Below are 57,671 nucleotides of genomic sequence, written 5' to 3'. Positions count from 1 at the left end.
GGTCAACACGTTATTTCCCAACCCCAGAACAAGTGCAAATGAGCGACTTAAGCTTTTTACGTATGCCGGAAAGGCGTAAGGAAACCTTAAAACGTTTGGCGGACTACGTCCGGTTGCATCCTATGGATTCGCCAATGGCATGGTTATCGCTAAGCGGGATTGGTCCTTGGACTGTCGATTACGCGCAATTGCGCGGTGAATCACGTAGCCACTGTTTTTTAACCGGAGATTTGATCGTGAAAAAAGCACTGGCGAAATTTCCTCAGTTAACTGCCGAATCGGTCGCCCCTTGGGGCAGTTATGCCACTTTTCATTGCTGGAGCCACTAAATGAGCCATTTTACTGACTACTCATCCCCCCTCGGGCCAATGACCTTACAAGCGAGCTCTCAAGGCTTATTAGGCGTATGGTTTGCTACCCAAACGACTCAACCTGAGCATTTGGGCGACTATGTGAAAGAATGTCCTATACTTAACAAAACGATACGCCAACTGGATGAGTATTTTTCAGGTCAGCGCACTCAATTCGAGCTACCGTTGGCCGCCAGCGGCACGGCATTTCAGCAGTCGGTTTGGCACGCACTATGCAAGATCCCTTATGGGGAAATATGGAGCTATCAACAACTGGCAGAAGCAATAGGCAACCCTAAGGCAGTAAGAGCCGTTGGACTCGCGAATGGCAAGAACCCGATTTCGATCATTGTGCCCTGCCATCGAGTCGTTGGAAAAAATGGCCAACTGACCGGATATGCGGGTGGTTTAGAACGTAAAGCCTTCCTGCTGGAGTTGGAGAAACGAAGATAAGGAAAAGATTATGAACGTGGCCAACTTGAAACCCATCATTCTCATCTTGAGCGTATTGCTATTAAGCGGCTGTTTTCAAGAGGAGCTGGAAAACTTTGTGAATCGCGAAACCTTGTCCTTTAATGGCCTGTATGATAATCCGCACAACAAAGATGTGTTGGAGTTTAGGCAGGGCGTCGTGTACATGCATTCGGCGCAGCAAAAATGGGAGCGCCCATTTAGCGTTGATGGCAAAACATTACGGATCCAGATCCGTAATAACTCCAAAGAAAAACGTGATGATTTGGTCATGACCATTCATGGACAAGGTGAAGTCCTCACTTGCAGCGCTTGTGCCATGTTCCACCTCAGTAATAACTGGGTCAAACTGAACGCAGAACCGCAAAATGCGTCAGCCAGCAACACTCAATGAGTCAAACGTAGAGAGGTGGTTTCTTTGGAACCATTTGACGCGGGTAGCAGCTTCAATCAGACATGTTATGTGAATGATTGATGATTGAGCAGCAAATGCAACACGATACTGACCACATAACCAAGCAGAATGACGGGAGTCCATTTCAAGTGGCTCAAGAACGTGTATTTGCCATGAGCCGCGCCCATGAGCGCCACACCTGCTGCAGAGCCAATCGATAGCAAACTGCCGCCGACTCCTGCGGTGAGAGTGACCAGTAGCCAGTTGCCGAGAGACATTTCGGGCTGCATCGACAGTACAGCAAACATGACAGGAATGTTATCGACCACCGAAGAAAGCAGCCCAACCAGTACGTTAGCCCAGATGGGGTTCCATTCGGTATAGAGGATTTCCGACACTAAACCTAGATAGCCGAGTAAGCTCAAGCCTCCGACACACATCACGACCCCATAGAAAAACAGTAAAGTGTCCCATTCGGCGTGAGAAATGCTGCGAAAGACATCAAAAGGCACCACGGAACCAATACGTTTAAGTGCGGCTTCATCATTCTTCGCCATGGCAATCGCCGTTTTCTTAGCCAGTGATCTTGCCAGCGTTTTACGTAGGAAATAGCCAAAAAACTGCAAATAGGCGAGTCCCATCATCATGCCGATCACTGGCGGGAAGTGGAAAAATGCATGGAAACCGATGGCCGAGAGGATGGTAAAGAGAAACAGAACGACGATGCGTTTGGCTCCGCGTTTAAGCTCGACCACTTCTTGGATGCTGGAAGGCGTTTGATGCGGGACAAAGAGCGACATGACCAAGGCAGGCACCAAATAGTTGGCTAAGGATGGGAGAAACAGATCCATAAACTCAAGGAAGCTAACATGCCCAGCCTGCCACACCATAAGAGTGGTGATATCGCCAAAGGGACTGAAGGCTCCTCCCGCGTTGGCAGCAATCACGATATTAATGCAAGCTAAACTGACGAATTTAGGGTTTTCACCACCGACTTTCATGACCACGGCACACATCAATAACGCCGTGGTGAGGTTATCGGCAATCGGGGAAATGAAAAACGCCAACCAACCCGTTATCCAAAATAGAGTGTGAAAATTAAAGCCTCTGTTGATCATCCACGCTTTGAGTGCATCAAACAGACGCCGCTCTTCCATCGCACTGATGTAGGTCATGGCGACCAATAAAAACAGCAGCAGCTCTGCGTATTCAAGCAAATTGTGTTCTAAGGCCTGACGAGCTACCTCGGTCGAGCCTGTTTGTTGGTAAACATAGCCAATCATGGCCCAAATCAGCCCAGCAGCCAGCAAGACCGGTTTCGATTTACGTAGTTGCAAATACTCTTCCAGCATGACCAAGGTATAAGCGATGGCGAAAATGAGGAGTGCGGCATAGCCGATCGTCGAATGGGTGAAATCTAAAGCTTGTCCATCTGGGGTAGACGCTAAACTGAGTGGTGAAAAAAGCGTAAGAGAAAGTAGTGCGATCCGGCCCGTCATAACAAAACTCCTGTTGATATCCCCTTCTCTTGAAGATCGGCTTCAAGTTTTAAGGTGTGATGGGAGAAAGTCCTGAGAAAGAGTAGACCTATGCGGAATTTGAAGTTGTGACTTAGCTTAGAAATGGTTGTTTATTCATCATTTTTTAGAAAGGTGCGATTTGCTTAACATTAGAAAAGGGTTTTATTCCATCGGTGGCGTGAAGTGGTTTGTTGTGGCTTTAGGCTGAAATAAATTAATTGATCATGCTTTCTCGTATTGTTTTAACAAAATAAAATTTTATTTTTCATTGTGAGATGAGTTTCATCGACTCATTGACCTCGATCATTATCTCTAGCACGCAATCCGTGCACCATGACGCCCAATCTGTTCCAACTTTATAGAGGTAATTATGAGTCAATCGACAGCGCAGGAGCGAAAAGTGACTTGGGGATGCTACATTGCGTTAGCCTTCGCCGTAGTCTTTTTTTCTGGCTTGCTGCAATCCAACCAGTGGTATGGAGTATTTGATTTCACCACGTTAAACGGTGCCTTTGGCAAGGTTGCTTACAACGTCAGTGAAACGGCCGACGGCCTGCAAGTGGCAACCACTTCTTTGCGTGGTCAAGGTGGTAGTGGTGCGCGTGATGGTTTTCTTTTCGCACTGACCTTAATTCCAACCGTGATGTTTGCATTAGGCATGATCAATGTGCTGGAACATTACGGTGCGCTCGATGCGGCACGTAAGCTACTGACTCCTCTACTTCGTCCAATCATGGGCGTTCCGGGTAATTCAGGTTTAGGGCTGATTGCTTCTTTGCAAAGTGCTGATGCGGGTGCGGCGATGACTCGTCAGCTCAAAGATGAAGGGCATATGACTAAGCGTGAAGCGGATGTGTTTACCATGTTCCAATTCTCTGCAGGTGCCACCATAGTTAACTTTTTCTCATCGGGTGCGGTGCTGTTTACGCTCACGTTAGCGGATGGTTCCGCGGCCGTCACTTCTTCTATCGGTCTTGCGGTTGGTGTGATGTTTATTTTCAAAATTGTCGGTGCCAACCTGTTCCGTCTCTATCTAAATCTGACGGAAGGCAAAGAAGAATCATCTAACCCAGAGACTCAACTAGAGGAAGCGACCCGATGAGTAACGTCAATATGAAAAAGCCAATGGTGACGGATATTTTTGTCGAAGGGGCGAAGAAAGGCTGGGTAATTGCGACGACGTCTACTGTACCCAATGTATTGATGGCGTTTGTGATCATCAAAGCGTTGCAAATTACTGGCGCGTTAGATCTGATGGGGACAGTATTTTCTCCTGTGATGGCGGTCTTTGGATTGCCGGGTGAAGCGGCTGCGGTGTTGATTGGTGCATGGATGTCGATGGGCGGCGCTGTGGGTGTGGTGATCACCTTGTTTGACCAAGGGATTTTGAACGGTACGCACATCGCGATTTTGGCTCCCGCTATCTATTTGATGGGTTCACAAGTGCAATACATCGGCCGTATTCTTGGCCCGATTGGTACTGAAGGGCGCTACATCCCAGTGATGATTGGTATTTCAGTATTGAACGCATTTGGTGCGATGTGGGTGATGAACCTGTTTTTATAATCAGCTATACCCTTCCTACTTTAAGCTGCAGCGGTGTTGGCTACGTTCGTTCACCCCAATCACATAGTGTATCTATGCTCATGGGGATGAACTCACTTGCCGCCTACCTGCAACTCCAAGTAGTTTGGGTATAATCTCCTCGCTAAAATAGAAAAGGCCTCGTACTGTGCGAGGCCTTTTTTGCTGATCTTGGCGATGCTCAAACAATTTGAATTACGGAGCTACACGCGTAGTTTCGATTTCTACCACGTTATTAGGTAGCGCATGCGGGTTATTTTGCAGCCATTTTTCCAACGCATCACAGCCCCCAATATACTGACCATTTAACCAGATCTGCGGTACCGTGACGGGTGTTTTTTCTCCGATGATCGCTTTGACTTCTGGGATCATTCGGTATAGCGCAGCACTCTCTTTCACTACATCGTGGTAGCGATAGTCGATTCCTGCAGTATCAAGCAACTGCTTGGCTTTCACGCAGTAAGGGCAGGTGGCTTTGCCAAACACAATATTGCCTTGTAACGTGTCTTGTTTAGTCCACTCTTTGATGATGGATTGCACCAATACACCGCGGTTGAGGGCTTCTCCTTGGCTGATCACTTTGCCTGCTACGACCACAATCGGCGCATGCCATGCACCAAGCTTTAAAGGTTCCCACCAGTAGCTAAGCCAATCTTTCACCTCTAATTCAATCGGCACGCCAGCCAATTCATTGGCAAAGGTATCGGCCAAAATATCTTTGGTGAGTGTACATTCTCCGCAAGGAATGTTGACTTTAAAAGGGCCAAAATGGCCTGCCCAACGGTAGAGAGTGACTTTGATCGGTGTTGTCATCAAGTGGTTCCTTATACGCATCTTTCTGTTAAAAGATAGGAAAGGTTTTAGGCGATGTTTCTTTCACGCCGTGATTTTTTTGTTTCCCATTGAGTAATGAACGCGACAGATAACACGATAATTGCTGCGCCTAGCCAGAGTCTGCCCGGTGGTACCCAACCAAACACTAACCAGCCAGCCAGCACGTTTAAGGGAAGCTTGGCGTGATCAAACGGCTGGACAAAGGAAGCATCTGCTACCGCATACGCTTTGGCTATCGCCCATTGAGCAAGCGCTGTCATTACCCCAGCACCAATCAGTAGCAGCCATACGGTTTGTCCGTTTGGCATCTGCCAATCGGGTAGCGCCAGCAATAAGTTAAACGGGGTGATCAGCAGCAGTAAATAGACCACCATGGTGGACGGCGAGTCGTGAGAGGAGAGTTTTTTCACCATCAAGGAGTAACTCGCCCAGAAAAAGGCTGCGCCGACAGGGAGCAATGAAGCGAGATTAAAATCATCCGCCCAAGGCTCGAGGATGATCATCGCACCGATAAATCCGGTGAGGGTAGCTACCCAGCGCGCCATGCCCACTTTTTCGCGTAGCCATAGGCCAGAGCCAATGGTGGCAAAAAGGGGAGAAGTCATCAGTAGCGCAATACCTTGCCAAATCGGCACCGGATACGCGAGAGCCCACAACCAGAGCTGAATGCCAATCACGGCCAGAAAGACGCGCAGGAGATGCCAGCCAAACTGCTGAGTCCGCAGCGACTGACGAATGCCCAAGGTTTTGAGATAAGGCAGGATAACCACAATCGCAATCGCGTACTGCACTAAGGCAACGGTGGTGGAAGGAAGGCCAAATTGAATGCTGGCGTATTGTGCGACGCTATTGACGATGGCGAACGCGAGGCCAGCCGTCAGCATCCAAAGCGCACCTTGCAATGGGTGATGTTTAATGCTCATGAATCAAAGAGGTAGTCAAAAAGTGGGCTGAATCATACGTGGTAATAGTGAGAAAACCAATCGCTGTGGTTGCTCATGACGTTCGAAATTCTGCAACAAAAAAGGCCAAGCAATCGCTTGGCCAAAGAAGGACAATATTCAGGAGTTTAAGGCAGTGTGATTAAAAATCGTAACGTAGACCTAGGCGGATGGTGTCTTCGACTTTGTAGCCTGCGTCTTTGTCATCCAGTCCGTTCGCTTTGTAAGCGAGGTAAGAGCGGAAGTTTTTCGTGAAATCGTAGCGACCAGTGAGTTCAAAGAAATCCGCTTTGTCTTTAGTGACATTCTTGGTCTCTTCTTCTTGGTTTTGGTAAGCCGCGATCAGGCGAAATTCTTTGGTGATTTTGTACTGTGCAGAGACTTCGATACCGGTAAATTCCGTGTCTGCTTTGTCATCTTTATCACCCGTGGTGTAAGTGGCCCCGAAGTAGAGGTCACCCATGGTGTAACCCAAACCCGCAATGATTTGATCCGCTGAACCTTTATCTGTACCCAGATCATTCGCGGCATAACCTAAACCGATATCCAAACCAAATGGCGCTGAGTAGATGCCTGACAGGCCATAGCCATCAGCATTTTTCTGATCATCAGCAATGTAGCTTGCTTTTAGCTTGAAGCTTTCGAAGTCATAACCATACGCGATAGTGTTGTTGATCTGCTCGTTACCTGCACTGACGAAGGCTTTTTGATCGCCAGTAAAGGTACCGATATCAGACATGTCAGAAATTTGCACGCCAGCGGTGTTTTGGCGGCCAAAGGAGAGGCTACCAAAATCGCCTTTCATACCCACGTACATATAACGTTGTTTGAACGTCGTTTCTTGCTCTGTTGACGTTCCTGCGGACGATTTTACGCCTTGCTCTGCTTCCCAGAAGCCAAAGCCTTTCATGCCAGCACCAATGTCGGTTTCACCTGCCACATTCAAACGCACACGGCTCTTGTTGAGCATTGTGCCTTCAATTTCTTCGCCCTTATCGTTGCCATTGAAATCACCACGGAACTCCAGACGACCCCCCACTTTGAGTGAAGTGCCTTCTGCATCATAAACGGTTGCGGCTAAGGTTGAGCCAGATACCACTGCGGAAAGAACTGCTACTGCGATTGCTGCTTTTTTCATTTTTCTACCCTATTAGTTTGATTGGGCTTTACTGCCCGACTTGTGATGCCGCTAAGGTACTGATTGAAAATGAATAATGCGTTTCTATTTGGTGACGTTTTGATTGAATTTTTATGGCGCGGGGATGGCAGAGATAAGGAAAAATGATGACAGGCCTTAATCACACGGCGGAGCACGTACCTCCTGTTGAGCTTTCAAGTATGCTCTCTAGAGTGAAAAAAGCGCTTCGCCGTGGTGAGTGATGAGGAATCGAAATTACAGGGCTAAGCCATTGACGCTGACTTGCACATCAATGTTGCCACGCACCGCATTGGAGTAAGGACAGACTTGATGGGCAACGGTCACCAACTGTCTGGCTTGTTCATCTTCTAAAGCGATGTGTGCGGCGAGGGCGACACTTAGCGCAAAGCCGCCTTGACCGTTGGGTCCGATACCGACAGTGGCGGTCACAGGCGCTTCTTTTAAGGCGACTTTTGCTTCACGAGCGACGTGCAGAATCGCGTTCGAAAAGCAAGCAGCATAGCCGACTGCAAACAGTTGCTCTGGGTTGGTTGCCGTACCGCTTCCACCCATCTCTTTTGGGTAGCTGAGATTGAGCTCAAGCAGTTTGTCTTCGGTGCTGACTACTCCATTGCGTCCTGCAGAAGCGGTCGCGGAAGTTTGATAAATCGTACTCATGTTTTTATTCCTCAATTTAAGTTGTGTGCAATTTAATTGCTTGCAATCTTATATCGAGTCTTTTGTTGTTTGCAAGTATATTGTGTGCAATTTATTTTTTGAGGATACATCATGCCTTCTCCACAAGTGAGCTGCCAAACGCCGACTCATGATCCATTACTTCTGGAAAATCAGGTCTGTTTTCCACTCTACAGTGCATCGAATGCGGTGATCCGTGCTTATCGTCCGCTGCTTGAACAACTGGATATCACTTATTCGCAATATCTGGTGCTGCTGGTGCTGTGGCAGCAAAACGGGATAAATGTGAAAGATCTCGGTATTAAGCTGCATTTGGATTCCGGCACGTTGACTCCACTACTGAAAAGATTGGAAGCGAAAGGAATTGTGGAACGGCGACGCAGCAGCAGTGATGAACGAGTTCGTGAGCTATTTTTGACGCCAGCGGGTTTTGCGTTGCAAGAACAGGCTCGTTCAGTACCGAATGAAATGCTGTGTAAATTTGATCTCAGCTTAGAGGAGCTGATTAGCCTAAAAACGCTGTGCGAGAAAATTCTCCATACTCTCGACTGAGTTTGGCAATGAATGGGCTGAAGTACGCATTTTCCATCATTGTGTGATTGATTTCTGAGTAGTTTATCAGCGGTTAGTTTAGAATCGCGGCTTTGTGTCTGGTCAAGGAAGAGAGATGAGTCATATCCAATTTGCCAACCGAAACCTATCTGTCGGTAAAGTGCTGTGTGTCGGGCGTAACTATGTTGAGCATATTCAGGAACTGCACAATAGCATTCCAGAACAGATGGTGCTGTTTCATAAGCCTTCATCAGCGGTTACATCGCAGCTGCGCGCCTTCCATCAAGAGCCTTTGCATTATGAAGCAGAGATCTGTTTTCTGGTCGAAAAGGGACAATATGTCGCGGTGGGAATTGGCCTAGATTTGACCAAGCGCCAAATGCAGAGTTATCTCAAGTCCAAAGGCTTGCCTTGGGAGCGCGCTAAAGCGTTTGATGGCGCAGCCGTATTGAGCCGATTTGTTGCGCTTGACGGGTTGGATGCCGACGATCTCAATTTGGAACTGCTGATCAACAGTGTGCGGGTGCAAAAAGGCCATGTCAGCCAAATGCTTTACTCGCCTCAAGCGGTATTGCAAGAGCTCAAAAGCTATCTGACTTTGGAAGATGGTGATGTGGTGATGACTGGTACACCACAAGGCGTTGGAGAAGTACATCAAGGCGACCGTTTTGTGGGCCGCCTGAAATGTGGTGAACAGACCTTGATTGAAGTGGAATGGTTGGCTGAATAACCGAACTTTCACCCTCTCTCCCAACATACACTAAGCCCGTTTCTTACGGGCTTAGGCCAATACCACCAGCTTGAGCAGTAAGAAACTCCCCATCCCCACGACGGTCGTCAGCAGGACATTTTTGCTTAACCAAGCCAGTAAACCGGAAAGCAGTGCGGCGAGAAGATAGGGGTTGTGCCACTCTAGCCACAAGGTTTTTTCTGGCATAAACACAATTGGCGCCCAAATCGCGGTGAGCACCGCAGGCCCAGAGTAGCTAAGTAAGCGTTGCAACGTGGGGCTCAAACGCAGTGGCAGCTTAGGTTCAAGAAACAGATAACGGCTGAGAAATACCAGTGCCGTCATCGCGAATATCGAAAGCATGATCATGGGCGAGCTCCTAATAAACGTTCAGTACCGTAGCCGGCGAGCATGGCGCCAATACTGGCGAACATTAGGCTGCCTTCAATCCCCATCACGGTGAGTAATACTGATAACACCAAGGCGGTCAGTACCGAAATCAGCACAGGCCAGCTTTTGATATTCGGGATCACAATCGCGATGAAAGTGGCGGCGACCGCGAATTCCAGTCCCCACTGATTGAGATCGGGCAGATAGCTGCCTGCGACAATGCCGACCAAGCTGGCTAAATTCCAAATCAGATAAAAACTCAGCCCTGCGCCTAACGCATACCAGCGATTAAACTGCTTGTCAGACTGCGCGCCGCAAATCGCAAACAGCTCATCGGTGAGCAAAAAGCCCAGTGTCAGCCGCCAGCGCAAGGGTAATGGGCTGATTTTGCTGCGCATTGATACGCTGTACAGAAAATGGCGTGAGGTAATAAAAAAAGTGGCTATCAACAAACTCAGTAACCCCGCCCCCGTTTTAAACATACCAATGGCGACCAGTTGCGCTGCACCAGCATACAGCACGGCGGATAGGGCTTGGCTTTCGACTACCGACAACCCCGCTTCAATCGCAAACGATCCTGCTAATAAACCCCAAGGTAACACCGCAATGCTTAACGGCAGCATAGCGACTGTGCCCTGCCAAAACAGCCGGGTGGGGGTAGGTGAATCATCAATGGTTAACACTTGGCTATTCATACTCTTTCCAATTTATAGAAGAAAACCTTATACCCTTCCTACCTGAAACTCCAAGAGGTTTGGGTATCGTCTGGGTTATCAGAACACAGGGATAAGCCGATAAGCTTGGATAATCTTGCGCGGTAGCGTTCAGGTGACGAGTGCTAATTATCTAAGGTCTTGCGTACTGTTTTGGAGTGATGCCGAGCGCTTTTTTAAAGTGGCGATGCAGATGGCTTTGATCGTGAAAGCCACACTCTTGCGCGGTTTCTGAGATACTCACGCCTTGCTTTAACAGGGTTTTCGCGAGGCGCAAGCGGGCTTGGATTTGATAAGCGTGGGGTGGTAAACCAAACTGTTTTTGAAACGTCCGCACCAGATGAAAAGGACTTAATCCCGCCAGTTGTGCCAGTTCTTCGAGTGAAACATCGGCCTGCGGAAAGTCATCCAGAAACTCTTTAACTAGCAACAATGGCCGCAGTGCAGATAGCGGTTGATCGGTTTTTGGCGCAGTGCGGCCGTGGCGCGTCATCAACTTGACTAAGCTGGCGTAAATCAGGGTTTCACGTAGCAAGCGGTTAGTCGATTTCTCAAGGGTTTCAAACACTAAGCGCAGTTGGCTCGCGAGCTCGGGATCATACACCACCGCTTGTGGAAAATAAGGCGCTCCGGTATTGGCGCCAATCTCTTTGGCAACCGTGGCAAACTGCTCGGGCAGCGGGTACATGGCTTTGTACGCCCAACCACCTTCGACGGCGGAGTGTCCGGTATGCACTTCATCGGCGTTGACCAAAATAATGCTGTCTTGCGGCGCAATATGGTTGCCGCCGGTGCGGTAGAAAGATTGTGCACCGCGCTCAATCACACCCACGGTATACCCTTCATGGCTGTGGCGAGAAAAATTCTGCGTTTCGTATTGCGCATCAAGCAGCTCAAGGCCGCCAAATTCTTCGGCAATCTGAAATTTTGCTTGTTCTTTAATTTTGCCTGCTGAGTCGCTCATCACGCTTCCTTGTGCTTTTCCCTAATGAGTCTACTGCAAAGTACTGGAAAGTTTTTGTACAAAATTGCGCTTCTGTACTAATCGAAATCCACACTATTTTATCTCTGGCTAGAAATGAGTTTATTTGGATTATCTTTCATATGGAAATGGCGGTATGTCTCCTATAAAATCCGCCGCTTTCCAGCTTTAACAAGATTTTCAACATGATTGATGTTTCGGTATTACCGGTTTATCTCACCGCGGTATTGGCGCTGTTGCTGATCCCAGGGCCAGATATGCTGCTGATTGCGAGCTCTAGTATGAGCTACGGACGCCGAGTCGGTTTGTTTGCCAGCTTGGGCAATGCCACATCAGGGATGATTTTAACCTTACTCGCGGCGCTCGGGGTTTCCGCACTGATTGCGATGAACCCGTTGGCGCTCAATGTGCTGCATTTGTTGGGGGGAGCATACCTGCTCAAAATGGCGTGGGATTGCCTACGCGCCGATGCAGCGCAAGCGCCCACCTTGGATGAGGCACAAGCGGTAGCAAAAACCTTTTACCAACGCGCTTTAGTGAGCAATTTGCTGAACCCCAAAGCCTTGGTGTTCTTTGTGCTGTTTTTGCCGCAGTTTGTTTCAACCAATATCGCAGCCAGCTCCGCCGAACAGATGTTCGCGCTGGGTATGGTGCTGAATGTGTGCGGCTTGCTGTTTAATCTGCTGCTAGTGGCTTTGATTGGTGTGTTTGGTCGCTCGCTAGTCGATAATCAGCGTTTTCGCACTTACCAGCACAAAGTGATGGGCGCGGTGTTTTTGCTGCTAGCGCTCTGGATGCTCAGCGATTTTGTGTGATATCGCCAAAAAAGTGAAAAGCCACAGACCGCATCTGTGGCTTTTTTGTAGGAATTACCAACACTGGCGGATCAGCGAATCGCGTCCAACAGTTTATCGGCGAGCTTTTTGAGTAAGCCCTTTTCCGGCCGAGTGTGGGCAAACGAGCGCAAACCATAAATGCCCATCACCAAATATTCGGTGAGTAGCACGCAGTCACTGTCTGGGTTTATCTCGCCGCGCTGCTGTGCTTCTTGTAATTGCGCAAGCATGCCTTGCTTCCAAGTACCGACGGTTGCACGGATCAGCGTTTCGACTTCTTCATCCTGACAAGAGAGTTCATTGAGCGCTTTTTGCAGCAAGCAATCTTTGATCTCATCGCGTTCACACTCATCCACCACCATCGCCATGTACTGCTCTAATCCCGCTAAGATGGTGGGATGTGCGGCGAAAATCGCATTAAATTCCGAGACGCGTTGTTTGGTGTATTGCTCAAGGGCGGCAATCAGCAAACCGCGCTTATTTTCAAACGCGCAGTAAATCGAGCCGGGGTGTAAACCGGTCACGCGTTTTAAATCTTGCATACTGGTTTTGTTGAATCCTTTGGACATAAATTCATCCATCGCGGATCGCAACACCTGCTCTCGGTCAAATTCAGCTACTCGCACAACACACTCTCTTCATCGAACATGGCGCGATTCTAGCGCTAAACCGAGTCGATGACAAAGTATCTTGAACGTTCATTCAAAAAAAGTTCTTGAACGATTGTTCAAGAATGATCTAGCATAAGCGCAACAGACAACCACAGGACAACTCAAATGACCGATATTCTTTTTCAGCCATACGCGCTCAATGATGTGATTACTTTAAACAACCGAATTGCGATGGCGCCACTGACGCGCTGCATGGCTGATGATGATTTGGTGCCGACCGATGCCATGGTGGCGTATTACGCACGCCGTGCCGATGCTGGGCTGATCATTTCCGAAGCCACCATTATTCGCCCCGATGCTCAAGGCTACCCGAACACTCCGGGGCTGTTTACGCAGGCGCAAATTACCGGTTGGAAAAAAGTAACGGATGCCGTGCATGCTAATGGCGGTAAGATTTTCGCTCAGTTATGGCATACCGGACGCGTGGCTCACCCTGCCTTTTTTGCGGGTGAATACGTTCTAGCGCCTTCAGCTCTCGGTGTAGAAGGCAGCGTGCCACGCCGCCGCGAATTGCAGTACACAGTGCCGAAAGCGGCGAGCCAAGCGGAGATCAAGCAACTGGTGGCCGATTACGCACAAGCGGCGGAAAATGCACGCTTGGCGGGTTTTGATGGCGTCGAGATTCATGGCGCGAACGGCTATCTCATCGACCAGTTCCTGCATTTTGATTCGAACCAACGCAGCGATGAGTACGGTGAAACGCCGGCCAATATGGCGCGTTTTGCTTTGGAAGTGGTGGATGCGGTGATCGCACGTATTGGCGCAGAGCGCACCGCGCTGCGTATGTCTCCGGGGGCGTATTTCAACATCAAAGCTGACCCGCGTGATCGTGAAGTGTTTGATTATTTACTGCCTGAGTTGGAAAAACGCAATTTGGCCTATCTGCATGAAGGGATGTTTGATGACAGCGTGACCTTTGATTTCTTAGGTGGTCGAGTGTCGACTTACTTGCGTCATCACTACTCAAAAACGCTGATGGGTGTCGGTGGTTTTAGCGCAGAAACGGGTGCTACTGCGATTGAAAATAATGAGTTTGATCTGCTCGCGATTGGTCGTCCATTTATCGCTAACCCAGATTACATCGCCCGTGTTCAAAAGGGTGAAGAGCTAAAAGCGTACCAAGATTCGATGTTAACGGAGCTTTACTAACTCGGTGTTTTTCCTTTATTGATAAAATCAGCCCCATTATTGGGGCTGATTTTTTTTAGGTTTACAGTGCAGATGTTTAAACCAAAGTTAAACCAAAGCCGCGGAAACAAGGCCAATCACGCCACCAAACACGCCGCCCCAAATCACCAGCCAGCCTAGATGCTCTTTGATCATCTTCTGCACGATCTCTTTGACCAGTTGCGGAGTCAGCTCATTTAAGCGCTGATCTATGATGCCTTCGATATTGGCTTTGATTTCATCCAGCATCGCGGGGGATTCCAATTGCCCCTTTAGGGCTTCACGTACCGACTCGCTTTGGCTCATCTCGACAAGCGCCGTTTGCATCTTCTCCACAAAGGGTTGTTTCAGTGGCTCAAGCGCTGTCGCGCCGCCAAACATCGCCAGCATGCCACCGAAGGAGGATTGGCTTATCACTTCGACGAGCGAATCAAAGGTCGGGTTGAAATCGACTTTGGCGATCACCGGTTGCAAATCAAGGTTCAGCGCGCCATTCATCTCTTTGTTGAGAAAGCGGTCGATATTGGCATCGGTAAAAAACTGCTCCATCATCAGATTTTTGATGGCGGCTTTGAAATCTTCAAAACGTGCGGGAATCACGCCGGAGCCATACAGTCCAGGCACTTTTTCAAACAGCATATGGATGGCGAGCCAGTTGGTGATCGCGCCAGAAAAGGCAAACAGCCCCGCGTAAAAGGCATAGTGGTTTGGCAGAAAATAGCCGACACCCATCAGTGCCAGCGCCACTACATTGGTAATAAGGCTTTTATTCATAGTGTTCTCTAAGTTACTCAAAGTCTCACCTTGGCATAACGGCCAAGTGCTTCTCGGTTAATGCATGGAAAAAGTAGCGAAATTCTAAGTCAAAAGCCCAGAAAGAGGAAAGCCCGCGAATGGTCGCGGGCTTATTCAGTGTTGATTGGAATTATGCCAGTATGGCTTCTTCTACTTCGTCTTCATCACAGCCGATAAAGCCACCGGTTTGATGCGCCCACAGGTGAGCATAAATGCCGTTTTGCGCAATCAACTCTTGGTGCGAGCCTTGCTCAACAATTTGGCCTTTATCGAGCACGATCAGGCGATCCATCGCCGCGATGGTCGACAGACGGTGGGCAATCGCAATCACGGTTTTGCCCTGCATCAGCTCATTGAGGCTCTCTTGAATCGCGGCTTCCACTTCGGAATCGAGTGCGGAAGTCGCTTCATCCAGCACCAACAGTGGCGCATCTTTGAGTAGTACGCGAGAGATCGCAATTCGCTGACGTTGTCCACCAGAGAGTTTGACGCCACGTTCACCGACCTGTGCGTCGTAACCGCTGTTGCCATGCGGATCGGTCAAACCGAGGATGAACTCATGGGCGTGGGCTTGCGCTGTCGCTTTCAAAAGCTGCTCCTCGGTGGCGTTCGGATTGCCATACAAAATGTTGTCGCGAATGGAGCGGTGCAGCAGTGACGTATCTTGTGTCACCATGCCGATTTTGCTGCGCAGCGATTCTTGGGTCACTTCCGAAATGGGTTGACCATCAATTAAAATCCGGCCGCTTTCCACATCATGAAAACGCAGTAATAGGTTCACCAAGGTCGATTTACCGGCTCCCGAACGCCCCACTAAACCGACTTTTTCACCCGGTTTAATGTTGAGATTGAGATGGTTGATCACGCTTTTGTTTTCACCGTAGTGGAAGCTCACATCATCAAACGTAATGCCACCATGCTTAACCACCAAGGGTTTCGCGTCAGGTTTGTCGGTGACGGTGATGGGTTTGCCAAGCATGGTCATGCCATCGACAACGGTACCGATGTTTTCAAACAGGGCGCTGACTTCCCACATGATCCACTTAGACATGCCGTTGATACACAAGGATAAACTGACCGCAACCGCAATGGCACCGACGCTGATGGCGCTGGTGGTCCAGAGATAAATCGATAGGGCAGCAATGGTAAACACCAATAAGTAGTTGGCCATTTCTACCCAAATATTAAAGCCAGTCACCAAACGCATTTGGCGATGGACGGTGCCCAGAAAATCTTGCATGCCTTCTTCGGCGTATTGCGTTTCACGTTGACTGTGCGAAAACAGCTTTACAGTCATAATGTTAGTGTAGCTATCGACGATACGGCCGCTCATTAGTGAGCGGGCATCGGCTTGCTCGGAAGCCACTTTTTTCAGCTTAGGCACGTAATACATTTGCACCGTAACGTAAATCGCCAGCCAAATCAGCATCGGGATCATTAAGCGCCAATCGGCCTGCGCCAAAATCACTACAATCGCGGTGAAATAAACCATCACATACACAAACACATCGAGACTTTTCATCACGGTTTCACGTACCGCGAGCGCCGTTTGCATCACTTTGGTTGAGATGCGCCCTGCAAATTCGTCTTGATAAAACGACACGCTTTGCTTGAGCAGATAGCGGTGCGCCAACCAACGGATCGACATCGGGTAGTTACCGAGCAAAGATTGGTGGATCAGCAGTGAATAGAAGGCGATCAGTAGCGGCATACCGACCAATACCAATAAGCCTAACCCAATCAAAGTGCTCTGGTTCTCGACTAAAAAGGTGTCTGGCGAGCTGGTGGAAAGCCAGTCTACCAGTTGGCCCATAAAGCCAAACAGAGAGACCTCGATAATCGCGATCGCCGTACTGAGTAACGCCATCACGATCAATGGTTTTTCAAAACCGTGAGTGTAGTGGCGACAAAAAGCCCACAAAGTGTTGGGTGGGCGTTGGGGTTCACCTTTGGGAAAAGGGTCAGTGAAACCTTCAAATAGCTTAAACATGAACAAGATCCTTGCTGTGATAGGGCGGCAGTGAGGGAGAGAGCACGCGTGCGAGCGTCCGCCAAAATGTGATTTTCTGTTAAAACGGAAGCAGTATAACGTTATCCATTGGTGACTTGAAGTTATACCCTTGCGAGTTGAAGCTACCACACCACGTCGTTTGGTTTCGGTTGTGCGAGCCAATCCGCTTGGCGTGTTATTTCTAAGCGAATCCAGCCGATGTCGCCCATAACGCCAGCAAATTTGACTGTGATTAACCATTTTTTCAGTAAAAAGATAAAATTTATCGATTGAAATTCATCAAAATCAGCAAATCTTTAGTTAACATTCTGTTTACACTTTTGGGGTGAAATCGGTGATGAGTGCCTATTATGAATGTTCATCTACAACCCAATATGTTGATTCCGCGCTCTGCTGCGCAAACGGCTCGCGCTGTCGTTATGGTGCCGCCAAAAGAGTTCGGCTTTAATGCGCAAACTGCGCAAGATAATGCCTTTCAAAACCCGTTGGCACTCAGCGCTGAAACCATTTTGCAGCGCGCTATGAGCGAGTTTAACGCCATGGTAAACGGTCTTCGCCAAGCGGGCGTTGACGTTGTGATCTTTGATTACCCCATAGGCCAAGGTGAAACACCGGATGCGGTGTTCCCGAATAACTGGTTCAGTACCACTGAGGCGGGCGAGCTGTTTTTGTTTCCAATGGCGTGTGCGAATCGACGTTTGGAAGTGCGCCCCGAAGCCTTGATTCAGACCTTGCAACAACAGGGTTTTGTGGTGAAAGAGCAACACTCTTTGCTGGCGTTTATTGAGCAGCAAGCGTTTTTGGAAAGTACTGGCGTGATGGTGATGGATCACCCCAATCGCACCATTTATGCGGGACTTTCACAGCGCTGTGATCGTGAAGTGTTGGAAGTGTATGCCGAACAGATCGGCTATTCGCGTGTAGTGTCGTTCCAAACTCGATTGCCCTCTGGCTCGCCGATTTATCACACCAATGTGATGATGGCGATAGGCGAGCATTTCTGCGTGATTTGCGATGAAGCTATCCCCGAATATGAGCGCCGATTTGTCGTAAAGTCGCTGGCTAAAGATAAACAGGTAATTTCGATTTCGATTGAGCAGATGAACCACTTCTGCGGCAATATCCTGCAACTCGAAACCGCTGACGGCCAGAAAGTGATCGCGATGTCGCAATCGGCTTATGAAGCTTTTACATCCGCTCAACTCAATCAACTTGCCACTCACGGTAAGTTGCTGCCTTTCGCCGTACCGACTATAGAAACCATCGGCGGTGGCAGTGTGCGCTGTATGTTGGCTGAGTTGTTCTTGCCAAAACAAGCGTAAGGTTAATCAGCAAAACAAAGGGAGATGAGGGACTCTCCCTTTAAAGTATCCCTGCGTCACTTTACTTCGCTAGGCCAAATAGCGGCGTAAAGTGACGAGGATTGAGCAAATCCGATCGGGCTAGATTGGCTGTTCAGGGATTCTGGGGTAATCGGTATAGCCTTGCTCACCGCCACCAAACAGGGTTTTACCATCCAGTTGCGCCAGCGGTTGCTGGTGCTTGAGGCGAGAAACCAGATCGGGGTTGGCGACAAAAGGACGCCCGAATGCGACTAAATCGGCATAGCTTTTTTGTAGCACCTCTTCCGCGCGCTCAAGGGTGTAGCGACCAGCGACAATAATCGCGTTAGTGAAATGCTCGCGTAGTTCAATGCGAAAGCTTTCTGGAATGGTAGGAGCATCATCCCAATCCGCTTCTGATAAGTGCAGATACGCAATATCTCGTTCTTGCAACTGCTTCGATGCCTCCAAAATTGTTGGCACTATGTCGGGGCAGTCCATGTCTTTGAAAGTAATAAACGGCGCTAAGCGAACGCCTACTCGGCTGGCACCAATCGCTTGACTGACCGCATCCACCACTTCGAGCAAAAATCGCATCCGATTTTCCCGACTCCCTCCATAACTATCGGTACGATGATTCGAGTTGGTACGCAAAAACTGATCGATGAGATAACCATTCCCACCGTGGATTTCTACACCATCAAATCCTGCTTCAATGGCACATTTCGCCGCCTGAGCGAAGTCGTTCACCACACGATCGATATCGGCTTGAGTCATAGCGCGGGGTTCAACGCAATCCACCATCTGGCCATTACCTTGTTCATCGGCGATCCAAACTTGAGTTTCAACCGGTTTGAGGGCTGACGGGGCAATCGGCAACTGCCCTTTTTGAAAAACAGGGTGGGAAACACGCCCGACATGCCAAAGTTGGCAAAACATCGCTGCACCTTGTTGTTTGACCGCTTGAGTTACGCTTTTCCAACCTGAAACTTGCTCATCGGTATAAACGCCGGGAGTGAATGAATAGCCTTGCGCATCATCGGAGATCTGGGTCGCTTCGGAAATGATTAACCCTGCACTGGCGCGCTGTTGGTAATAGGTTGCCATCATTGGATTGGGAATATTCCCCGGTTGGCTACTGCGTGCACGAGTCATCGGTGCCATCACCACACGGTTTTGCAGCGTGAGTTGTTTTAAATCGGTTGGTTCAAATAATCTGCTCATTTTGCCTCCTTATTTCTGCGATGTGATTTGCAACGGTTCTTGCAACAAGCGGACTTGGGTTTTCTGGCTGACCGATACCATCCAATCTCTGACTTCGCTGTCCCATTGGATCTCAGGCGCGCTGAAAAACCCTCGTAGGATTGAGAAAATGATCGCTTCATCAATAAGAGCAACGTGCTGATAGGAATGAAGTTTTAGCAGCGGTTTAACCGCATCAATACTGGCTTGCACTTGCAGGGCAATTTGCGGCGTGTCTTTCAGTAGGGATTCAAAATGAAGTTCAGTGGTCTCTTTTTTTACACGCCATGCTTGTTGAGCGGATGCGGTTTTAAACTCAGGTAAATTCATGTTCGACCAGCGTGGATAGCCGATTTTTTGCAAAGGCAAGAATGCGCTGCGCTGCCAATCCAACGTGGCTTGTGCAGGTTGTGCGGTTTCACTTGAGTTCACCGATTCGAGCAAGAATTGAATGATGTCGAGACTTTCTGCCAGTGCTTCGCCACTTTCTTTGATCAGCAAAGGCACTTGTTTGCTACCAATGAGCTCATTGGTGGTTTGATCGTCGTCGTAATCAAGGGTGATCACATCAAGTGGAATGTTCAACATACCTGCCACGTAGCGCACGCGTGCACTGAAAGGACAGTGTTCATAAATATAGAGTTTCATGGTGATTTCCTAATCCAGTTGAGATTGAGGCAGTATATTTCTCATATAAAAATTGATAATTGGCGAGAAACTGAATTGATTGTTCGGTTATATTGAATAATCAGAGTTTAGGGAGGTGTTATGGATAAGTTTGCAGATATGGTGTTATTTGCCAGCATAGTCAAAAACCAAGGTTTGGCGGCCGCTGGCCGAGAGTTGAGTTTATCGCCCGCAACAGTAACGGCAAGGCTACAAGCGCTGGAAGATCGCTATGGAGTCAAATTGCTCAATCGCAGCACTCGCCATCTCTCCTTAACCGAATCTGGCGTTTTGTATCATCAAGCTTGCCTTGAGATTCTGAATAGCGTGCGCGAGACAGAAAATTTGCTGCAAACAGGCAGCAAAGAAGTCCGGGGAACGCTAAAAGTCTCTGCTCCGCGTGACATCGGGAAGCAACATATCGCTCCGATTCTTGCCGCTTTCACTGAGCAATATCCGGAAGTGGTGCCCTATCTCTACCTCAATGACAACATCTCGAATTTGGCGGAATCAGGTTTGGGTGTGGTGATCCGCTACGGTGAACTGGCCGACAGCAGTCTAATTTCACGCAAGCTGGCGCCGAGTCGCCGAGTGTTGTGCGCTTCTCCGGCTTATTTAGCGCGTAAAGGCACACCGAAAACTCCACAAGATCTCGTTCAACACGACTGTTTGGCCATGGTTCGCAGCAATGAAGAGATGAAAACCTGGCACTTCCAAGAGAATGAGCAGCACAAGGTGATCACGATAGTACCCAAGAGTTTTGCGGATGATGGGGAAGTGATTCGCCAGTGGGCTTTAGCGGGAATGGGGATCGCGTTGAAATCGATCCTCGATGTGCAGGACGATCTCAATCAGCAGCGGTTGGTCACTGTTCTCGATGGTTACATGAAGAATTTTAACGCCTCCACTTCTGCTTCAGGGGCGGATTTGAATGTGCTTTATCTCAGCCGCCAATACCAGCCCAAACGCCTGCGATTGTTTATCGACTTTTTGATTGAGCAGTGTGCGTTGCGCTTAGGAAACCAATAGTAGTGAGATCCGTAAAAAGAGAGAAGAAAATCTAAAGGTTCTGTTGATGCCTAGGTTACAGTGAAAAGAGCCATATCTTGTAAATCGGCTTGTGATAAAGTCCACGCCTGCGATAATTCGCCCCACATTGTTTTTTGAATATTCAGGTATCCAACCCATGTCATTTTCTTCTCTCGCGTTAAGCGCCGATCTAATCCAAGCTCTGCCTAAAGCGATCACCGAGCCCACCGCTATTCAAACTTTGGTGATCCCAGCCATGTTAACGGGCAAAGATGTGTTGGCGTTGGCGAATACGGGAAGTGGTAAAACCTTGGCTTACGGTCTGCCTCTGCTTGAACGTTTAAAAACTAGCCCTGAGCAGCAAGCCTTAGTGTTGGTACCCACGCGTGAATTAGCCATGCAAGTGAGCGAAGTGCTCACTCAGGTTGGTACGCCGTTAGGACTGAACACGCTCTGCTTGTGCGGTGGGGTAGATAAGACTGAGCAGCAAAATGCGCTGGCTGAGAACCCGAATATTCTGGTGGCAACCACGGGGCGTTTGTTCGATTTAACCCAAAGTGGATTGAGGTTGAACCGCGTAACGACGTTGGTGTTAGACGAAGCCGATCGTCTGCTCGACATGGGCTTTTGGCCGCAAGTGCAAGCGTTAGCAAGCCAAACCGCCGGTGTGCGCCAAACCGTGATGTGTTCTGCGACCTTCTCTGATGATTTGAAACTTAAAACGCAGCAATTGATGCGTGTGCCAACCCAAGTCTCTGCTAATCCTGAAAACAGCATCAACCAAGCAGTGCAAGAAACGTTGTATTTGGTGAACAAAGGCAGTAAAACGCAAGCCTTGGTAGCCCTTTTAAAGCAGCACCAATGGCCGCAAGTGCTGGTGTTTATCGGCGCAAAAGAGAATGCCGATAGTTTGACTAAAAAACTCAACAAAGCGGGCATAGTGGCCACTGCGCTGCATGGTGATAAAAGCCAATCGGAACGTGAAGCGGCACTGGCAGAATTTAAAAACGGCTCAACCCAAGTGTTGATTGCCACCGATCTGCTCGCTCGCGGCATTCATATTGAGCAGCTTCCCGTTGTGATTAACTTTGAGTTGCCGATGCACGCAGAAACGTACGTGCACCGTGTAGGCCGCACCGCCAGAGCGGGGCAGCAAGGCATTGCGCTCTCGTTAGTGTGTCACGGAGAAATGGATGCACTGAATGCGATTCGTACCCTAACCCAACGTCAATTACCTGTGCAGAATCTAGATGGTTTCCCGGTTACCGATCAGCCATCGACCGGTGAAAGCAAACGTGCTCCGCGTGATAAACAGGCCAACCGTCGCACACAGAATAAAAAGAGCGTTAAGCAGTTTCAGGGAAAGACGCGGACGTAAGTCAATCGAGTAGGCAATATTGGTAGGGAATTGATATTAAAACTGCCTTCTTAGAAGGCAGTTTTTTACACATTAAACCTAAGCGGAGGTGTGATGCGCTCCTTCGAGCTGACGTAAAGCTTTTTGATAAGCGAGCCATGCTGCCCAACCAGCAATAATATTGCCGACTAACGCACCAATAAAAAGCCCCTCGATCCCGTAGAAATGGGCACCGAGCCACAAACAAGGTAAGTAAAAAGCAAATAAGCGCAGCGCTGAAATAGTCAGAGCCACGTAAGACTTCCCAAGCGCGTTAGCGACGGATACCATCAACATACAGATCCCGAGTGCGCCGAGGCTTATCGGGACAATCACTAAGTGTAAATTCAGTATTTGGCTCACTTCGGTTTCGCTGGTCATCAGCTCAGCTAACGGTGTGGCAAAAACATACGTCACCAGAGCGATCAGCAGTTGAAAACCTAACACAAATTGACAGGCGATCCGTACCAATTGCCGAATGTGGGTGATCTCTTTAGCCCCTAACATGCGACCAATCATAGGCGGCAGTGACATGGTCATAGCTAACACGGCCACTAAGGCGAAAAACTCAAAGCGTGAGCCAAGTGCCCATGCGGCGACGGCGGCAGTACCAAAACTTGCCAGTAATTTGGTGGCAAACATCGAAGAGAGCGGGGGTAACAGTTGGCTTAACATCGCCGGCCCCATGATATGGCCAAGCGCAGTGAGGCTTTGCGAGATATTGAGGTCTTGCCACTGATAACTCGTCCATTGGCGCTGGGCAACCTTAGGTGCGACGATAGCGATACCGACACCAAAAGCAATAATGGTCGCGATCGCTGCACCATCAATCCCAAGGTCGAAGGTAAAGATAAAAATCGGGTCGAGGATGAGGTTGAGCACACTGGTCACCATCATCAAAGTGCCTGGCAGTAGAGTATTGCCATTGGCGCGGCAGACACTGTAATAGAAGTAGAGCATAGCGCCTGTCCATGCACTGGCAAGCCACCAGAGCCAGTAGTGATCTATGATGGCAAAGACGGTTTCCGGTGCGCCGAGCAGGCCAAGCAAAGGTTGGCGTAATAGGTAAAGCACAAGGGCTATCAGCGCTACGCCAATACCACCGATAACGATCACCAAACCGCCTAACTGTTTAGCGTATTCGGTTTTTCCTGCACCGATGGCTCGAGAAATCACCGCTGTAGTGGCGATACCTAAACCGACTTGAATACCGATGATCACCATCTGAATCGGCATGGTAAAGCCTTGAGCTGCAAGAGGTAGAACCCCGAGCTGGCCGATAAAAGCGCTGTCAACTAGCTGAAAGCTCATCAGTGACAGGACGCCAAACAGCATAGGCCAAGTCATCTGAAATAACTGCTTGGCTAAAGAAGACGTTGAAGTTTGCATATACACTCGCACTTAATGGGGAGAATCCCCCTTATTTGTGGAGCCGCAGTGGTTACCTGAGTACACCTCAAGCATAGAGTGTTTCTATGCTCATAGGGATGAGCTCACTGACCGTCTACCTGCAACTCCAAGTCGTTTGGGCATAGACCTTATGTTGGGGTGAAATGGCTTTTCACAAGAAGGAAAGTGCAATTGTCACGGAAATGTTACGTTTTCATCAAGAGAGCTCGCGTTTAAAAAACTCGCCCCAAGCGATCTTGGGGCGAGTTTTTCTATCACTTACATACCCTTCTGACTTGAGGCTGTAATACCAAGCCGTTTGAGTCTACCCAGCGAGCGGATTAAACAGCTCTTGCGCTTTGTTTATACTCGGCGGAACTGTGCAACCAAGCTGGTTTGCTGGGCAAGGTTGTGTGCCAATTGACGACACTCATTTTGGGTGTTTTCGGCTAATCCTAGAGTTTCCGTTGAGACATCGCTGATGGATTGCACACTACGGTTCATATCTTCCGTTACATTGGCCATTTCTTCGATGGCGGTCGCGATTTGCTCATTACGCATCGTAATATCTGAAACTTGTGAGAGTAGAGCTGTCAGCTTGTCTCCTGATAAATGTGCGTTGTCTACACAAGATACAGAGAGCTTATTACCTTGCTCAATCGTCTCTACAGCATTGCGGGTACTGGTTTGAATTGAGGTGATGACTTCTTGGATCTCTTTCGTCGATTCGGTGCTGCGCTGAGCGAGTTTACGAACTTCATCGGCAACCACAGCAAAACCGCGTCCTTGATCGCCAGCACGCGCCGCTTCAATGGCCGCATTCAGTGCTAACAAGTTGGTTTGCTCAGCAATACTCTGAATCACTTCCATGACTTGACCAATCATCGCACTTTGTGAAGAGAGCTGCTCAATCACAGAAGACGCAGTTTTCATCTGGCTTGCCATTTCACCTATCGCATCGACGGTTTGCTCGACCGCATGCATCCCGTCTCGAGCGGCATTTTTTGCATGGACAGTGGCATCCGAGGCGGCTTGTGCATTGTGCGCAATCTCAGTGGCGGTGATATTCATCTGAGTGATCGCGGTGGCTAACTGCTCGGTCTCGCGAGTTTGAGCATCAAGATTATCTGCTGTCGTTGCACTGTTTTGGGACGACATTTTGGCTGCCTCACCAATTTGAATGCTGGAATCTTGAATACGACCTACTACTGCATTGAGTTCGGATTGGCGCATTTTCATCGCGAGTTGGATCTCAGATAAATCATCGACTCGACCGTTGTAAACCAGTTCCATCAGTGGGTTATCGAAGACTTTGCGCGCTTCTTGTGAAAGGGTTTCTAAGCGGCGAGTAAATTGATAGGCCATGAGGATGGTTAACACAAGCATCAATGGTAAACCTGCACCAGCGAAGAATCGATCCGCCGCAAAACTGACGCCTGCCGCTACGATAAAACCGAGCCCTAAACGCTGCCATAGGCGAGTGCGTGGCATTTTTAACTGCCAAGGTGTTTTGCCTGCTTTGATCTCTTTGTAGAGCTTATCCGCATTATCGACATGCTGCCGACTCGGACATAAACGAACCGACTGGTATTCCACTACCTTGCCATTTTCTTTAATCGGTGAAGCAAAGGCATCCACCCAATAATGGTCGCCATTTTTGCAGCGATTCTTCACCATTCCCATCCAAGATTTGCCCGCTTTGAGGTGTTCCCACATGTCTTTAAACGCTTCAGGCGGCATATCGGGGTGACGAACCATGTTATGTGGTTGGTTTACGAGCTCATCAAGCGTGTAACCGGCGACATCACAAAACTCTTTACTGGCGTATTTGATATGACTGCTGAGAGTGGTGGTCGAAAGAAGATTGAAGTGAGGTGGATAGGTGACTTCCTTTTGAGTAACAGGTTGGTTATTGCGCATAAAAGAGCTCCATTCAATAGTTCCTGTTGCGCCAAATGCTGTGCGTTGTGATTGTGATTATCGTTGTCTTTAACGTATAGGTGGGGTTATGTCGCGAAGCAAGTGAGGAAAGCGAAATTTTATGTGAAGAGAGGCAGAGTAAAAACTCTGCCTCTCTTCAAGTAGGTTTGGTATGCCTTAGGTTAACATTTAGACACAGCGCCCAGCTTCAGCCAAGTATCAATTACCGTGTCTGGGTTGAGAGAAACAGAGCTGATACCTTGTTCCATGAGCCACTGTGCAAGGTCATCGTGATCCGATGGCCCCTGACCACAAATACCCACGTATTTTCCAGCGCGCGTTGCCGCATCAATCGCCATTTTCAGCATGATTTTTACCGCAGGATTGCGTTCATCAAACAGATGAGCTACATCGCCAGAATCACGATCCAGTCCTAAAGTGAGCTGAGTCATATCGTTCGATCCGATGGAGAAACCATCAAAGAATTTCAAAAACTCATCGGCGAGAACTGCGTTGGAAGGCAGCTCGCACATCATGATCACTTTCAAACCTTGTTCGCCACGGCGTAAACCAAATTTCGCGAGCAGATCGATCACCGCTTCGGCTTCACCTGTGGTGCGCACAAATGGGATCATCACTTCGACGTTTTTCAACCCCATTTCATGGCGGACACGTTTGATGGCTTGCGTCTCCAGCTCAAAACAGTCTTCAAACACCGGAGAGATGTAACGCGATGCACCACGGAAACCAAGCATCGGGTTCTCTTCGTGGGGTTCGAACTCACTGCCGCCCAGTAAGTTGCTGTACTCATTCGATTTGAAATCGGACATACGCACAATCACGCGTTTTGGCCAGAATGCTGCCGCGATGGTGGCGATCCCTTCGGTCAGCTTGCTGACGTAGAAATCGATTGGGTCACGATAGCCGCGAATGCGATCAAGGATCTGCGTTTGCAATTCGGCACTTTGCGTATCGAAATTGAGCAGCGCTTTTGGGTGGATACCAATCATCTTATTGATGATGAACTCTAAGCGAGCCAGCCCCACGCCTTCGTTCGGGATCTGCGCGAAATCAAAGGCGCGATCGGGGTTACCTACGTTCATCATCACTTTGGTGGGCAGCATCGGCAGCTCATCTACTGAAGAGCGGCGCACCGCGAAATCCAACTGGCCTGCATACACATAACCGGTTTCCCCTTCTGCGCAGGAAACGGTGACTTGCGCGCCATCGCTCAGGCGACGCGTGGCATCACCACAACCGACAATCGCAGGAATTCCCAATTCACGAGCGATGATCGCCGCGTGACAAGTCCGTCCGCCACGGTTAGTAACAATCGCGGCTGCTTTCTTCATCACTGGTTCCCAATCGGGGTCCGTCATATCGGTGACGAGTACATCGCCTTGCTGCACGAGCGACATTTGATCCAGAGAATCGACCAAACGTACGGTACCGCTGCCAATGCGCTGACCAATCGCGCGGCCTTCGAGTAGCACAGAGGCCTTATGGCTCAGCTCATAGCGCTCAATCACGTTCTGTTCGCTCTGTGAACAGACGGTTTCTGGGCGAGCTTGAACTATGTAGAGCTTGCCGTCGATGCCATCTTTCGCCCACTCAATATCCATCGGACGTTGGTAGTGCTTTTCAATGATCAACGCTTGTTTAGCCAGCTCTTGGATTTCGGCATCGGTCAGTGAGAACTGGTTACGCTCGTGTGCGGAGGTATCGACGACTTCCACTTGCTTGCCAATCACTTGGCTGTTGGCGTAGATCATTTTGCTCAGCTTGGAGCCAAACGTCTTTTTGACAATCGCAGGATAGCCCGCTTCGAGCAGCGGCTTGTGCACGTAAAACTCATCTGGGTTAACCGCGCCTTGTACCACCATTTCACCTAAGCCCCAAGCTGCAGTGATAAATACCACTTTGTCGAAGCCAGATTCGGTATCGAGCGTAAACATCACGCCAGAGGCCGCTTTATCCGAACGTACCATGCGCTGAATGCCTGCCGAGAGCGCAATGCCGCGATGGTCGAAACCTTGGTGAACACGATAAGAAATAGCGCGATCGTTAAACAGTGAAGCGTATACATGCTTGGTCGCTTCCAGTACGGCATCAATGCCTTTGACGTTAAGAAACGTCTCTTGCTGACCCGCAAACGAGGCATCAGGCAAGTCCTCTGCAGTGGCGGATGAGCGCACCGCAACCGACAATTCGCTGTTGCCATCAATCAGTTGGTTGTAATTGGTGCGGATCTCTTGTTCCAGCTCGGCTGGGAAGGGGGCTTGTAAAATCCATTGACGAATCGTGGCACCGGTTTTACGCAGCGCGTCGACATCGTCAACATCCAACTCGTCGAGCAATTGGTGAATGCGTTCATCGAGTCCTTCAAAATCGAGGAATTGGTTGAAGGCATACGCGGTGGTGGCAAAGCCATTGGGCACGGAAACGCCAGCGTTGGCAAGGTTAGAAACCATTTCGCCGAGCGAGGCATTTTTCCCGCCGACTTTATCCACATCTTGCATGGATAGGCTATCAAACCAGAGGGTGTTCTTTTGCATGTCTTTCTCCAGAAACATTGCAGCTTGTAGGGTTGGCAATCGTTTGCTTCTCTTGGCAAAAAAATTCGCGAAGGAATTTTCAAAGCTGTGGGAGAGGCGCTGGAATGCCGGGTTTTATTATGCGTATTATGGTGCTTATCCTAATCAAAAATTTTTGAAAGATTAAATAGAAGATGCAAATGGAATCGCAACGCCGTGATGTGTTCTATGTTTCTGACGGAACGGCCATCACTTGTGAAACGTTGGGGCACGTTGTACTGGGTCAGTTTGCTGTGCAACCCAATGAAAAAACCTTTCCGTTTGTGGAAAGTGACGAAAAATTGAGTGAACTGCTCAAGCAGATCCAACGTTCTTATCAATTGCACGGGGTAAAACCTTTGGTGTTTTTCTCCATGGTGATCCCCGAAATGCGTACCCGTTTGCTGCAAGCGCCCGCGCATTTTTACGATGTGTTGGAGAGCATAGTGCAGCGGGTGAGTCTGGATATTGAGATGGAGCCTGCGCCTAAGTTGCAACGCTCGCGCAGTGTCGGCAAGGACTCGGACACCTATTTTGACCGGATCGCTGCCATTGAATACACCTTGGCACATGATGATGGCGTTTCGCTTAAAGACCTCGATCGCGCAGACATCATTTTGCTTGGCGTATCGCGCAGCGGAAAAACGCCCACCAGTTTGTACATGGCGATGCAGTTTGGCCTGCGCGTGGTGAACTACCCCTTTATCGCCGAAGATATGCATGCGATGCGCCTGTTGCCTGAGTTTGAGTTTCATCGTCATAAACTGTTTGGTCTTACCATCAATGCGGAGCGTTTGACTGAAATTCGCGAAAACCGCTTAGCCGGCAGCGAATACGCCAGCAACCAGCAGTGCCAACAGGAACTTGCCACCGTGGAAGCGCTATTTCGCCGAGAGGCGATTTCGTACATCAATACGTCCTCTTTGTCGGTGGAGGAAATTTCCACCCGGATCCTTGAACGAACAGGCTTAAAACGTCGTTTATTCTAATTTCTATTTTGATAAGGGAATTTTGAGAAGGGGCGCAAGCGCCCCTTCTCTTTTCCCAAATTATCGGCTTGGAAAAGTATTTTTTATGCGTACTCGCTTGGCTGCTCTGTACTCTCTTGCGTTGCCAACCTTGGTCTCGCGACTTCATCCACCAGATACAAGATGGATTGATAAGGAATGCCGCTGTGGTGTGATAAGCCGATTTCACACGTGCGGCTGTTACTAAACCCACGGCTGCAGTGCGCTGGCACTTGCTCTTTGAGCGAATGGACAGCGGCGGCATTCAGCTCAGGCGTAGTAAAGCCTTTGTCACCCGCCCAGCCACAGCACTGAATGTGCTCAGGCACAATCACCTCACTGGCGCAGGCTTTGGCCAGTTTCAGCATATCGCCTTCTAAGCCAAGGCGGCGCGAGCTGCAAGTGATATGCAGCATGATGGTTTCTTGCTTCGGCGCGAGTGTGAGGTGATCCAGTAAGTAACGACTTACCAACCCCGTTGGCTCCAGAATTTCCATCGGTTTGGTGAATTGCTCAATGCTGCGTTTGGCGCACGGGCTGGTGTCCATCAAGATCGGATAACGCCCTTCTTGGCTAGCTTGCCATAAAGCGTGTTCGAGCTGCTGGGCTTTGCTCTGCGCAATCTCAGTCATCCCTTTGCTGTCATAAGGCATACCGCAGCACTGGCTGCTGAGCTCTGCAGGCAAAATAACCTCAAAACCAGCTTTATTGAGCAGGGAGAGGGTGACTTCCGTCAGTGGGCGTTGATCGGTCGCGCTTGCTTGTTGCCCCATGTTGCGGCTGGCACAAGAGGGCAGGTAAACCACTTTTTTGTCACTGCGCGGCAGATTTTCGACAGCGAGTTCCAGCGAGTGAGTGTTTGCTTGCGGCATTTCCGGCATCCACAAAGGGGTTTTGCCTTTGCTGATCCGGCGCAGCCCATTAACCATGGAATCCACCGATTTCTCTCCGAGCACTTGGGTCGCCAGTTGGTTGGCTTTTAAGCCGCCGCGAGCGAGTGTGGTGGTCGCGCTAAAGTGCTCTGCTGTCCAACGCGCAATCGGGGTGAATTTTTGGTATTTGGCGATGCGCAGTTTTTTGACCAGATCGCCGGTATTGATGCCGACGGGGCAACGTTCGGCGCACAATCCAGTCGCGGCGCAGGTATCTAACCCTTGGTATTCAAACACTTGCTCTAGCTCGCTGGAAGCCACGTTTTCACCCGCTGCGCGGCGACGTTGCAATTCGCGGTACAACACAATGCGTTGGCGTGGTGACAAAGTGAGGGTGCGTGATGGGCAGACCGGCTCACAGAAACCACATTCGATACAGCGATCCACCAAGTTATCGGCCGCAGGCATAGGTTTGAGATTGCTGATGTGCGAATGCTTATCTTCGTTGATGATAACGCCGGGGTTAAGCAGGCGATTCGGATCAAAAAGCGCTTTGATTTTCTGCATCAAGGCGTAGCCCTCTTTACCCCATTCCAGCTCAACGTAAGGGGCCATGTTGCGTCCTGTACCGTGTTCGGCTTTCAGTGAGCCTTGGTATTTCACGGCGACCAGTTCGGCTACATCATCCATAAACGCGCCGTAACGTTCGATTTCACTTTGCTTATCAAAGCCTTGAGTGAACACAAAGTGCAGGTTGCCTTCAAGGGCGTGACCAAAGATGATCGCTTCGTTGTAGTGGTATTTATCAAACAGGGCTTGCAAATCACGCACGCCAGCCGCGAGTTTTTCTACCGGAAAGGCCACATCTTCAATGATGACCGTAGTACCCACTTCGCGCACGGCTCCCACCGCAGGGAACATGCCTTTACGAATACCCCATAAGGTCGCCACGGTTTTGCTCTCGGAAGTAAACGGAACCGATTCAATAATGTGGTAGCGTTGCAGCGCGCTCATCACTTGCTCACACTGAGCGTGTAAGGTTTGCGCGTCACTGGCGTGGGATTCAATCAGCAGCGCCGCGGCTTCTAAATCGAGCTTGGCGATAAATTCGGGCATGCCTTTTTTGTCGGCCACCGAGCGTAGCGCGCGTCCATCCATCATTTCTACCGCTGCCACTGGCGTTTTGGAAAGCGTGGTCACGGCTTGGCTGGCTTGTTCAATATCGGCAAACACCAGTAGCGTAGAGGCTTTGTGTGCGTGTTCAATCACGGTGTGATAGGTGATGTCGGCGATAAAGCCGAGTGTGCCTTCTGAGCCAATCATCAAATGGGTCAGCACTTCGATTGGGTCAGAGAAATCAACCAAGGCGTTCAGCGCATAACCTGTGGTGTTTTTTAGGCGGTATTTGTGGCGAATGCGTTCGGTGAGTTCAGAATTGGCAAGGGTCTCTTGGCACAGCGCGTGAATGCCTTCCACCAAGTCGGCTCGCTCTTGTTTAAAACGAGCCACGCTCTCTGGATCGCGTGTATCGAGCACATAACCATCGGCAAACACAATTTGCATGCCATCAACGGTGCGATACGAGTTTTGCGCCGTACCGCAGCACATGCCGCTGGCGTTATTGGCGGCAATGCCACCGATTTTACAGGTGTTGATGGAGGCGGGATCGGGGCCGATTTTGCGCTGAAACGGGGCAAGGTACTTGTTGGCATCGGCGCCAATCACGCCCGGTTGCAGGCGAATTTTCAAACCTTGGTTTTGCACTTCATGCCCGCGCCAATCGTCGGTTAAGGTGATGAGTACCGAGTCGGAAACGGCTTGACCCGATAAGCTGGTGCCTGCCGCGCGAAAAGTAAAATGGATACCCAGTTGGCCGCAACTCTGAATAGCAAAAATCACTTCATCGAGTGATTTGAGGCGTAACACGATCTTGGGGATCAACCGATAAAAGCTGGCATCGGTACCGTAGGCGAGCCGTTTCGCTTCTTGAGTAATGATGCGCTGCGGATCAATTCGGCTCGCTAAAATTTGTTCGAGCTGCTGATAGAGACGATCGGCGATCGGTGGGGTCATATTGTGCTTCCTCGTGTGTTCCCTCTATTCACTTTTTACCTGAAGTTGCAGGGGTGGGCTGCAACTTCAAGTCGTTTAAGGTTAGAGGGTATTTTTATTATCTTTTGACTAATGAATCGCGTGACAGTTCGGCAATGCTCTTTGCGCCTGTCAGTGTCATGGCAACCCGCATCTCTTTTTCATACAGTTCGAGCAGGTTTTCTACCCCAGTTCGCCCTTGCGCTGCCAGAGCGTAGATAAATGAGCGGCCGAGCATGGTGCAATCTGCGCCGAGTGCCAGCATGCGTACCACGTCTAGACCAGTGCGGATACCCGAATCGACCAGAATTTTCAGGTCGCCTTTCACCGCATCGGCAATCGCGGGTAGCGCTTGCACGGTAGAAAGCACGCCATCTAACTGACGGCCCCCGTGGTTAGACACCACAATGCCGTCTGCGCCGAAACGCACCGCGTCTTTCGCATCTTCCGTATCCAAAATGCCTTTGATGATCATTGGGCCGTCCCAGAAATCACGGATCCACTCTAAGTCTTTCCATGAAATGGAAGGGTCAAAGTTCGCGCCCAGCCAGCCGATGTAGTCTTCCAATTTGGTCGGTGAGCCACGATATTTGGAGATGTTGCCCAAATCATGCGGCTTACCAAGCAAACCCACATCCCAAGCCCAGCTCGGGTGTGCCATGGCTTGCAATACACGGCGCATCGCAGCGTTAGGGCCGCTCATGCCGGAATGCATATCGCGATAACGTGCGCCCGGGACAGGCATATCCACGGTGAACACGAGGTTTTTCACGCCTGCGGCTTTGGCACGTTCCAACACGTTTTTCATAAAGCCGCGATCTTTTAAAACGTAAAGCTGGAACCAGATTGGACGATGAATCGAAGGCGCCACTTCTTCAATCGGGCAGACCGAAACCGTGGAAAGAGTAAAAGGAATGCCTTTCGCTTCTGCGGCTTGCGCGGCTTGCACTTCGCCGCGGCGGGCGTACATACCGGTTAAACCCACAGGAGAAAGGGCGATCGGCAGCGCCATTTTTTCGCCAAACAGCTCGGTTTCTAAACTCAGCTCAGACATATCACTCAGCACGCGCTGGCGCAGGGCAATGTCGGCCAGATCATCGGTATTGCGTCTGAGCGTGTGTTCTCCATACGAGCCGCCATCGATGTAGTGGAACAAAAAGGGCGGGAGTTTGGCTTTGGCTGCAGCGCGGTAATCGGTCGAAGCGGAAATGATCATAATGCAATCCTATTCTGGGCCTATTCTGTGAATGTTTCTTTTTTGCTCAAGCTCATACACGAGGTGCAAGGTGAGTTTGAGCGATGAGAGCGAGATGCTCGCTCTCGGTATTGATTAAAACGGTCTAGCGGGTAGTTAGTGCATCCGTCATATTGAAACCGTAAATCACGGCCATTCCGATGATGCCTGTCAAAACAAGATAGTAGAGGGTTGGCAATACGGTTTTGCGCAGTGTCGCACCTTCACGACCCAGTAGGCCAACCGTCGCGGATGCCGCCACCACGTTGTGGATGGCAATCATGTTACCGGCGGCTGCACCAACAGCTTGCAGAGCGATGATTACCACGCTAGAGATGGTCAGCGTTTGTGCCACTTCAAATTGGAATTGGCTGAACATCATGTTGGAGACTGTGTTAGAGCCGGCAATGAAAGCCCCCAGTGCACCGACGGTCGCACTTAGCATTGGGAAAGCGTCACCCACCAAGCCTGCAGCAAAGTTGGCAGTAGTCACTGGCATACTGGCTAAATCTGCGCCGTTAACTCCAGAGTTAATGAAAATCCGCACCATCGGGATGGTAAACACCAGTACAAAGCCTGCGCCAATCAAGGTTTTGGTCGATTCACCAAACGCTTTGCCCATCGGCGCTAAGCTGCGAGCTTGAGTGAGAACCGCAATCAAGGCCACAAACACCAGAATGCCACCAGGTAGATAAAGCGGCTCAATGGCAGTGCTGATGCCGGTTTCACCTAAAATATGGCTAAAGGAAACCTTGATACCCAGTAGCAACGCTTTGAAATCCGCACTCACACGGCTAGCGACGAGAATCACCGCGAGCAGCACATAAGGTGCCCATGCGAGAGCAAGGCTCATCGGCTTGGCTTTGACGTCATCCAGATCCATTTTCAGCGAGCCTAACCATTCCGCAGGCCATTCGTTTTCAGGACGAAAATCCCATTGGGTTTTGGGTACCAAGAAGCCTTTTTTCGCCGCCGTTACCACAATCGCAAGGCCAACGAGACCGCCCATGAGTGAGGGAAACTCAGGGCCGAGGAACACGCCGGTCAGCGCGTAAGGAACAGTAAAGGCAAGGCCTGAAAAAATCGCGAAAGGCAGAATGTCCAAACCTTCCGTCCAACTGCGGTTTTTACCGAAGAAACGGGTCAACATCATCGCCATCAAAATGGGCATCAGTGTGCCGACTGAAGCGTGGATCAGCGCCACACTGGTGGTGATTTGCTGCAGATACACATCCCAGTTTGAACCGTTAGCCAGCAGCGCTTCCGTGATATTGTGGGTGTCCAGACCTTTGTTGACGCCAACAATGATTGGCGTACCAACCGCACCAAATGAAACGGGCGTCGATTGGATCATCATACCCATTAACACCGCTGCAAGGGCGGGGAAACCAATCGCAACCAGCAGTGGGGCGGCAATCGCCGCAGGCGTTCCGAAGCCAGAAGCCCCTTCAATAAAGGAGCCAAAACACCAAGCGATGATGATGGCCTGCACGCGGCGATCCGGTGAAATGTTGGTAAAGCCGTTACGAATCGTGGTAATCGCACCTGTGTATTTGAGCGTGTTGAGCAGGAAAATCGCACCAAACACAATCCATAACACAGAGACCGTGATGCCCAAACCTTGCAATACGGAGGCGATCACGCGGTTAGCCGACATATCCCAAAATATCAGGGCAATCGCAACGGTAAGGGCGAAAGCTACGGGCATGGCTTTCTTGGCTGGCCAGTTGAGGCCGACCAGTAAAATAGCGGCCACCACTATGGGTGAAAAGGCCACCAATGCAAGCAATGTTTCATTCATGGAGTACTTCCTCGTCCTTGAACTCTCCATCAATCGGGATGAGCTAACGCGCACAGAATGTAGGGTACGGCTAACCAGTAAGAGTTCGGTTGTTGATTTTTTATAGTTGTGATGGGGTTGTTAAGTTGGCGTGAATTTACTGCTTTATTTTTTGTGGATATAGGGAAATAATGAAATTCATTATTTCCAAAAATAACAAAATCAGATGCGTGCCGATGACTTAATTTTGTTTTATCAAGTGATTGAATTGGGGAGTTTCAGTAAGGTTGCAGAGCAAAATGGCCTTACAAATTCGGTGGTTAGCAAAAGATTGGCGCGATTGGAAGAGGAACTTGGCGTGCAGCTATTGTATCGAACAACGCGTAAATTGACCTTGACTGAGGCAGGCAAGGCACTGTTGCACGGTGCTAAAAATGTGAAGCAAGCCACTCAAGAAGCGCTGGACGCGGTGGTGGGATTTGGCGAAAACGTCAGCGGTCACATCAAAATGTCGGTGCCGACCATCTCGGGTGACTTGATTTTAGCTGATGCGGTCGCTGAGTTTTGTAACCTGCATCCGGGGCTGACGGTGGATATGTCGCTGGATAATCGCTTCGTAGATCTTGTTGAAGGCGGCTATGACTTGGTGATCCGCACCGGTTATTTGGAAGATTCGAGTTTGATTGCGCGGCATATTTTGGACTCGCAGTGGGTAGTGTGCGCGTCTCCCGCTTACATTGCCCGCAACGGTAAGCCACTCAAGCCAGAAGATTTAGCTAGACACAACTGCTTGCAATACGCCTATCAAACCACGGGGGCGACCGATTGGGAATTTAAAGGGGCAAAAGGCAACTACATAGTTAAAGTATCCGGCACCTTTTCGACCGATAACGCCACCGCACTGCGCAAAGCCGCGCTTGGTGGGCATGGCATTGCTTATGTACCGCGCTGTTTGGTGTATCACGATTTTCGTAATGGCGAATTGGTGGATGTGTTTCCAGAACAGGTCGGCAAAAAACTTGGTATCTACGCAGTTTATCCATTCACGCGCCAACCGCCCAACAAAGTGCGTTTGTTGATTGAGCACATACGTGCCCGTTATTTAGCGATATCACATTATTTTTAAAAGATAAAAGACTCACTCATCAAGGCCGCTTCCTATGAGGATTATCACTTCTTAGGCATTTCCCGTAAAAAAGGCGTGGTAACAAATTGCGCATATTTTCAATCCTAAGTCTATCCTTTTGAATAACGTGTAAACGAATGAAGGATACCTCAAATGCGTCATGGACTAAGCAAATGGCTTTGGATTCCGCTTTTATCATTATCGGCGGCTTTTTCTGTTAAGGCTGACACTTTGATACTGACCTCGCTAGATTGGCCGCCCTACTCAGGTGATGGGTTGGCTGAAAAAGGCGCGTCGATTGCGGTGGTTAAAGCGGCCGTTGAAGCGATGGGCCATGAGTTGGTGGTTGAGTTTTATCCTTGGTCACGAGCAGTGCATCTGGCTAAAGGTGAAGCCAAGTATTCCGGTTATTTTCCTGAGTACTTTTTTGAAGACAACAGCTTATTGTTCTCCGATTCTATCGGCAAAGGCCCATTAGGTTTTGCGGAAAATGTGGCCAATCCTATTCAATGGTCCGTGCTTGAGGATCTCAAGCCGCACACCATTGGTGTCGTTCGTGACTACATCAATACCCCTGAACTTGATTCAATGATCGCCCAAGGGCAATTACTCTCTTCTGCGGTTAACAGCGATGTTCAAAACTTACAGAAAGTGGCCAAAGGCCGCGTGCCTCTCGCGGTCATTGATAGCAACGTATTTAACTACCTTAAGAATAATGATCCCAGCTTGGCGGCAGATAAAGACCAGCTACAGATGAATAAGCAGTTATTGGTTGAAAAAGATCTGCACATCGCATTTCGCAACGACGCACAGGGTCAGAAATGGCAAGCCATCGTTAATGAAGGTTTGAAAAAGATCGACATCGAAAAAATTATGAATAGCTACCTGTCAAAGTAGCAGAATCACAATGTCAGATTGGGAAAAATAACTTGGGAGAATAGGAACCTACCATGCCACTTTACTTGCCTGTGAAGTGCGTGCTGGTGAAGAGGGTTTCTCTTGAGCCTTCTGGTTTAATGGAGGTCACATGTTTAGAAGTATTAAAGTCGCCTCAATTGTGCAGATTGTGTTTGCGGTGTGTGCAGTTTTGCTGGCATTAACGGTATTTGAGTACAAAAAAGCACTCAATACTTTTACCAATGATCTCAATCTGACGGTCAGTAACACCTTAACGCGGTTGCAAGTCAATTTGCCTAAACCGCTATGGGATTTTGACTTAGAGACAGTGAAATCGGCGATCAGCGCGGAGTTGAAAACGCCGGAAATCTCGTCGATCAAAATTACCGATACTACGGGTAAGGCCATTTTGTATCTGACCCTAGATCAGGCAACAGACGATAAAGGATTACGCAAAACGATCGCAGTGGAAAACGAAGGCGCATTGGCCGAGTTAGCTTCTGTGAGCGGAGAGTTAGAGTTTGTTGAATATGGTAAGAAGAACCCGCTCGGCTCGATTGAAATTCGCTATTCCGATGAGTTTATGCATCAGCAATTGGCTGAGTATGTGTCTTTTAATCTGCTCAAAGTATTGATTTTAGCGATTCTTATCCCTTGTATGCTGTTTATTATCCTGAACTTTTCAGTGTTGAAACCACTGAATGAGTTGGGTGATAAAACCCGTACTCTATCCAGTGGGGATGCAGACCTCACCCATCAGTTACCCGTTCCTAAATACAAAGAATTTCAAGCTGTGACTCAAGGCATTAATCAGTTCACGACCACGCTGCGCACCATAGTCGTGGAAGTGAATGATGCTTCTTCTGAACTGCGCTTACAAGCCCAGCAAAGCCGAGAAAAGGCGGAAGAAAACGTTGCACAAATTGACCAGCAAAAACATCAGTTGGAAACCATCGCTGCAGCCGCCACAGAACTGAACCACTCGGTCGCAACCGTCGCACAAACTGTGAATGAAACGGCTGAACAAGCGCTGAATGCGACACGGTTAACCGATAATGTTGTTCATGAAATTGGTTCAGCGACGTCCGATATCTCCAACATGTGTAATGAAATGGTACGAGTCAATCAAGAGATGAGCAAACTGCTGATTGAAGGGGAGAAAATCACCACAGTACTGAATGTGATTAATGATATTTCAGAGCAGACGAACTTACTGGCCTTAAACGCGGCGATTGAGGCAGCACGTGCTGGTGAACAAGGACGCGGATTTGCGGTGGTTGCCGACGAAGTGCGAAATCTAGCCGTGAAGACCAGCCAATCCACAGAGCAAATTAAAGCCAATATCACCAATTTGAACCGTGCAACTAATACGGTGGAAGAAGAGTTAACGCGGATGACCGGACTACTGGAAAAAACAGCAGAGAAGGTTAGCCATTCGCAGTCATCGATTCGAAATGTGAAATCGTCAGTGGAAATGATTTCTGAACGAAGCGATCAAATCCATCAATCAGCCGCAGAGCAGAGAACCGCAATTGAAGAGATTAGCCTTGCAATTGTTGAAGCCTCAGAGGCGGCCAACAGTGTTTATGACCGCGCTGCTCAAAACGCGGAAGGAACAAAACGAGTCAGCGCAATCAGCGCATTAATTGCCGAACACATGGCGAAGTTTAGAACTTAGGTCAATAACGGGAGTGTTTATGATGAAATCCATTGCTACTTTAATCAGTGTTGTATTGTGTAGTTTTTCCGCTTGGGCTCAAACCATTACTGCAGCGCAAGATCCATGGCCACCTTTTGTGATGGAGAATGCGCAGCAAAAAGGGCTTTCGGTGGACATTGTGACCGCCGCGTTTGCTACTCAAGGCTATACGGTGGAGTTTACTATCATGCCTTGGTCGCGGGCGCTGAATGATGTTAAAGAAGGGAAAATCGATATTCTACCCGCGACATGGTTTACCCAAGAGAGAACTGCCTATCTCACTTACTCCGATAACTATCTGACTAACCAAGTGAAGTTTATTAAGAAAGCCGGAGATAACTTTGAATTTGCTGGACTGGCCAGTTTAAACGGTAAGAAAGTTGGGATTGTTCGTGGTTATGGGTATGGCGATGAGTTTATGAATGATCCCTCGTTTTTCCGTCCAGAATCTACTGACCTCAAACAAAATTTACAGAAACTGCAAGCTGGACGGATTGATCTTGCTGTCGAAGATGAGCTGGTGGCCAAATCGATCATTACCGAAGCTGGTATGAATTTGGCGGATTTTGCCTTCACCAACCAAGCGATTTCGGAAAACCCACTGCATGTGACTTCCGGTAAAGCCAATCCACGTTCAGAAGAGCTGGTGGCTGCGTTTAATAAAGGGTTAGCGGAAATTAAAGCCAATGGCACATTTGATAAACTGTTAGCCGATTACGGTATCAAATAGCACCTTATCTCTGTTTAACTGCAGCAACAAAGAATAAAAAACTCGCTCAACTTGAGCGAGTTTTTGTTGTCGGCGGCCAAACCGAAAAGGCAGCTATGCCATGGTGAAATCCGTATAATCTTCATTCACTAATAAGTGTAGACGTCATTCGTGAAGTTAATATGAATCATGCTGCATTTTCTTCCAGAATGTCGAAAGAAGCAGCGATCAGTTTTTTGGTGTATTCATGTTGTGGATTATGGAAGATGGATTCCGCACTGCCTTGTTCCATCACTTGCCCTTTTTGCATTACCAACACGCGATCCGATAACGCTTTTACCACGGCAAGATCGTGGCTGATGAACAGATAGCCGATGTTGCGTCGTTTTTGAATCTCTTTTAGCAGTTCAATGACCGTCAGTTGTACGGAGCGATCCAGCGCTGAAGTGGGCTCATCCAATAAAATAAAGGAAGGTTCCAGAATTAGCGCCCGAGCAATCGCAATCCGCTGACGTTGACCACCGGAGAACTCATGTGGGTAACGATTAATCGAATTCGGATCTAATCGCACTTCTTCGAGCGCTCGTCTCGCCCGTTGCATACGTTCCAACTTACTGATGTGAGGTTGGTGAACCAAAAGCCCTTCAGTGATGATTTCGCCAACGGTCATACGTGGAGAAAGCGAGCCATAAGGGTCTTGAAACACCATCTGAATGTCTTTCTTCAGGGCTAAGCGCTGTTTCTCGCTCAAAGCGCGAAAGTCTTGCCCTTTGAAGGCAATCTGACCCGTGGAAGGCAGTAAACCAATCAAAGCTCGCCCTAATGTGGATTTTCCGCTGCCAGATTCGCCTACGATACCGAGAGTTTCACCTTGCTTGAGTTCAAGAGAAATCCCTTTCACTGCTTCAAAGTACTGATTACGACGACTGATAAAGTACGGTTTAACCAGAAACTTGACTCGAATATCTTCGGCTTTGAGCAGTGGTGCTGCATCGACAGCAACTGGGTCTTTACTGCCTTTGGGTATCGAGTTAATCAGCATGCGTGTGTAATCATGCTCAGGTTGCAGGAAAAGCTGTTCAGTAGAGCCTTGCTCTACCACATCCCCTTTACACATTACCAGCACGCGGTCGGCAACAAATTTCACCACACCTAAATCGTGGGTGATAAACAAAATCGCCATGCCCATATTGGCTTGGATCTCTTTGATGAGTCGGAGCACTTCGGCTTGAACTGTGACATCGAGCGCCGTGGTCGGTTCATCGGCGATCAAAATATCCGGCTCATTGATCAGTGCCATCGCAATCATAATGCGCTGTAACTGACCGCCGGAAAACTCATGCGGGAATTTTTGGTAAGCGCCTTTGGGGTCGGGCAGATGAACGAGCTGAAACAGCTCCAAGACTCGCTGTTTCGCTTGATTCTGGCTGACATTACGGTGGCAACGAATAGCTTCAGCAACTTGAACGCCAACACGCATATAGGGATTGAGTGAAGTCATCGGCTCTTGGAAGATCATGCCAATCCGATCCCCACGGATGCGGCGCATCTGCGTGTCCGTTTTATTGAGCAGCTCTTCACCTTCAAACATGATGCTCGATTCTGGATGGATCCGCGCGTTTTTAGGCAGCAGTTGCATCAAGGCGTTGGTCGAAACCGATTTACCACTACCTGACTCACCGACAATCGCAAGGGTTTCTCCGGGGCGTATATCAAAGCTGACGTTTTTCACCGCATCGACAACACCATCATTGGTGGTAAAGCTCACGCTTAAATTACGAACTTGCAAAAGTGGATTGGGTGACATTGTATTTCCTTATTCAATTCATCACGGGAGATGCGGTGGGTAAAGCCATGCTGCTTCTTAACTGGTTAAAGTAGAAGTGTGCTTTCTCCACTTGTTGATATTCCAACTGCCATTCGGCACTGCGCTGCGCGTAGCAAAAGGCATTGATATGGCGCAGCAGATATTCGCTCACTTGGCATAGGGTGGTATTAAGGCGGCGCATCAAGTCAATTTCTTCAATCGATAGAAATTGCAACAGAGCATAGGCTTGATTGAGGGCATCAAACGCGCGTTGATACTGGCCGATGTTGTTGAAAATTTCAGACTGCGCAATAGCGGCATCACGCAGACCAGTGATCAAACACGCCATCTGGCATGGTTTCGTCTGCTCATCATGTGCGGCACTGTGAATATGTTGCGGCATGTAGTGTAGAACATCTTCTAACAAGTAATGGGCTTGCGACCAGTGTCCTTGCTTGAGTAACTGTTCAGCCTGCAAAAAACTGTTCCAACACTGCTGTAATTCCATGGTCCATTCTCCCCGCCAAGAAAGGGATATTTAAATGCAATTTATTCTCAAATGCAAATAATTACCGTTTTGTGTTTGGTGGATTTTGGCTATTATTTGTCCGCTTGGTCTTGAATTAGGAATAAGTCACTAAAAAGACAATGATTTATCTCTACACTTGAGCTACATATGAAGTAAAGAATCTCGAAGGAAGGAGTGGAGCCATGGCGATTCAGCATCTGAGTTTTGAGCAGCTCTACCAAGTCGCAAAACTGGAAAAGCTAGAGTGTAAGTCAACCAAAGAACTTGCACCGATCGATGAGATCGTTGGACAAGAGCGAGCGCAGAAGGCGGTCGAGTTTGCGATGTCAATCAAAGAGAAGGGATACAACATCTACGCGATTGGCCGCAATGGGCTAGGCAAGCGTACTATGATTTTGCGTTATCTCAGCCGCCATCAACACGATGTCAATAAACTGTATGACTGGTGTTATGTAGCGAATTTTGAGGATGTGCGCGTACCTAAAGTGCTGAAATTACCCTGTGGGATAGGCATTCAATTTCGTCAAGATATTGAAAAACTGATGACCAAACTGGTCACGGCTATCCCATTGGCATTCGATAATGAAATCTACTTCAGCCGTGCTGAAAAGTTAAAAAACCAGCTTGCACAAAAGCAAGAAAGTGAACTGGAAAGCATCACTCGCACCGCAAAAGAGCGGGGAGTGAGTTTAACCTTGACTCCTCAAGGGGAGTATCAATTTGTCGCTCTAAACGGTGAGGAGATGCACACGGAAGAGACGTTTGATGCGCTCTCTAAACGTGAGCAAGAGCAGTTCAGTAATACGATTGATGAGTTGGAAGTCAGTTTGCGCAATATGGTGCGTCAGTTGACCGAGTGGGAAGAGTCATACAGTGAGAAAATCAAAAAACTGAATGATGAGGTCACTTTAGATGTGATTGCCCACTTTATTAAAAAACTGAAGCTTGATTACAGTAAGTACCCAGAAATCAAGGCGTATTTGACCGAGCTGCAAAAAGATATTGTGGAAAATGTCGAGATTTTTCTTGATGAAGGCGGTGACCAAGGTGAGCTTGCGAATGCGTCTTTGGATAAAAAAATGCCACGCCGTTATAAAGTGAACGTGCTGGTTAGTCGCAATGCTGAAGAGTTTCCCATCGTGGTTGAGGAGAGCCCAAACTACCACTCTCTATTTGGCTACATTGAAACTGCGACCTACAAAGGCACGGTGTTTACCGATTTCTCTCTGATCCGTCCCGGCAGTTTGCACAAAGCCAATGGTGGTGTGCTGCTCATGGATGCGGTAAAAGTACTCGAACAGCCTTATGTGTGGGATGGATTGAAGCGTGCGCTGCGTTCGCGTCAGCTCAGTTTCACTTCATTGGAAAAAGAAGTCACACTCACTGGCACAGTTTCGCTCGATCCCGAGCCCATCCCGCTCGATGTGAAAATTATCCTGTTTGGTGACTACCGCACCTATGAATTGCTGGCGCATTATGATCCCGAATTCAGTGAACTGTTTCGCGTGACAGCAGACTTTGCGGATGAAATGCCGCGTGATGCCGATTCAGAGCTGCACTATGCACGCTTTATTTCCAGTATTGTGCATGATGCCAATATGCTGCACTGTGACCGTAAAGCCATCGCGCGCATTATCGAGCACAGTTCGCGCACCACGGGCGATCAAACCAAACTGTCGTTACACTCGGCCCATATTGCCAATTTGCTGCGTGAATCTAACTATGTGGCGAAACAGGCCAATGCGAATTTGATCCGTCAAAGCCATGTTGAGGAGGCATTGCGTAACCAAGAACTGCGCGTGAACCGCCTACAACAGAGCATGATGGAAACCTTCGTCAATGGCACCACGCTGATTCAAACTGAAGGGGTGGCTATAGGGCAAGTGAATGCGTTGTCGGTGTTGGCAACCAGCGATCACGCGTTTGGTATGCCAAATCGAATCACGGCCACAACGTCATACGGTGAGGGAGAGATCATTGATATTGAACGCAATGTCGATCTTGGTGGCAGTATTCACTCCAAAGGGGTGATGATTTTGTCTGCGTACCTCAGTTCGGTGTTTGGGCGCACCGCACGTATTCCGTTGACCACTACCATAACCTTTGAGCAATCCTATGGTGGGGTGGATGGCGACAGTGCGAGCATGGCGGAATTCTGTGCGATTGTTTCTGCGTTTTCGAAACAGCCGAATCGACAAGATATCGCGATTACCGGATCCATGAACCAGTTTGGCGAATCGCAGCCGATTGGCGGCTTAAATGAGAAGATCGAAGGCTTCTTTGATGTGTGTACCATCAAAGGACGCAAAGATACCCAAGGGGTGATCATTCCACGCTCTAATATGCATAACCTAATGCTGCGCGCTGATGTTGTGAAAGCGGTGGAAAAAGGTGAATTCCATATCTGGGCGATTGATCATGTGACCGAAGCGATCGAGATTTTCACTGGCAAACCGGCTGGCGTCGCAACTGATGATGGCAGCTACCCGGTGGACACCGTATTTGGTCTTGCTCAAGCCAAACTCAACGCATTACGTAAATAAGCCTCCTCTCTCTTTACCCATAGTATGAACACAACAATAAGTTGTGTTCATACTTTTTCATATAAAAATACAAATTGTCATTTATGCAGCGTTTGTCATTTTTTTGGCTCATGTTCTGTATTTTTGACGTTGAATTATTCATAAATACCTGAAAAATAACCCTATTTAATGTGGACAAATTTGTGATTAAGATCTAATATTTTGGCGATTTTTTGTGCTGGGAATACTCCCATTTGCATGGATGCGTGCATTGCGTTTAAAGAGGTTAAGCATGCCATTTTCGCTGAAAAACTTGTCCATTCGGCTACAAGTCCTACTCCCTGTTTTATTTACTATGATTGCTTTGGTGATTGCTCTGTGGATCACTAAGGTCAACTTAACTCATGAGCAACAAGCGATTGCGGATAACACTCATGCGTTGGTACGTTATAAAGACACCATCGCACAAATCGACGATACGATTTATCCGCTGCGAATTAGCGCTGTGTATGCAATTTATGATGCTGAACGCCGTAATAACTTCATCGCTGAACTGCGAGAGGGTTTGACGGAAGTGCAATCTGCTCTGAGTTCAATAGAGCAAGATGCACAATTTAGCCGTGATGTTCCTGTGGTGAAACAGTCTATTGAAATCTACGTGGCTGAATCACAGAAGATGGTTGCGCTGTTTAATCGTTTAGACCAAGGCTTAGCCACGCGAGAAGAAGCGAACGTTTTCATCCAGAGTTTCCGCGAGACGGGGAATCGTATGATCAGTGCGATCAATGACTTGTCTCAGAAAGTGAACCACTACGCGACTACGTCTATGGAGCAGAGTGCGCAAAGCAATGCGGTTGTGATGCGCAATGCGATGATCACCGTGCTCTCGGTATTGATGCTCTCGGTACTTGCGGCTTGGCTGCTATCGGGGCAAATCGTTGCTCCTATCAATAGCTTGCAATCAGTGATGCGTAAGTTGGCACAAGGTGATCTCTCTGTAAAAGCCGATGCGGACGGTGAAAATGAAATTGCCAAGTTGAGCCAAGATGTGAATACCACCGTCACACAGCTGTACACCACTGTTGAGCAACTGACCCGTATTAGTGAAGAGGTGGCATCGGCTTCGACAGAGCTTGCTGCGGTGATGACTCAAGCGGAATCCAATGCGCAGATGGAACTGATGGAAATTGAGCAAGTGGCTTCCGCAGTGAATGAACTCGCGAGCACGGCAGATAACGTCAGCGATAATGCTTCTTCTGCGGATGCAACAGCGCGTGAAGCCGATGAGCTGGCAAAATCAGGCCTTGCGATTTTCAAAGAGAGCAGTCAAGCCAGTGAACAGATGGCGCTGGCTCTGAATGATGCTGCGCGTGTGGTCCTGCGTTTGAAAGAGCAATCTGAGCAGATCAGCAACGTGATTGAAGTGATCCGTGGTGTGTCGGATCAAACCAACCTGCTGGCATTGAATGCGGCGATTGAAGCGGCTCGTGCAGGTGAATCTGGCCGTGGTTTTGCTGTGGTTGCCGATGAAGTTCGTATGTTGGCTGCGCGCACGCAAGCCTCTACGAAAGAGATCCAAGCGATTATTGAAGAGTTACAGACTCAATCAACAATGGCGAACGACAGCATGCAAACAAGCTTGGATATGTTGACTCAAAATAAAGCGCTGACGGCCAAAGCCAATGACGCCTTAATCGGCATTACAGAATCGGTCTCGGATATTAATGATTCGAATGCCCAAGTTGCCACCGCGGCGGAGCAGCAATCTCACGTGACGCAGGACATCAATCGTAACGTATCGAACATGTCGACTCTCGTACATCAGAACGTGACGGGTATCAGTCAGAGTGCTAGCGCCAGCAATGAGCTTTCGCACCTTGCGGAGAAGCAAAAAGCGCAGCTCTCTTTCTTCAAGCTGTAAAGAAAAACGAAAATTTAGCGATCCACATACAATCAAGTGTTAAACGCTGAATAAACGATGAAAAAGCCGTAGGATAATACTGTTCCTGCGGCTTTTTTCTTTTTCTTCAGAATTGATAACTGTCTGTTTAGGAAGAGATTAATTAAGTCATTGTGATATTTATTTCTGTTCTTATTGCTTTGTGAAATTCCGCTATCTTTGCCCATTTTTTCTCTTTATATTGAAGAAATAACAAACAAAGTGTGATGTCCAGCGCCCAACAATGTCAGGACTTAAGGGAAGGGAAAATATGGGGAAAAGTAAGGAAAAAGGCATAGAAAGTAGTGAGAGTTTATTTCAGTGGGAAAGGGTGGGTCGATTCAATTTTCCTGTCTGGACAGTACTTATTGGCACTTTATTTGCGCGCACCAGCTTTTTTATGGCTTGGCCATTTTTAGTCGTGTTTCTGTATCAAGATTATCACGCGACAGCGACAGAAGTGGGGGCCATGTTGGCAACATCGGCACTGGTCGGCTCGTTAACGGGGCTCTATTCAGGGTATCTTTCTGATAAGTTTGGCCGCAAATGGGTGATGGTCAGCGGTACCCTGATCGCGACGTTTGCTTACACTGGTATCGGGCTTTCAAATCAAATCTGGCAATTTTTCATCATGATCGTTTTAACTGGATTAATGCGCCCTATGATTGAAGCGCCCGGCAAAGCGGTGATTGGGGATAACTTACCCGATGAAAAAGATCGTGAATTGGCGCTCAATGTCCGTTATTTTCTGCTTAACCTTGGGGGAGCCATTGGCCCATTAATAGGAATTACCCTTGCGCTTGCTCATCCGCAAGTGCTGTTTATCGTCACGGGCATAGCGTATTTTCTGTTTGGTTTATGGTTGCTCGCCACTTTGGAGCGTAAAGGACGTTTCCAACAACCAGATCGCTCACTTCTCCCCAATTTTTCTGCCACTTTACGTGTGATCAGTAAAGACAATGTGTTCGTTAAAATGATGCTGGCTAACTTCCTGATGATGTTTGTTTATGGTCAGGTTGAGTCCTCATTGCCGCAAGTGATTGTTCGCTCTGGGATTGCGGATGCGGCTCAGTTGGTGGCCGGGTTAGTATTGGTCAATACCATGACCATTATTTTATTCCAGTTTCCGACATTGAAACTGTTGGAAAGCGTGCCGTTGTTTACACGTACGCGCTTGGGAATGGCTTTGATGGGGCTTGCGCAAGTCGGTTTTATGTTCACCCCTGAAGCTTTTCCATTAGGTTGGTATTTGGCTTGTTTTGTCTTGAGTATGGGGGAGGTGATCGCATTTCCGACGCTAAATGTGCAGATTGACCGTTTAGCCCCCGCTCATTTACGAGGCTCTTATTTTGGTGCGGCAGCGCTTTATTCGTTAGGTTTTGCGATTGCTCCACTGGCTGGAGGTATGATGATCGAATATCTCAACGCACAGTGGTTATACGGGCTCTGTTTTGTTTTGTGCTTAGCCATGATGGGTTTGTACTACTTGGCGCAGCGAGAGCAAGAAATGGGGGAGAAAGAGAGATTATCTCGTGCAACGGAGTGTTAAACGGGAGGCTATTTTTCGTTGAAGTGTTCGGATAACGCCGAGCGTCTAAGCTGCGCGGCGTTATTTCCCTGATCACTGACAGTATGTTCAAACCCTTGGCGAATAAAACGCTGCACAGGGTTGATCGGTTGAGTTCGTTTCAATTGTGGCGAGTTAAAGGTACCTGAGAGCTCGTAAACGAAGATGCCATTGCCAGTACGAATGGTGATGGCAGCTCCGTCAAATTCAAAGTTGGTACTGATCAAGCGATCATTGCGATAGACACCTTGTTCATTAAAACGCAGCACTTCGGTTTGGTAATTCGGTGCACCGATTTCAATCCAAGAACCGAAAACGTGTTTAGGATTCACGTAGTCTTGATAACTCACGTAGAGCAGCATAGCAAATGCCACCCCGAGAATAGAGAGTGATGACCAGAATACAGATTTAAAGACCAGCTCTTTTGACATTTTCTCACTTGGTTTATGACAAACAACGGTTTATGGCAAACAAATAATCACCCAACGCTCAGTGTAGAACTTGATACCCTTCCTACTTGAAGTTGCAGCGGTGTTGGCTGCGTTCGTTCACTCCAATCACATAGTTTGCCTATGCTCATGGGGATTCACTGACTTGCCGCCTACCTGCAACTCCAAGTCGTTTGGGTATAGTTCATGGCGTTAAGGGCATCGGATAACCCAAAATGTTGGATTTGGCGACAAGGCATCGTGCCTTGGTTTATGCCGCTGCCTAGCTTGTGCTAAGCGACCTCTAACCGCAAAAAGCATACGGTAAAAGCGTGATTTTATCCTCAAATAAAATGAGTGCTTCGTGAGGAATGTTTCATATCCGATACCGAGTCAATGCTCTCACCCTTGTTATGAGTATATACCTCCTAGCAAAAGGCGTATTGCTGGCACTTGTACAAAGTGAAGTGATGGGTTACAACTCTCGCTTGAATTTTGCAGTCAAACGACTGTAGTGATTGATGACAGACAGGAAGAAAAAATGATCAAGGAAAACGTGTATTTTGATGGCAACGTAAAGTCACTGGGCTTCAGCCAGCAAGATGGAGAGAGTACGGTTGGTGTGATGGCTCCTGGCCAATACACTTTCGGTACTGGTGCACCAGAGCGCATGACGGTAGTCAAAGGTGCGCTGACTATTAAGCGTGTCACCGATGCTGACTGGGTTACCTTTACTGCAGGTGAAGCGTTTGAAGTGGCGGGTAATTCCTCTTTTGATCTGCAAGTGGAAGTCGCGACCGCTTATCTGTGTGAATTTTTGCCTGCTTAAGTTGAAAAAAGCCACACCTTTACAGGTGTGGCATACTCTCTCCAAAGGCCAGTCGATGGCTGTGCATATTGGTTCCAGAGAACTTTGTCACTGACTTACTGCCTACCTGCAACGCCGAGTCGTTTGGGTATGAAACATCAGTAGGTCTCAAAATGCCCTGCATTGTAATCGCGGATCGCTTGCTCAATCTCAGCCATGCTGTTCATCACGAATGGTCCATAATGCACAACGGGTTCATCGATGGGTTGCCCCATTAAAAGCAAGCTGCCGCAAGGTTGCTCTGCACGCAGGGTGAGCTGTTCTCCGGCTGTCAGCATGGCCATGTGTCCTGCTTTGACCGACTGTTTCCCAACGTTCAGGCTCCCACGATAGACGTACAACATGGCATTAAAGTGAGGCGGTGTGTTGATGCTGATGTCTTGCCCCGCTTCTGCTCGCCAATCGACAACGGTGGCAGGCACGCCAGTATCGGTTAATGGGCCTGTTATCGTTTGATCCTCAATCTCGACGGAACCGGCAATCACGCGCAGTAAACCTTGTTGTGGATGATGGTGTTCAACAATACTTTCAGGCTGGAAATCTTGATATTTCGCAGGCGACATCTTGTTGCGAGCCGGCTGGTTAATCCAGATTTGGAAGCCGTGCAATTGCCCTTCTTGCATAATCGGCATTTCACTGTGGATCACGCCACGTCCTGCTGCCATCCATTGCGCGCCGCCGGATCGTAATTCGCCCACATTTCCCATCTGATCTCGGTGCTGAAAATGCCCTTGCAGCATATAAGTCAAGGTTTCAATACCGCGATGTGGATGAGGCGGAAAACCACCGATGTAGTCGGCTTGAGAATCGGCTTTCAGTTCATCGAGCATCAAAAACGGCGAGAAATTGGGGCGTTGAAATCCTGCAATACGCTGAATTTTGACACCATCACCATCTGAGGTGGGTTGTGCGGGAACTGTTTGGCGAATTTCGCGGTCTTTAGTCATAAGACTTCTCCATTGCAGACTGAGCGATGATGAGGGAAATTGTAGATAAGCCAGAGATGAATGAGCAGCAGGGGAAGTTGAGCTTCATATTCGAGAAATTTGAATGATTGGGGAGTGATGGTGCGGGTCAGCCTAAGATTAGCCGTTACACTCAAGACGAAGGACAACGCATGAATGGGAGGGATTGCCATGGCTATTTTGCCCAAACATAACGATCGATATCCGAATTACGATCCAAGCAAAGATCTGACCAAAGAGCAGTTGCAGCGTTTCACGCAGGCGGCGAATTCTGCCCAGCATAAGCGTGAAGAAATACGCGAGGCTGATCCTAGCTTTATGCAATACGCTAAACGGACGGCGTTGAAACAGGTGGTTAAACCTAAGCCTGATAAGCCTAACACCGCTCGCTATGCAGCCTGGATGGCCGTCTTTGGCGCAGTATGTTTATGGCTGATGTACATGTTTGGATGAGCTTAGTGCGCTTTTTTCAGTGGAGTTACGTTAGGAGCCTCAACGGGCTGACTGCCTAATACGGTTTCTACAGCCGGAGGGAAAGCGGCATCATGGTAATAGCGGTACTGATTTTTTCCACCGTGTTTAGCGGCATACATGGCTTTATCTGCGCAGCGGGTTAGTTCCGGCAGAGTGATCGCATCTTTGGGATAAATAGCTGCCCCTATACTCACCGTGAGGTTGTTGAGCATATCCGTCTCAGGATAGCGGTCGACGAAGAGATTACAGATACGGTTGAGAATATTATCGAGATCACGCAAATTTCGCACACCATATAACAAGAGCACAAACTCATCACCAGCAAATCGAGCAATGGAATAATCATGTTGATTGGTGGCTCGATCTTTATTACGAATATTATTGCGTAGACGGTGTGCAAAATGTTTTAACACCTGATCGCCAACATCATGGCCGTAACTGTCATTAATGCGTTTGAAATTATCAATATCCAGAAAAACAAGCGCGGTAATGGTATTCGAACTCTGTTGTTCTTTGAGCTTTTCTGTGGCCCAAGTTTCAAAGCTCCAACGATTGGCTAAGCCCGTTAACGGATCAAGATAAGCCAACTCTTCAATACCTTCTTGGTATAGGGTATGAATATAATTGATCGCTTTTGAGAAAAAGAAAGAAGCGGTATTACAGATAATCGTCAGCGTAAATAGACTTACTAAAAAATAGGTCTGTGCAATAGGGTACGAGCCAGTTTGTGCCGGATTAAAAAGGATAGAGGCGGTCATCGCTAAGCATATCGCTGCACTGTAAACCAAGCCTAACCGAAAAGGGTTAATCATGACTAAAGTGGTGATGAGCGGATATAACCATAAGAGATGCGATAATTCATGCTGAGCATTGCTGACTAAGGCCAGCGCATAAGTGAGCAGAATTAATGACAGAATTAAATCGGCTTGAGTGTGTAATTCGCGGTGACGATTCAGCGAAATCATATTCAATAAGGTGACAATACCGCTTAATAACAATAAACCGGATGACAGGGGTTGATGGTTAAAATAGTAGTAAAGGGCAAACCCAAGAAAAATAGCGGTAGCAACACCAGAGCTGATCAGGACAATATGCTGCTTACGAGCAAAACGCATCTCTGTCATCTCTTTTAATTGGTTGCCAGCAAAGCTATCCATCCAAATTCGATCCATTCGGTAAAGTTAGCTAAAGTTTAGATGATATTGGCTTGTTTGAAGGCGAAAAATAACGAAATAGTGTGATTTTATTCATCTTTTTGATATGCAACTCTACATTCTTCATTTAATATAATGATGCTTGTCCAAATTACATAAAAATAATCTACTACTTTTGTCTGTTTTGATTTTTTTGGAATTCATTACGTAACCAACTTCTTAGTGTCAATACCGCTTCAGAACGCAATGCTTCAGGTCGGCAAGCGAAATAGTATCCCTGATCGGGATGAGTCACGGGCTGACCAATTTCTTTTAAAATCCCACTCTCCAATTCTTGTTTAATAAACAGTTTGTGGGTGACAAAGACGCCTAAACCACTCAATGTGGCTTGCAGCGCTTGCGCTGATGCCGAAAAAGAAAGATTGCGCTGTTGTGGCGGTGGCGTGACTTGATTGGCTTGACACCAAATATCCCAATCGGTTTGCCGCCTTGGATTATTGACAAAAATCGCTGGAAATTGAGCTAATGCTTGCTTGAGAGGCATGTTCGCCGAAATCATGTTTTGGCTGATGACCATTACCAGCTCATCATCGGCTAATTGCTCACAATAGTAGTCTTGCCATTCGCGCCATTGACCGTGGATTAAAGCAACATCGACGCCTTGCTCCTCCAAAGAAAAAGCACCGGTTAAGGTTGAAATGCGTACATCAACATCTGGCGCAAAGGCTTGAAAACTGCTGAAGCGTGGAATCCACCAGTGAAGAGCCAACGAGTTGATCATATTCAAGGTGATACGATTGGAGTGCATGGGTTTGAGTAAAGATTCCGTCGCTTCGACAATTTGCTCCAGAGCGGGCGCTACTTTTTGGTAATAGCGTTTGCCTGCACTATTAAGGACAACTTGACGACCTACTCGATGAAAAAGGGGCTGACCGAGTTGTAATTCCAATGACTTTATCGCTTGGCTGATGGCCGAGTGACTGACGTTGAGTGCATCTGCTGCAAGTGTCATGCTGCCTGTTTCTGCCACAGCGACAAAAGAGTAGAGAGATTTTAAGGGGGCCAATTTACGCATAAAGTGATCTGTAAGTATCTCTAACAGGTTTGGTCAATATTACTCGTTATTTTTTATCCGGTCATCTGCTTACAATTGGCGGCAATGTAAGGAGAGTTGTATGCCAAACCATGTTTTACCAGTGTTATTTATGTTGTTATCTACCTTTAGTTTGTCGTTAACCGGTTTACTGACTCAATATTTGTCGCACATTATCCCCATCACCCTATTGGGATTTTTACGTTTTATTATTCCGGCGCTATTTTTACTGGTTGCAATGAAGTTGACCCACTTTCGTTGGCCGCAGAGAAACATGTGGTTTTCTTTGTTGATCCGTGCCGTTTGTATTGCGGGCAGTCAGCTCTGTTTTATCTATGCATTGCAATCCCTTTCGCTGGTGGAAAGCGTCGTGCTATTCAGTACTGGTCCACTCTTCATTCCTTTATTGGAAAAGTGGTTATGGGGTGGTCAATTGGCTTGGCGCACGGTGCTGAGTGTGTGCATTATCTTCGTTGGAGTGGTTATGCTGGCAGGTAATACGGGCTCAATTGAGTGGCGACCAGAATTGCTTGCAGGTCTGAGCGCAGGTTTATTTAATGCGGGTTCGCAGTTAAGTTTGTATCGTGCAGCGCAAAGTGACATGCGCTCGATAGAAATTCATGGCTGGACATTTTTGGTCGCAGCGTTATTACTCAGCCCATTGTTATTGTTGGTGCCTTGGAGTAGCGATGTTGGGGCAAGTTTAGGGATGAGTTGGGATATCTCAGGAGCTGTGACATTCGCGGCTTTATTGCTCAGCGCCATCCTCGTCGTCAATACGCAAGTATTTCGCGCAAAAGCTTATCGCTTAGCGAAATCGGGCTCGCAACTGGCTCCACTTATCTTTACGAATCTGCTGTTCAGCGCCCTATGGCAAGTGCTGTTTTTTGATGTCGACTACACGCTCGCCCAGCAAGTCGGGCTGGCAGTGATCATAGTCACCACTGTGATTAATGGGATTCTACCTCGCTTAACTGAGCGAAAAACCAGATTAAAATCCGCTTAGTAATATGACTGGTCGAGGCTTATTTCATCCTTGGCCTTTTAATGGATTGGGTGCTTTTTTGATTAAGCCATAAGGCAGATCAGCAAAGACTTTGGAGTGCTTACCTGCCAGCGGGGCTGGGTTTACCGAACGCCAATCAAGCAGCATAATGGCCAACACATTACGGTGCTCACCGAGGGATAAATTGAAATCACCAGAAGTGGAAGGGATCATTCCTTGCTCTTTATCGACGGCCGCTTGAATAAACTGGCGGGTTTTGAGTACCACAGGATCATCTTCTAGCCCTGCGAGTAGGAAGGCAATGCCGACTTCGGCCACAATGTCTGGCTTAGCGCGCAGCAAAATAGTGTCTATGTTGGCGCGGAAATAGTCGTAAATCCACTGATGTTGCTGCTGACTCACCGGATGTTGGTAGTATTCTGAGTCCGCAAAGATAATATGCGTCATACCAGTTTATTGCCGTATTGTTGGTCATTCAGCTCACAATCACGCTGATCTGGATAGGTATCACGAAAGGCTTGGATAAAAGGCTCAACCACGTCTTGTTCACCGAGTTGACGTAACCAATACACCTGATTGGCTAATTGTGCTGCCCAAGCTTCAATCATCGCTCTGTCTGTGGCGTAGGGTGTGAAGTCATACCGACGTAAAACTTGGCGCAGCTTGGCGTCTTCCTTATGTTGCAGCCCATATTCGTTGGCGCGAGCCATTGGGCCGAGCAAATCGATCCCGAGATAGAGATACTCCGGCATCGTTTGCGTCGCGGCGAAACGGCGTTGAGTGCGCTCGTCATCACTGTGTTGATAGCGTTTTAGACGCTTCTGAGCGTAACGTTGAATTTGCTCAGGCGTGTTCACTTCAGCGGCAAAGTAGTTCAAACCGCTGGCGACTCGTGATAAATCACTACCAATCGCCGCCGCGTATTTATCATCTAAGGTTTGGCGATACATACGCAGTGCATAGTGACCTTCTTTAAAGCCGGGCAGTGTAAACAGTTGGCTTTCATAAGTTTGTTTAATGAGGTTAGCGGTTGCTTGAAACGAAACGGGGGCGACTACGCTTGGTGATGGCGCTATGTCGTGGCCTAAGTGTTCGAGAGAATTCTGTGCGCGATTTTGGGCTTTGGGCGGTACCTCCAAAGGATGAGTTTGTGCGTAGCTCGTAAAAGTGGGAAGAATCAGTGCCGTGATAAGGCTAGAGACAACCGCTATTTGAGTTTTGTTCATCATGACAGTATCCGATCAAATTTGCGCATTTTTAGACCAAAAAACTCTAGCGCAGCGGAGCTGGGTCGATGTGAGGCTCTGGTTAGTGGTATGTCAATAATCCGAGTTTGTGTCAACACGTCTCATTTATCGACAACGTAAGCGATACGGCATCAACACTTTGAATTACTATCCCCTTCCTACTTGAAGCTGCCGCGGTGTTGGCTAGGTTCGTTCATCCCAATCACCTAGTTTACCTATGCTCATGAGAATAAACTCAGCCTATCTGCAACGCCAAGTAGTTTGGGTATTAAAGAATATTACGGAAAGTAAGATTAATCCGTGTTTGCTTGGTTTGACGAGTTTTAGGGATAGCGTGTTGCCAGAAGTGCTGAGTGTTCCCTGCCATAATCAGCAAATCCCCATGATTCAATTCGCATTCGACTTGCAACGCATGATCCTTGTGATGGCGCAACAGAAATCGGCGACTCTCTCCTAAAGAGAGGGAGGCAATTACCGGATTAGAGCCTAATTCTGGCTCATTGTCTTGATGCCAGCCCATCGAGTCTTGCCCATCGCGATAAAGATTCGCGAGTACAGAATTAAAGGGGGCTTGTGCGGCCTGTTCGCACTGCGTCTTTAAAGTAAGCAACGGTGGCGGGAAGGGTTGAGCAGATAAAGAGAGACCTGAATAACGGTAGCCTTTTTCTCCATACCAAGCGATAAGTCGCGGTTGAAGCACGCTTTTACCAAATAGACGAATACTTTTCTGCTGCCAATCCAAGTGTGTGAGCATTTGCTGAAAAGCTTGGTCGGCTTGAATCGGGGTGAGAAATTGCGGAAACCAGTAGAGTAAACCATCAGTTAACTTTATCTCGCCAGAAGCGGAATGAGTATCCAAAAACAGTTTTTTCATCATGAGTTATATTTACAAATTTATAATCAGTTAGTTTCTTTATTGTACATTTGCGTTAATCTATTAAATAAGCTCGTCGTGATATTTGGATGGCTTATCTTCTTCGCTACTGTAAAGCAGGCCGTGTTTGAGTAGCGATAAGTTGTATGCCCTTCCTACTTGAAGCTGCAGCGGTGTTGACTACGTTCGTTGACCTCAATCACATAGTTTATCTATGCTCAGGGAGATGAACTGACTTTCCGCCTACCTGCAACGCCAAGTTGTTTGGGTATAGTACGCTTGCGAATGGATCTGTGTGGTTCACTCAGTAATCAACAAACAATAATAAAACTGAGGATTGAGGGATGGGGTTAACCTCGCACAAATATAAGTATGTCTCAATTTATTTTCTCGCCTTACTCTTTTTGGGCATTGCGGTTATTGAATCCCTTCATATTAGCCATACACGTGATCTACAAGAGGGTTTACGTCAACAAGCTAAAGAAGATCTTTCCATCGTACGTTTTCAATTAGAAGCTGAGATTTTGGGTGATATCTATACCGTAAAAGGTTTAACAACCCTGTTAACCCTAGATCCCGACCTCAATATCTATCAATGGGAGCCGCTTTCAGCGGCGGTGATCAGGAATAGCGATCACTTACGCTCATTAGGTATCGCCCCTAATGATGTGGTCGCTTTCAGCTATCCGCTTCCTCAAACCAATGCACTACTCGGTTTGGATTACCGCACCGTTCCTCAGCAGTGGCAGTCAATAAAAAAAGCACGTGAAATCAAACAGACGTTCGTCTCTGGACCTGTCGATCTCGTTCAAGGTGGGCGCGCGCTGGTGATTCGAGAACCGATATTCTACGACCCACCGAAGGATACGCGTTATTGGGGGGTACTGAGTGTGGTGATGGATTGGGATTCATTGCTTTCAGCAACCAGTATTTACAGCTTTGGGGAGCATTTTCAGGTTGCGATTCGTGGTTTAGACAGCCGTGGCAGTGAGGGGGACGTGTTTTTTGGAGAGCCTCGAGTATTTGAGCACGCTTTTGCACAAGAGAATGTCTATTTCCCTTACGGAAGTTGGCGAATTGCGGTCGCTGAAAAGCAAGATTTACTACAGCAGTTATCTTGGTATACCCGAAATGCAGTGCGCTTGTTGGGATACTCGGTGTTATTGGTATTGATGGCAGGCTTTGGCGTTATCATGCGCCTTTATCAAGTCGCGGAGGAGCGTGCGCTACATGACCCTTTAACCCACTTGCCGAATCGGCGCTATTTTATCTATACCATTGAACACTACTTTGAAAATGCTAAGCGCTCTCATAGCGAAGGTAACTTTGCTTTGTTGAACATTGATATTGGCCGTTTTAAATCTATCAACGATTCCCATGGACATAGCGCAGGCGATAAAGTGCTGGTGGCTTGTGCGGAAAGAATTAAATCGAGCCTGCGGGTTTCCGATCTGGTGGCGCGGATTGGGGG

51 protein-coding genes and 1 pseudogene (2 of these 52 only partly in view) are annotated in these 57,671 nt (G+C 48.3%); 25 read left to right on the top strand and 27 right to left on the bottom strand.

Translation table 11 applies throughout. The annotated features are described in order from the left end of the window. The 3 genes in view from T411_RS0102985 to T411_RS0102975 are tightly spaced (at most 10 nt apart) and all read left to right on the top strand, a layout consistent with a single transcriptional unit that may run on beyond the window. Nucleotides 1-329, top strand: partial view of a DNA-3-methyladenine glycosylase 2 family protein gene (locus T411_RS0102985; RefSeq protein WP_000173609.1) — the 3' end only. It extends 1,030 nt beyond the left edge of the window; 329 of the gene's 1,359 nt are visible here — the last part of the coding sequence; its start codon lies beyond the left edge, outside the window; it ends in the stop codon at nt 327-329. Continuing rightward, the gene (locus T411_RS0102980) at nt 330-803 is read left to right on the top strand and encodes a methylated-DNA--[protein]-cysteine S-methyltransferase (RefSeq protein WP_000017896.1); all 474 of its coding nucleotides are present in this window, start codon (nt 330-332) and stop codon (nt 801-803) included. A gap of 10 nt (nt 804-813) precedes the next feature. Next, nucleotides 814-1,215, top strand: coding sequence for a hypothetical protein (locus T411_RS0102975; RefSeq protein ID WP_001099817.1), 402 nt, complete (start codon nt 814-816; stop codon nt 1,213-1,215). Between the two features lie 65 nt (nt 1,216-1,280). Here the strand turns inward: T411_RS0102975 and nhaD are convergent, their stop codons facing one another. Then, the gene (nhaD, locus tag T411_RS0102970; RefSeq protein ID WP_000147723.1) at nt 1,281-2,714 is read right to left on the bottom strand and encodes a sodium:proton antiporter NhaD; all 1,434 of its coding nucleotides are present in this window, start codon (nt 2,712-2,714) and stop codon (nt 1,281-1,283) included. A 391-nt stretch (nt 2,715-3,105) separates the two neighbouring features. Between nhaD and T411_RS0102965 the strand changes: the two genes are divergently transcribed. Further along, nucleotides 3,106-3,837: a nucleoside recognition domain-containing protein gene (locus T411_RS0102965; RefSeq protein ID WP_000083620.1), complete on the top strand. Its 732-nt coding sequence runs from the start codon at nt 3,106-3,108 to the stop codon at nt 3,835-3,837. Then, nucleotides 3,834-4,301 carry a YjiG family protein gene (locus T411_RS0102960; RefSeq protein ID WP_000073203.1) on the top strand — a complete coding sequence of 156 codons (468 nt, stop codon included), beginning with the start codon at nt 3,834-3,836 and terminating at the stop codon, nt 4,299-4,301. Before T411_RS0102965 ends, T411_RS0102960 begins: the two co-directional genes overlap by 4 nt. Before the next feature lie 213 nt (nt 4,302-4,514). On the opposite strand, the gene T411_RS0102955 is transcribed toward T411_RS0102960, so the two are convergent. The 4 genes from T411_RS0102955 to ohr form a co-directional block, all read right to left on the bottom strand. Beyond that, the gene (locus T411_RS0102955; RefSeq protein WP_000211007.1) at nt 4,515-5,132 is read right to left on the bottom strand and encodes a glutaredoxin domain-containing protein; all 618 of its coding nucleotides are present in this window, start codon (nt 5,130-5,132) and stop codon (nt 4,515-4,517) included. A 47-nt stretch (nt 5,133-5,179) separates the two neighbouring features. Beyond that, nucleotides 5,180-6,037: a DMT family transporter gene (locus T411_RS0102950; RefSeq protein ID WP_001901693.1), complete on the bottom strand. Its 858-nt coding sequence runs from the start codon at nt 6,035-6,037 to the stop codon at nt 5,180-5,182. A 199-nt stretch (nt 6,038-6,236) separates the two neighbouring features. Then, nucleotides 6,237-7,232, bottom strand: coding sequence for an anion-selective porin (locus T411_RS0102945; RefSeq protein WP_000708821.1), 996 nt, complete (start codon nt 7,230-7,232; stop codon nt 6,237-6,239). A 255-nt stretch (nt 7,233-7,487) separates the two neighbouring features. Continuing rightward, nucleotides 7,488-7,910 (bottom strand): organic hydroperoxide reductase Ohr, encoded by a 423-nt coding sequence (gene ohr / locus T411_RS0102940; protein ID WP_000104651.1) that lies wholly within the window; start codon nt 7,908-7,910, stop codon nt 7,488-7,490. Between the two features lie 111 nt (nt 7,911-8,021). Here ohr and ohrR point away from each other — a divergent pair, with 111 nt between their 5' ends. Together ohrR and T411_RS0102930 are read left to right on the top strand one after the other, a co-directional pair. After that, a complete protein-coding gene (gene ohrR / locus T411_RS0102935) occupies nt 8,022-8,480 on the top strand; it encodes a transcriptional regulator OhrR (RefSeq protein ID WP_001139954.1) in 459 nt (152 codons plus the stop codon). Nucleotides 8,481-8,595: 115 nt separating this feature from the next. Next, nucleotides 8,596-9,210: a fumarylacetoacetate hydrolase family protein gene (locus tag T411_RS0102930; RefSeq protein WP_000018313.1), complete on the top strand. Its 615-nt coding sequence runs from the start codon at nt 8,596-8,598 to the stop codon at nt 9,208-9,210. A 51-nt stretch (nt 9,211-9,261) separates the two neighbouring features. Here T411_RS0102930 and T411_RS0102925 read toward each other — a convergent pair whose 3' ends face one another. The 3 genes from T411_RS0102925 to T411_RS0102915 form a co-directional block, all read right to left on the bottom strand. Further along, nucleotides 9,262-9,579 carry an AzlD domain-containing protein gene (locus T411_RS0102925; protein WP_000605630.1) on the bottom strand — a complete coding sequence of 106 codons (318 nt, stop codon included), beginning with the start codon at nt 9,577-9,579 and terminating at the stop codon, nt 9,262-9,264. Beyond that, nucleotides 9,576-10,295: an AzlC family ABC transporter permease gene (locus T411_RS0102920; protein ID WP_001088317.1), complete on the bottom strand. Its 720-nt coding sequence runs from the start codon at nt 10,293-10,295 to the stop codon at nt 9,576-9,578. Before T411_RS0102920 ends, T411_RS0102925 begins: the two co-directional genes overlap by 4 nt. Before the next feature lie 151 nt (nt 10,296-10,446). After that, nucleotides 10,447-11,277, bottom strand: a complete 831-nt coding sequence (locus tag T411_RS0102915) for a helix-turn-helix transcriptional regulator (RefSeq protein ID WP_001283933.1) — start codon at nt 11,275-11,277, stop codon at nt 10,447-10,449. A 203-nt stretch (nt 11,278-11,480) separates the two neighbouring features. Between T411_RS0102915 and T411_RS0102910 the strand changes: the two genes are divergently transcribed. After that, nucleotides 11,481-12,110, top strand: a complete 630-nt coding sequence (locus T411_RS0102910) for a LysE family translocator (protein WP_000568039.1) — start codon at nt 11,481-11,483, stop codon at nt 12,108-12,110. A 71-nt stretch (nt 12,111-12,181) separates the two neighbouring features. On the opposite strand, the gene T411_RS0102905 is transcribed toward T411_RS0102910, so the two are convergent. Beyond that, nucleotides 12,182-12,757, bottom strand: a complete 576-nt coding sequence (locus T411_RS0102905; RefSeq protein WP_001261551.1) for a TetR/AcrR family transcriptional regulator — start codon at nt 12,755-12,757, stop codon at nt 12,182-12,184. A 150-nt stretch (nt 12,758-12,907) separates the two neighbouring features. On the opposite strand from T411_RS0102905, the gene T411_RS0102900 reads away from it, so the two are divergent. Further along, a complete protein-coding gene (locus T411_RS0102900) occupies nt 12,908-13,951 on the top strand; it encodes an alkene reductase (RefSeq protein ID WP_000129735.1) in 1,044 nt (347 codons plus the stop codon). An 87-nt stretch (nt 13,952-14,038) separates the two neighbouring features. Here the strand turns inward: T411_RS0102900 and T411_RS0102895 are convergent, their stop codons facing one another. Then, entirely contained in the window at nt 14,039-14,743 is a 705-nt protein-coding gene (locus T411_RS0102895) for a DUF445 domain-containing protein (protein WP_001043276.1), read from the bottom strand. A gap of 151 nt (nt 14,744-14,894) precedes the next feature. Beyond that, entirely contained in the window at nt 14,895-16,754 is a 1,860-nt protein-coding gene (gene vcaM, locus T411_RS0102890) for a multidrug efflux ABC transporter VcaM (protein WP_000475341.1), read from the bottom strand. A gap of 371 nt (nt 16,755-17,125) precedes the next feature. Here vcaM and ctlX point away from each other — a divergent pair, with 371 nt between their 5' ends. Beyond that, nucleotides 17,126-18,097 carry a citrulline utilization hydrolase CtlX gene (gene ctlX / locus T411_RS0102885; RefSeq protein ID WP_001100619.1) on the top strand — a complete coding sequence of 324 codons (972 nt, stop codon included), beginning with the start codon at nt 17,126-17,128 and terminating at the stop codon, nt 18,095-18,097. 120 nt (nt 18,098-18,217) lie between these two features. Here ctlX and T411_RS0102880 read toward each other — a convergent pair whose 3' ends face one another. Together T411_RS0102880 and grxB are read right to left on the bottom strand one after the other, a co-directional pair. Then, on the bottom strand, nt 18,218-19,321 hold the full coding sequence (locus tag T411_RS0102880) for an alkene reductase (RefSeq protein ID WP_000088626.1): 1,104 nt from the start codon (nt 19,319-19,321) through the stop codon (nt 18,218-18,220). A gap of 9 nt (nt 19,322-19,330) precedes the next feature. After that, entirely contained in the window at nt 19,331-19,987 is a 657-nt protein-coding gene (gene grxB, locus T411_RS0102875) for a glutaredoxin 2 (protein ID WP_000780936.1), read from the bottom strand. 120 nt (nt 19,988-20,107) lie between these two features. Here grxB and T411_RS0102870 point away from each other — a divergent pair, with 120 nt between their 5' ends. Further along, the gene (locus tag T411_RS0102870) at nt 20,108-21,034 is read left to right on the top strand and encodes a LysR family transcriptional regulator (RefSeq protein WP_000357044.1); all 927 of its coding nucleotides are present in this window, start codon (nt 20,108-20,110) and stop codon (nt 21,032-21,034) included. A gap of 157 nt (nt 21,035-21,191) precedes the next feature. Beyond that, nucleotides 21,192-22,412, top strand: coding sequence for a DEAD/DEAH box helicase (locus T411_RS0102865; RefSeq protein ID WP_000010681.1), 1,221 nt, complete (start codon nt 21,192-21,194; stop codon nt 22,410-22,412). A 78-nt stretch (nt 22,413-22,490) separates the two neighbouring features. On the opposite strand, the gene T411_RS0102860 is transcribed toward T411_RS0102865, so the two are convergent. The 3 genes from T411_RS0102860 to ppsA form a co-directional block, all read right to left on the bottom strand. Further along, nucleotides 22,491-23,819 carry an MATE family efflux transporter gene (locus T411_RS0102860; protein WP_001195072.1) on the bottom strand — a complete coding sequence of 443 codons (1,329 nt, stop codon included), beginning with the start codon at nt 23,817-23,819 and terminating at the stop codon, nt 22,491-22,493. Between the two features lie 363 nt (nt 23,820-24,182). Further along, on the bottom strand, nt 24,183-25,739 hold the full coding sequence (locus T411_RS0102855; RefSeq protein WP_001245617.1) for a methyl-accepting chemotaxis protein: 1,557 nt from the start codon (nt 25,737-25,739) through the stop codon (nt 24,183-24,185). 182 nt (nt 25,740-25,921) lie between these two features. Next, the gene (gene ppsA, locus T411_RS0102850; protein WP_001171507.1) at nt 25,922-28,294 is read right to left on the bottom strand and encodes a phosphoenolpyruvate synthase; all 2,373 of its coding nucleotides are present in this window, start codon (nt 28,292-28,294) and stop codon (nt 25,922-25,924) included. 173 nt (nt 28,295-28,467) lie between these two features. Here ppsA and ppsR point away from each other — a divergent pair, with 173 nt between their 5' ends. Beyond that, on the top strand, nt 28,468-29,301 hold the full coding sequence (gene ppsR, locus T411_RS0102840; RefSeq protein WP_001177874.1) for a posphoenolpyruvate synthetase regulatory kinase/phosphorylase PpsR: 834 nt from the start codon (nt 28,468-28,470) through the stop codon (nt 29,299-29,301). Nucleotides 29,302-29,384: 83 nt separating this feature from the next. On the opposite strand, the gene T411_RS0102835 is transcribed toward ppsR, so the two are convergent. The 3 genes from T411_RS0102835 to T411_RS0102825 form a co-directional block, all read right to left on the bottom strand. Next, complete coding sequence (locus tag T411_RS0102835; RefSeq protein WP_000188686.1) at nt 29,385-32,264, bottom strand: FAD-binding and (Fe-S)-binding domain-containing protein; 2,880 nt, start codon at nt 32,262-32,264, stop codon at nt 29,385-29,387. Between the two features lie 97 nt (nt 32,265-32,361). Then, nucleotides 32,362-33,498, bottom strand: a complete 1,137-nt coding sequence (gene lldD / locus T411_RS0102830) for an FMN-dependent L-lactate dehydrogenase LldD (RefSeq protein WP_000587014.1) — start codon at nt 33,496-33,498, stop codon at nt 32,362-32,364. A gap of 124 nt (nt 33,499-33,622) precedes the next feature. Further along, on the bottom strand, nt 33,623-35,317 hold the full coding sequence (locus T411_RS0102825; RefSeq protein WP_001006174.1) for an L-lactate permease: 1,695 nt from the start codon (nt 35,315-35,317) through the stop codon (nt 33,623-33,625). Here T411_RS0102825 and T411_RS1000000120990 point away from each other — a divergent pair. From T411_RS1000000120990 to T411_RS0102805, 5 genes are all read left to right on the top strand, one after another. Continuing rightward, the gene (locus T411_RS1000000120990) at nt 35,277-35,423 is read left to right on the top strand and encodes a hypothetical protein (RefSeq protein WP_001895144.1); all 147 of its coding nucleotides are present in this window, start codon (nt 35,277-35,279) and stop codon (nt 35,421-35,423) included. The genes T411_RS0102825 and T411_RS1000000120990 overlap by 41 nt on opposite strands. 99 nt (nt 35,424-35,522) lie before the next feature. After that, a complete protein-coding gene (locus T411_RS0102820; protein ID WP_001200834.1) occupies nt 35,523-36,422 on the top strand; it encodes a LysR family transcriptional regulator in 900 nt (299 codons plus the stop codon). Nucleotides 36,423-36,575: 153 nt separating this feature from the next. Continuing rightward, a complete protein-coding gene (locus T411_RS0102815; protein WP_001215767.1) occupies nt 36,576-37,319 on the top strand; it encodes a substrate-binding periplasmic protein in 744 nt (247 codons plus the stop codon). 130 nt (nt 37,320-37,449) lie between these two features. Next, nucleotides 37,450-38,997, top strand: coding sequence for a methyl-accepting chemotaxis protein (locus T411_RS1000000121525; RefSeq protein ID WP_000490053.1), 1,548 nt, complete (start codon nt 37,450-37,452; stop codon nt 38,995-38,997). Between the two features lie 19 nt (nt 38,998-39,016). Continuing rightward, nucleotides 39,017-39,748 carry a transporter substrate-binding domain-containing protein gene (locus T411_RS0102805; protein WP_000978021.1) on the top strand — a complete coding sequence of 244 codons (732 nt, stop codon included), beginning with the start codon at nt 39,017-39,019 and terminating at the stop codon, nt 39,746-39,748. Between the two features lie 166 nt (nt 39,749-39,914). Here T411_RS0102805 and T411_RS0102800 read toward each other — a convergent pair whose 3' ends face one another. Further along, the gene (locus T411_RS0102800; protein ID WP_000074814.1) at nt 39,915-41,534 is read right to left on the bottom strand and encodes an ABC transporter ATP-binding protein; all 1,620 of its coding nucleotides are present in this window, start codon (nt 41,532-41,534) and stop codon (nt 39,915-39,917) included. A 13-nt stretch (nt 41,535-41,547) separates the two neighbouring features. Further along, complete coding sequence (locus T411_RS0102795; RefSeq protein WP_000422923.1) at nt 41,548-42,042, bottom strand: hypothetical protein; 495 nt, start codon at nt 42,040-42,042, stop codon at nt 41,548-41,550. A gap of 203 nt (nt 42,043-42,245) precedes the next feature. Between T411_RS0102795 and T411_RS0102790 the strand changes: the two genes are divergently transcribed. The 3 genes from T411_RS0102790 (at nt 42,246) to T411_RS0102775 (ending at nt 48,073) form a co-directional block, all read left to right on the top strand. Beyond that, on the top strand, nt 42,246-44,606 hold the full coding sequence (locus tag T411_RS0102790; RefSeq protein ID WP_001007391.1) for a Lon protease family protein: 2,361 nt from the start codon (nt 42,246-42,248) through the stop codon (nt 44,604-44,606). A gap of 271 nt (nt 44,607-44,877) precedes the next feature. Further along, a complete protein-coding gene (locus T411_RS0102785; RefSeq protein WP_001116764.1) occupies nt 44,878-46,506 on the top strand; it encodes a methyl-accepting chemotaxis protein in 1,629 nt (542 codons plus the stop codon). A 289-nt stretch (nt 46,507-46,795) separates the two neighbouring features. Beyond that, nucleotides 46,796-48,073: an MDR family MFS transporter gene (locus T411_RS0102775; protein ID WP_000520329.1), complete on the top strand. Its 1,278-nt coding sequence runs from the start codon at nt 46,796-46,798 to the stop codon at nt 48,071-48,073. A gap of 8 nt (nt 48,074-48,081) precedes the next feature. Here the strand turns inward: T411_RS0102775 and T411_RS0102770 are convergent, their stop codons facing one another. Continuing rightward, nucleotides 48,082-48,522 (bottom strand): DUF2850 domain-containing protein, encoded by a 441-nt coding sequence (locus T411_RS0102770; RefSeq protein WP_000032253.1) that lies wholly within the window; start codon nt 48,520-48,522, stop codon nt 48,082-48,084. Between the two features lie 538 nt (nt 48,523-49,060). Between T411_RS0102770 and ppnP the strand changes: the two genes are divergently transcribed. Next, nucleotides 49,061-49,348 (top strand): pyrimidine/purine nucleoside phosphorylase, encoded by a 288-nt coding sequence (gene ppnP, locus T411_RS0102765; protein ID WP_000588948.1) that lies wholly within the window; start codon nt 49,061-49,063, stop codon nt 49,346-49,348. 137 nt (nt 49,349-49,485) lie between these two features. Here the strand turns inward: ppnP and T411_RS0102760 are convergent, their stop codons facing one another. Further along, nucleotides 49,486-50,334: a pirin family protein gene (locus T411_RS0102760; RefSeq protein ID WP_000159140.1), complete on the bottom strand. Its 849-nt coding sequence runs from the start codon at nt 50,332-50,334 to the stop codon at nt 49,486-49,488. Between the two features lie 174 nt (nt 50,335-50,508). Between T411_RS0102760 and T411_RS0102750 the strand changes: the two genes are divergently transcribed. Further along, complete coding sequence (locus tag T411_RS0102750) at nt 50,509-50,805, top strand: hypothetical protein (protein WP_000508772.1); 297 nt, start codon at nt 50,509-50,511, stop codon at nt 50,803-50,805. Between the two features lie 2 nt (nt 50,806-50,807). On the opposite strand, the gene T411_RS0102745 is transcribed toward T411_RS0102750, so the two are convergent. Further along, complete coding sequence (locus T411_RS0102745; RefSeq protein ID WP_000376707.1) at nt 50,808-51,983, bottom strand: GGDEF domain-containing protein; 1,176 nt, start codon at nt 51,981-51,983, stop codon at nt 50,808-50,810. A 166-nt stretch (nt 51,984-52,149) separates the two neighbouring features. Beyond that, nucleotides 52,150-53,055: a LysR substrate-binding domain-containing protein gene (locus T411_RS0102740; protein WP_001228191.1), complete on the bottom strand. Its 906-nt coding sequence runs from the start codon at nt 53,053-53,055 to the stop codon at nt 52,150-52,152. 100 nt (nt 53,056-53,155) lie between these two features. Here T411_RS0102740 and T411_RS0102735 point away from each other — a divergent pair, with 100 nt between their 5' ends. Continuing rightward, a complete protein-coding gene (locus T411_RS0102735) occupies nt 53,156-54,079 on the top strand; it encodes a DMT family transporter (protein ID WP_001132828.1) in 924 nt (307 codons plus the stop codon). Nucleotides 54,080-54,103: 24 nt separating this feature from the next. Here T411_RS0102735 and T411_RS01000000118970 read toward each other — a convergent pair. Both T411_RS01000000118970 and T411_RS0102725 read right to left on the bottom strand, forming a co-directional pair. Then, nucleotides 54,104-55,308, bottom strand: a pseudogene (locus T411_RS01000000118970) (DUF3541 domain-containing protein). 286 nt (nt 55,309-55,594) lie between these two features. Further along, nucleotides 55,595-56,203 (bottom strand): alpha-ketoglutarate-dependent dioxygenase AlkB family protein, encoded by a 609-nt coding sequence (locus T411_RS0102725; RefSeq protein WP_000976220.1) that lies wholly within the window; start codon nt 56,201-56,203, stop codon nt 55,595-55,597. A 341-nt stretch (nt 56,204-56,544) separates the two neighbouring features. On the opposite strand from T411_RS0102725, the gene T411_RS0102720 reads away from it, so the two are divergent. Further along, nucleotides 56,545-57,671, top strand: the 5' portion of a protein-coding gene (locus T411_RS0102720; RefSeq protein WP_000524735.1) for a diguanylate cyclase. The gene runs 247 nt beyond the window's last position; the window shows 1,127 of its 1,374 coding nt (coding positions 1-1,127); its start codon is at nt 56,545-56,547; its stop codon lies off the right edge, out of view.

The organism is Vibrio cholerae ATCC 14035, assembly GCF_000621645.1.
In the GTDB taxonomy this organism is placed as follows: domain Bacteria; phylum Pseudomonadota; class Gammaproteobacteria; order Enterobacterales; family Vibrionaceae; genus Vibrio; species Vibrio cholerae.
The sequence above is the reverse complement of the archived record's forward strand: the minus strand, read 5'-3'. Positions and strand labels throughout refer to the sequence as shown.

What these genes read in the sequence shown, in the direction of transcription:
- T411_RS0102980 (WP_000017896.1), top strand. Translation starts at nt 330, where the DNA reads ATGAGCCATTTTACTGACTACTCATCCCCCCTCGGGCCAATGACCTTA.
- T411_RS0102975 (WP_001099817.1), top strand. Translation starts at nt 814, where the DNA reads ATGAACGTGGCCAACTTGAAACCCATCATTCTCATCTTGAGCGTATTG.
- nhaD (WP_000147723.1), bottom strand. Translation starts at nt 2,714, where the DNA reads ATGACGGGCCGGATCGCACTACTTTCTCTTACGCTTTTTTCACCACTC.
- T411_RS0102965 (WP_000083620.1), top strand. Translation starts at nt 3,106, where the DNA reads ATGAGTCAATCGACAGCGCAGGAGCGAAAAGTGACTTGGGGATGCTAC.
- T411_RS0102960 (WP_000073203.1), top strand. Translation starts at nt 3,834, where the DNA reads ATGAGTAACGTCAATATGAAAAAGCCAATGGTGACGGATATTTTTGTC.
- T411_RS0102955 (WP_000211007.1), bottom strand. Translation starts at nt 5,132, where the DNA reads ATGACAACACCGATCAAAGTCACTCTCTACCGTTGGGCAGGCCATTTT.
- T411_RS0102950 (WP_001901693.1), bottom strand. Translation starts at nt 6,037, where the DNA reads ATGCTGACGGCTGGCCTCGCGTTCGCCATCGTCAATAGCGTCGCACAA.
- T411_RS0102945 (WP_000708821.1), bottom strand. Translation starts at nt 7,232, where the DNA reads ATGAAAAAAGCAGCAATCGCAGTAGCAGTTCTTTCCGCAGTGGTATCT.
- ohr (WP_000104651.1), bottom strand. Translation starts at nt 7,910, where the DNA reads ATGAGTACGATTTATCAAACTTCCGCGACCGCTTCTGCAGGACGCAAT.
- ohrR (WP_001139954.1), top strand. Translation starts at nt 8,022, where the DNA reads ATGCCTTCTCCACAAGTGAGCTGCCAAACGCCGACTCATGATCCATTA.
- T411_RS0102930 (WP_000018313.1), top strand. Translation starts at nt 8,596, where the DNA reads ATGAGTCATATCCAATTTGCCAACCGAAACCTATCTGTCGGTAAAGTG.
- T411_RS0102925 (WP_000605630.1), bottom strand. Translation starts at nt 9,579, where the DNA reads ATGATCATGCTTTCGATATTCGCGATGACGGCACTGGTATTTCTCAGC.
- T411_RS0102920 (WP_001088317.1), bottom strand. Translation starts at nt 10,295, where the DNA reads ATGAATAGCCAAGTGTTAACCATTGATGATTCACCTACCCCCACCCGG.
- T411_RS0102915 (WP_001283933.1), bottom strand. Translation starts at nt 11,277, where the DNA reads ATGAGCGACTCAGCAGGCAAAATTAAAGAACAAGCAAAATTTCAGATT.
- T411_RS0102910 (WP_000568039.1), top strand. Translation starts at nt 11,481, where the DNA reads ATGATTGATGTTTCGGTATTACCGGTTTATCTCACCGCGGTATTGGCG.
- T411_RS0102900 (WP_000129735.1), top strand. Translation starts at nt 12,908, where the DNA reads ATGACCGATATTCTTTTTCAGCCATACGCGCTCAATGATGTGATTACT.
- T411_RS0102895 (WP_001043276.1), bottom strand. Translation starts at nt 14,743, where the DNA reads ATGAATAAAAGCCTTATTACCAATGTAGTGGCGCTGGCACTGATGGGT.
- vcaM (WP_000475341.1), bottom strand. Translation starts at nt 16,754, where the DNA reads ATGTTTAAGCTATTTGAAGGTTTCACTGACCCTTTTCCCAAAGGTGAA.
- ctlX (WP_001100619.1), top strand. Translation starts at nt 17,126, where the DNA reads ATGAATGTTCATCTACAACCCAATATGTTGATTCCGCGCTCTGCTGCG.
- T411_RS0102880 (WP_000088626.1), bottom strand. Translation starts at nt 19,321, where the DNA reads ATGAGCAGATTATTTGAACCAACCGATTTAAAACAACTCACGCTGCAA.
- grxB (WP_000780936.1), bottom strand. Translation starts at nt 19,987, where the DNA reads ATGAAACTCTATATTTATGAACACTGTCCTTTCAGTGCACGCGTGCGC.
- T411_RS0102870 (WP_000357044.1), top strand. Translation starts at nt 20,108, where the DNA reads ATGGATAAGTTTGCAGATATGGTGTTATTTGCCAGCATAGTCAAAAAC.
- T411_RS0102865 (WP_000010681.1), top strand. Translation starts at nt 21,192, where the DNA reads ATGTCATTTTCTTCTCTCGCGTTAAGCGCCGATCTAATCCAAGCTCTG.
- T411_RS0102860 (WP_001195072.1), bottom strand. Translation starts at nt 23,819, where the DNA reads ATGCAAACTTCAACGTCTTCTTTAGCCAAGCAGTTATTTCAGATGACT.
- T411_RS0102855 (WP_001245617.1), bottom strand. Translation starts at nt 25,739, where the DNA reads ATGCGCAATAACCAACCTGTTACTCAAAAGGAAGTCACCTATCCACCT.
- ppsA (WP_001171507.1), bottom strand. Translation starts at nt 28,294, where the DNA reads ATGCAAAAGAACACCCTCTGGTTTGATAGCCTATCCATGCAAGATGTG.
- ppsR (WP_001177874.1), top strand. Translation starts at nt 28,468, where the DNA reads ATGCAAATGGAATCGCAACGCCGTGATGTGTTCTATGTTTCTGACGGA.
- T411_RS0102835 (WP_000188686.1), bottom strand. Translation starts at nt 32,264, where the DNA reads ATGACCCCACCGATCGCCGATCGTCTCTATCAGCAGCTCGAACAAATT.
- lldD (WP_000587014.1), bottom strand. Translation starts at nt 33,498, where the DNA reads ATGATCATTTCCGCTTCGACCGATTACCGCGCTGCAGCCAAAGCCAAA.
- T411_RS1000000120990 (WP_001895144.1), top strand. Translation starts at nt 35,277, where the DNA reads ATGGGTGAAAAGGCCACCAATGCAAGCAATGTTTCATTCATGGAGTAC.
- T411_RS0102825 (WP_001006174.1), bottom strand. Translation starts at nt 35,317, where the DNA reads ATGAATGAAACATTGCTTGCATTGGTGGCCTTTTCACCCATAGTGGTG.
- T411_RS0102820 (WP_001200834.1), top strand. Translation starts at nt 35,523, where the DNA reads ATGCGTGCCGATGACTTAATTTTGTTTTATCAAGTGATTGAATTGGGG.
- T411_RS0102815 (WP_001215767.1), top strand. Translation starts at nt 36,576, where the DNA reads ATGCGTCATGGACTAAGCAAATGGCTTTGGATTCCGCTTTTATCATTA.
- T411_RS1000000121525 (WP_000490053.1), top strand. Translation starts at nt 37,450, where the DNA reads ATGTTTAGAAGTATTAAAGTCGCCTCAATTGTGCAGATTGTGTTTGCG.
- T411_RS0102805 (WP_000978021.1), top strand. Translation starts at nt 39,017, where the DNA reads ATGATGAAATCCATTGCTACTTTAATCAGTGTTGTATTGTGTAGTTTT.
- T411_RS0102800 (WP_000074814.1), bottom strand. Translation starts at nt 41,534, where the DNA reads ATGTCACCCAATCCACTTTTGCAAGTTCGTAATTTAAGCGTGAGCTTT.
- T411_RS0102795 (WP_000422923.1), bottom strand. Translation starts at nt 42,042, where the DNA reads ATGGAATTACAGCAGTGTTGGAACAGTTTTTTGCAGGCTGAACAGTTA.
- T411_RS0102790 (WP_001007391.1), top strand. Translation starts at nt 42,246, where the DNA reads ATGGCGATTCAGCATCTGAGTTTTGAGCAGCTCTACCAAGTCGCAAAA.
- T411_RS0102785 (WP_001116764.1), top strand. Translation starts at nt 44,878, where the DNA reads ATGCCATTTTCGCTGAAAAACTTGTCCATTCGGCTACAAGTCCTACTC.
- T411_RS0102775 (WP_000520329.1), top strand. Translation starts at nt 46,796, where the DNA reads ATGGGGAAAAGTAAGGAAAAAGGCATAGAAAGTAGTGAGAGTTTATTT.
- T411_RS0102770 (WP_000032253.1), bottom strand. Translation starts at nt 48,522, where the DNA reads ATGTCAAAAGAGCTGGTCTTTAAATCTGTATTCTGGTCATCACTCTCT.
- ppnP (WP_000588948.1), top strand. Translation starts at nt 49,061, where the DNA reads ATGATCAAGGAAAACGTGTATTTTGATGGCAACGTAAAGTCACTGGGC.
- T411_RS0102760 (WP_000159140.1), bottom strand. Translation starts at nt 50,334, where the DNA reads ATGACTAAAGACCGCGAAATTCGCCAAACAGTTCCCGCACAACCCACC.
- T411_RS0102750 (WP_000508772.1), top strand. Translation starts at nt 50,509, where the DNA reads ATGGGAGGGATTGCCATGGCTATTTTGCCCAAACATAACGATCGATAT.
- T411_RS0102745 (WP_000376707.1), bottom strand. Translation starts at nt 51,983, where the DNA reads ATGGATAGCTTTGCTGGCAACCAATTAAAAGAGATGACAGAGATGCGT.
- T411_RS0102740 (WP_001228191.1), bottom strand. Translation starts at nt 53,055, where the DNA reads ATGCGTAAATTGGCCCCCTTAAAATCTCTCTACTCTTTTGTCGCTGTG.
- T411_RS0102735 (WP_001132828.1), top strand. Translation starts at nt 53,156, where the DNA reads ATGCCAAACCATGTTTTACCAGTGTTATTTATGTTGTTATCTACCTTT.
- T411_RS0102725 (WP_000976220.1), bottom strand. Translation starts at nt 56,203, where the DNA reads ATGATGAAAAAACTGTTTTTGGATACTCATTCCGCTTCTGGCGAGATA.